This window comes from Streptococcus sp. 544 (assembly GCF_013277385.1).
In the GTDB taxonomy this organism is placed as follows: Bacteria; Bacillota; Bacilli; order Lactobacillales; family Streptococcaceae; genus Streptococcus; species Streptococcus mitis_BA.
In genome coordinates this window covers 1-49,492 of record NZ_VMMU01000020.1, presented here as the reverse complement: position 1 = coordinate 49,492, position 49,492 = coordinate 1, and the positions used below count along the sequence as shown (strand labels likewise).

Here is a 49,492-nt window from a genome sequence, read left to right as displayed (position 1 = left end):
GTTACTTTGAGAAGTTACAGGTTTTTAAAAATTGCAAGTCAATAAGGAATTTTCAGATAATTATTGAAAAAGAGACGTTTTTATGTTATAATGATAGCGATTAAATTCGAGGTGAAAAATGGCACATTTATTAGAAAAAACAAGAAAGATTACATCAATTTTGAAGCGCTCAGAGGAGCAGTTGCAGGATGAGCTGCCTTACAACGCTATTACGCGTCAGTTAGCGGATATTATTCATTGTAATGCCTGCATTATCAATAGTAAGGGACGTCTGCTTGGCTATTTTATGCGTTATAAAACAAATACAGATCGCGTAGAGCAATTCTTCCAAACTAAGATTTTCCCAGATGACTACGTTCAAGGGGCTAATATGATTTACGAAACAGAAGCAAACTTGCCTGTTGAGCATGATATGAGTATTTTCCCTGTTGAGAGTAGAGATGATTTTCCAGATGGCTTGACGACTATTGCACCGATTCATGTATCGGGGATTCGCCTTGGTTCTTTGATTATTTGGCGCAATGATAAAAAATTCGAAGATGAAGATTTGATTTTGGTTGAGATTGCCAGTACCGTTGTTGGGATTCAGCTTCTTAACTTCCAGCGTGAAGAAGATGAGAAAAATATCCGTCGCCGTACTGCTGTTACCATGGCGGTTAATACCCTTTCTTACTCAGAACTTCGTGCAGTTTCCGCAATTTTAGGGGAATTAAATGGAAATGAAGGGCAGTTAACTGCGTCTGTAATTGCAGACCGTATCGGAATTACCCGCTCTGTGATTGTCAATGCCCTTCGTAAACTTGAGTCCGCTGGGATTATTGAAAGTCGCTCGCTTGGAATGAAGGGAACCTACCTTAAGGTCTTGATTTCAGATATTTTTGAAGAAGTGAAGAAAAGAGATTACTAATGACTAAAGCTTTGATTTCGATTGATTATACAGAAGATTTTGTTGCCGACAGTGGTAAATTGACAGCAGGTGCTCCAGCTCAAGCTATTTCGGAAGCCATTAGCAAGGTGACTCGATTAGCTTTTGAACGCGGAGATTACATCTTCTTTACTATCGATGCTCATGAAGAAAACGATTGTTTCCATCCAGAAAGTAAACTATTCCCGCCTCATAATCTGATTGGGACTAGTGGACGGAATTTATATGGAGATTTGGGGATCTTTTATCAAGAGCATGGTTCAGACAGTCGTGTCTTTTGGATGGATAAACGCCATTACTCAGCTTTTTCAGGGACTGACCTAGATATTCGTTTGAGAGAGCGTAGAGTGTCTACAGTTATTTTAACAGGAGTCTTGACGGATATTTGTGTCCTGCATACAGCTATAGATGCCTATAATCTAGGATATGACATCGAGATTGTTAAACCAGCTGTTGCTTCTATCTGGCCTGAAAATCATCAATTTGCCCTAGGTCATTTCAAAAATACACTTGGAGCTAAGTTGGTAGATGAAAATCTAAATGAACTTTCTGAGTAATTTGGTAGATGAAATGAAAAATTTTGAAAAAAAGTGTTGACAAGTATCCCAAAAGTTGATATACTAGTAAAGTAATCGACGCGGGGATGGCGGAATTGGCAGACGCGCAGGACTAAGGATCCTGTGACCGCTTTAGGTCGTGAGGGTTCAAGTCCCTCTCTCCGCATAGGATAAGAGTTAGCTTAGGCTAGCTCTTTTGTATTTCTCTAAAAAATTAGAATCCAGTCAAATGTAGTGGAGAATCAGCGAAAATATGGGAAAACTAATCCTTGTTTCTGCTTTTGTCTTTTGTATAGAAGAATAATAAAGATTATCTTCTTAAAATTCTCCGATATTCTCTAAAGTTTTGTGCAAGTTGCACAGAACTTTTTTGTTTTTTTGGTCACCTTGCCATAGAAATGTAAAGCGTTTTCATCTATAATATAATTATCAAAAGACAAAAGGAGTTCACCTCATGGTAGAATTAAATCTTAAAAATATTTACAAAAAATATCCAAACAGCGAACACTATTCAGTTGAAGATTTCAACTTGAACATCAAAGATAAAGAATTTATCGTTTTCGTAGGTCCTTCAGGATGTGGTAAATCAACTACACTCCGTATGATTGCTGGTCTTGAAGACATCACAGAAGGTACTGCATCTATCGATGGCGTGGTTGTCAACGACGTAGCTCCAAAAGACCGTGACATCGCCATGGTATTCCAAAACTACGCTCTTTACCCACACATGACTGTTTATGACAACATGGCTTTCGGTTTGAAATTGCGTAAATACAGCAAAGAAGACATCGACAAACGTGTGCAAGAAGCAGCTGAAATTCTTGGATTGAAAGAATTTTTGGAACGTAAACCAGCTGACCTTTCAGGTGGTCAACGTCAACGTGTTGCCATGGGTCGTGCCATCGTCCGTGATGCAAAAGTATTCTTGATGGACGAACCTTTGTCAAACTTGGATGCTAAACTTCGTGTATCAATGCGTGCTGAGATTGCGAAAATCCACCGTCGTATCGGAGCTACTACTATCTACGTAACTCACGACCAAACAGAAGCGATGACACTTGCAGACCGTATCGTTATCATGTCAGCAACTAAGAACCCTGCTGGTACAGGTACTATCGGACGTGTTGAACAAATCGGTACTCCTCAAGAAGTTTACAAAAACCCAGTTAATAAATTCGTAGCAGGATTCATCGGAAGCCCAGCTATGAACTTCATCAATGTGAAATTGGTTGGAAGTGAAATTATTTCTGATGGTTTCCGTTTGAAAGTTCCAGAAGGTGCTTTGAAAGTTCTTCGTGAAAAAGGCTACGAAGGTAAAGAATTGATCTTCGGTATTCGTCCAGAAGACGTGAATGCAGAACCTGCTTTCCTTGAAACATTCCCAGACTGTGTTGTAAAAGCGACTATCTCTGTATCAGAACTGCTTGGTTCAGAATCTCACCTTTACTGCCAAGTTGGTAAAGATGAATTTGTTGCAAAAGTTGATGCTCGTGACTACTTGCAAACAGGTGCAACAGTTGAACTTGGATTTGACTTGAACAAAGCACACTTCTTTGATGTAGAAACTGAAAAAACAGTCTACTAAAATAAATAAAATTCAAAGCACTACAAGAAAAGATATCTCTTTATCAATTGTAGTGGAGAGATATCAGTTAATCTAAGGAGAGAAACAAAATGCTTCTCTCCTTTTTGCTAGGGAAGTCATATTATGCATCTATCTTGTGATACCCTTTGAATAAAAATGGTCATCTTATTTGCCTTATAGGGTGACTAGCAGATGAAATATTGTTTTCTCTTTCTTCTTTACTAGAAAGTATGGTATAATAGAGAGTAAAAAACTTTGAAAGAAAGAAAAAGATGAATTTAAAAGATTACATTGCAACAATTGAAAATTATCCAAAGGAAGGGATTACCTTCCGTGATATCAGTCCTTTGATGGCTGATGGAAATGCATATAGCTACGCTGTTCGTGAAATTGTTCAGTATGCTACTGACAAGAAAATAGACATGATTGTAGGGCCTGAGGCTCGTGGATTTATCGTGGGCTGTCCAGTTGCCTTTGAGTTGGGAATTGGTTTTGCCCCTGTTCGTAAGCCAGGTAAATTACCACGTGAAGTCATTTCTGCTGACTATGAAAAAGAGTACGGTGTTGATACCTTGACTATGCATGCGGATGCCATCAAGCCAGGTCAACGTGTTCTTATTGTAGATGACCTCTTGGCAACAGGTGGAACTGTTAAGGCAACCATCGAGATGATTGAAAAACTTGGTGGTGTTGTAGCAGGTTGTGCCTTCCTTGTTGAATTGGATGAATTGAACGGCCGTGAAAAAATCGGTGACTACGATTACAAAGTTTTGATGCATTATTAATGAAAAACAGTCCCTAGGGCTGTTTTCTCTACATTAGGATATAAAAATAGACTATAGCTAGTTAGAGAAAAACTATAATTGAAAACTATATCTTCTTGCAGTATAATAAAAGGACTAAGTGTTTGAGATTTGGCTTCAAACATATGCAATGATTCCTGAAAGAATACAGTTAGGAGAGGGTTATGCCGATTCGAATTGATAAAAAATTGCCAGCTGTTGAGATTTTACGGACAGAGAACATCTTTGTCATGGATGATCAACGTGCTGCTCACCAAGATATTCGTCCTTTGAAGATTTTAATTTTAAATCTCATGCCACAGAAAATGGTCACAGAAACCCAGTTGTTACGCCACTTGGCTAATACCCCCCTACAACTGGATATTGATTTTCTCTATATGGAGAGCCACCGTTCTAAGACAACTCGTTCAGAGCACATGGAGACCTTTTATAAAACTTTTCCTGAAGTCAAGGATGAGTATTTTGATGGGATGATTATCACGGGTGCTCCAGTTGAACATTTACCATTTGAGGAAGTGGACTATTGGGAGGAATTTAGCCAGGTGCTTGAGTGGTCCAAGACTCATGTCTATTCGACGCTTCATATCTGTTGGGGGGCTCAGGCTGGGCTCTACCTACGCTATGGGGTAGAAAAATACCAGATGGACAGTAAGTTATCAGGTATTTATCCTCAGGATGCTTTAAAAGAAGGGCACCTTCTTTTTAGAGGCTTTGACGATAGCTATGTATCCCCTCATTCACGGCACACGGAGATTTCTAAGGAAGAAGTCTTAAACAAAACCAATCTCGAGATTTTATCAGAAGGGCCACAGGTTGGGGTTTCGATTTTGGCTAGTCGTGATTTACGAGAAATTTATAGTTTTGGGCATTTGGAATATGATCGTGATACCTTGGCAAATGAATATTTCCGAGATCGTGATGCAGGTTTGGATCCTCATATTCCAGAAAATTACTTTAAGGATGATGATGTCAACCAGACACCTTGTCTTTGTTGGTCTTCATCAGCAGCCCTCTTTTTCAGTAACTGGGTGAATTATGCGGTCTATCAGGAGACGCCTTTTGACTGGAGAAAGATAGAAGATGATGCATCCGCATTTGGGTATTTATAAGAGGAATTATGACATATTTAGACGCTTTTAAATCAGGGAACTTGGTTTTACCGAGTGCCCTGCTCTTGCATTTTAAGGAACTCTTTCCTTCTAGCGACGATTTTCTGGTCTGGCAATTTTTCTATTTGCAAAATACGACAGGCTTGGAAGAAATGTCGCCAAGCCAGATTGCTGAAAGGATTGGCAAGGAAATTTCGGATGTCAACCAGTCTATCTCTAATCTGACGGAGAGGGGACTTCTCCAGTATCGTACTATCGAATTAAATGGTGAAATCGAATTGCTTTTTGATGCTAGTTTGGCTTTGGAACGCTTGGACGACTTGCTTGGAGTCGCTGATTCAAGTTCAGACCAGTTGACACCTCAGAATCAGCTCAAGGATTTGGTGGAAACCTTCCAGCAGGAATTGGGACGCTTGTTGACACCTTTTGAGATTGAAGATTTGACCAAGACACTAAAGGAAGATGGAACCAGTGCTGACTTGATTAAGGAGGCTCTTCGTGAAGCTGTTTTAAATGGAAAAGCAAACTGGAAGTACATTCAGGCGATTTTGAGAAACTGGCGCCATGAAGGTATCAAAAGTGTGGCTCAAATTGAGGCTAAGCGGGCAGAAAGAGAAGCCAGCAATCCTCAGTTGACACAGGTATCTGTGGATTTTAGAAATGCCATGGATCTCTGGAAGGATTAATCGTTGGAAGCAGGCTTGAAATCCGAGTAAGATTTGCAAGCTGTGTCTAATTGTGATAAAATAAGTAGAAAATAAATTGAAAAAAGAGGTATGTGAAATGTCACGTAAACCATTTATCGCTGGTAACTGGAAAATGAACAAAAATCCAGAAGAAGCTAAAGCATTCGTTGAAGCTGTTGCATCAAAACTTCCTTCATCAGATCTTGTTGAAGCAGGTATCGCAGCTCCTGCAGTTGATTTGACAACTGTTCTTGCTGCTGCAAAAGGTTCAAACCTTAAAGTTGCTGCTCAAAACTGCTACTTTGAAAATGCAGGTGCTTTCACTGGTGAAACTAGCCCACAAGTTTTGAAAGAAATCGGTACTGACTACGTTGTTATCGGTCACTCAGAACGCCGTGACTACTTCCATGAAACTGACGAAGATATCAACAAAAAAGCAAAAGCAATCTTTGCAAACGGTATGCTTCCAATCATCTGTTGTGGTGAGTCACTTGAAACTTACGAAGCTGGTAAAGCTGCTGAATTCGTAGGTGCTCAAGTATCTGCTGCATTGGCTGGATTGACTGCTGAACAAGTTGCTGCATCAGTTATCGCTTATGAGCCAATCTGGGCTATCGGTACTGGTAAATCAGCTTCACAAGACGATGCACAAAAAATGTGTAAAGTTGTTCGTGACGTTGTAGCTGCTGACTTCGGTCAAGAAGTTGCGGACAAAGTTCGTGTTCAATACGGTGGTTCTGTTAAACCTGAGAACGTTACTTCATACATGGCTTGTCCAGACGTTGACGGTGCCCTTGTAGGTGGTGCGTCACTTGAAGCTGAAAGCTTCTTGGCTTTGCTTGACTTTGTAAAATAATCAGTAGCAAAAGCTAGGTGGAACAGCATTCAGGTGCCTGTTCCATTTTTTATAGGAGAGGAAAGATTGAAAACAAAAATTGTATGTATAGGGCTAGCAAGTCTCTGCTTACTTGGCGCAAGAGTTTCAGGAATTGCGGCAGATGAAACAAGTGGAAGCACAGTTTCAGAAAAATCTAGTCTATCAACAGGGACTTCATCAACTAGTAGCAATGAACAGAGAAACAGTGTCTCTGCCCACTGGGATGGGGATTATTATGTAAAGGCTGATGGTTCTAAAGCTCAAAGTGAATGGATTTTTGACAACTACTACAAGGCTTGGTTTTATATTAATTCAGATGGTCGTTACACGCAGAATGAATGGCATGGAAATTACTACCTGAAATCAGGTGGCTATATGGCCCAAAACGAGTGGATCTATGACAGTAATTACAAGAGTTGGTTTTATCTTAAGTCAGATGGGGCTTATGCTCATCAAGAATGGCAATTGATTGGAAATAAGTGGTATTACTTCAAGAAGTGGGGTTACATGGCTAAAAGCCAATGGCAAGGAAGTTATTTCTTGAATGGTCAAGGTGCCATGATGCAAAATGAATGGCTTTATGATCCGGCTTATTCTGCTTATTTTTATCTAAAATCCGATGGAACTTATGCCAACCAAGAGTGGCAAAAAGTGGGCGGCAAATGGTACTATTTCAAGAAGTGGGGCTATATGGCGCGGAATGAGTGGCAAGGCAACTACTATTTGACTGGAAGTGGTGCCATGGCGACTGATGAAGTGATTATGGATGGTGCTCGCTATATCTTTGCGGCTTCTGGTGAGCTCAAAGAAAAGAAAGATTTGAATGTCGGCTGGGTTCACAGAGATGGTAAACGCTATTTCTTTAATAATAGAGAAGAGCAAGTGGGAACCGAACATGCTAAGAAAGTTATTGATATTAGTGAGCACAATGGTCGTATCAATGATTGGAAAAAGGTTATTGATGAGAACGAGGTGGATGGTGTCATTGTTCGTCTAGGTTATAGCGGTAAAGAAGACAAGGAATTGGCGCATAACATTAAGGAGTTAAACCGTCTGGGAATTCCTTATGGTGTCTATCTCTATACCTATGCTGAAAATGAGACCGATGCTGAGAATGACGCTGAACAGACCATTGAACTTCTGAAGAAATACAATATGAACTTGTCTTACCCTATCTACTATGATGTTGAGAACTGGGAGTATGTGAATAAAAGTAAGCGTGCTCCGAGTGATACAGGTACTTGGGTTAAGATTATCAACAAGTACATGGAGACGATGAAGCAGGCGGGCTATCAAAATGTGTATGTCTATAGCTATCGTAGTTTATTACAGACGCGTTTAAAACACCCAGATATTTTAAAACATGTAAACTGGGTAGCGGCCTATACCAATGCTTTAGAATGGGAAAATCCTCATTATTCAGGAGAAAAAGGTTGGCAGTATACCTCTTCTGAATACATGAAAGGAATTCGTGGTCGTGTGGACGTCAGCGTTTGGTATTAAGATATAAGTTTGAAAAAGGAGTGTGCAAGAAAATTGCATCCTCTTTTTCTTTATTTTGTCGCAGTTAAGAGATGTGTAAGGGGACTGTGTTTTATTCTAAAGAATTCTTAAATTATCAGTCTATTGCAACTTTTCTCATGTGGGTCATTTGGCTTGCTATTGTCTTTCCTTAGTAGTATACTAAGGTAGTAATCATTAAGAAGTGGTTACAAAAAATAATGAACGAGGTAAAATAAAATGGTAGAATTGAAAAAAGAAGCAGCAAAAGATGTCGCAACATTAACAAAAGCAGCGCCAGTAGCATTGGCAAAAACAAAGGAAGTTTTGAATCAAGCTGTTGCAGATTTGTATGTAGCGCATATTGCTCTTCATCAAGTGCACTGGTACATGCGTGGACGCGGTTTTATGGTATGGCATCCAAAAATGGATGAGTACATGGATGCTCTTGATGGTCATTTAGATGAAATCAGCGAACGCTTGATCACACTTGGTGGAAGCCCATTCTCTACTTTGACAGAGTTCCTTCAAAACAGTGAAATCGAAGAAGAAGCTGGTGAATACCGTAATGTTGAAGAAAGCTTGGAACGTGTTCTAGATATTTATCGCTACCTCATCACTCTTTTCCAAAAAGCGTTGGATGTGACTGACGAAGAAGGCGATGATGTTACAAACGATATTTTTGTTGGTGCTAAGGCTGAACTTGAGAAAACAGTTTGGATGCTTGCCGCAGAACTTGGACAAGCACCTGGTTTGTAAGAAACAAGGAAACATAGATAAATCTGTAGGAAATTTCTTACAGATTTTTTCTATTTTGTAAGCTATTCCAAACCAGTCTTTTTTTGAGTTTTTTGATAAAATAGTACTATCAGTGAAAAGGATGGAAGCATGACTAAGAAAATCGTAGCTATTTGGGCCCAGGATGAAGAGGGTGTGATTGGTAAGGACAATCGTCTGCCTTGGCATTTGCCAGCAGAACTGCAACACTTCAAAGAAACAACTCTGAATCATGCTATCTTGATGGGACGGGTGACCTTTGATGGAATGGGGCGTCGCTTGCTTCCACAACGGGAGACCTTGATTTTGACACGTAACCCGGAAGAAAAGATAGATGGTGCGGCTACTTTTTATGATGTCCAGTCTGTCTTGGACTGGTATCAGGCTCAAGAAAAGAATCTCTACATTATCGGTGGGAAGCAGATTTTTCAGGCTTTTGAGTCCTATTTGGATGAAGTGATTGTCACTCAAATTCATGCTCGGGTGGAGGGGGATACCTATTTTCCTGAAGAGTTTGACTTGTCCCTTTTTGAGATAGTATCAAGCAAATCCTATACCAAAGATGAGAAGAATCCTTATGATTTTACCATCCAATACTGTAAGAGAAAGGAAGTCTAATGGAACGGAGTTTATTTGGTTTATTCACGGCTTTTCTGTGTTTCATCTGCCTTCTGGCAGGAGCACAGGCTTTTCGTAAAAAGCGTTACGGGCTTTCTATCCTCCTTTGGTTAAATGCCTTTACCAATCTGGTCAATAGTATTCATGCTTTTTACATGACCTTGTTTTAGATAGAATGACAGTATAGAATGGAAGGAAATCATGTCTACAAATAGAAAAAATGATATGATGGTTTATTGCTCATTTTGTGGCAAAAACCAAGAAGAAGTACAAAAAATAATTGCTGGCAACAATGCTTTTATTTGTAATGAATGCGTGGAGTTAGCTCAAGAAATCATTCGAGAAGAATTGGTTGAGGAAGTCTTGGCAGACTTGTCTGAGGTGCCAAAACCAATCGAACTCCTCCATATCTTGAACCACTATGTAATTGGTCAAGATCGTGCCAAACGTGCTTTAGCAGTAGCAGTATACAACCACTACAAACGCATCAATTTCCACGATACGCGTGAAGAGTCAGAAGATGTGGATTTGCAGAAGTCAAACATCTTGATGATTGGCCCAACTGGTTCAGGGAAAACTTTCCTTGCCCAGACCTTGGCTAAGAGCTTGAACGTGCCTTTTGCGATTGCGGATGCAACAGCTCTTACTGAAGCTGGTTATGTAGGTGAGGATGTGGAAAATATCCTCCTCAAACTCTTGCAGGCTGCTGACTTTAATATTGAACGTGCAGAGCGTGGCATTATCTATGTGGATGAAATTGACAAGATTGCCAAGAAGAGTGAGAACGTGTCTATCACACGTGATGTTTCTGGTGAAGGGGTGCAACAAGCCCTTCTCAAGATTATTGAGGGAACTGTTGCTAGCGTTCCGCCTCAAGGTGGACGCAAACATCCACAACAAGAGATGATTCAAGTGGATACCAAAAATATCCTCTTCATCGTGGGTGGTGCCTTTGATGGCATTGAAGAAATCGTCAAACAACGTCTTGGAGAAAAAGTCATCGGATTTGGTCAAAATAACAAGGCGATTGATGAAAACAGCTCATACATGCAAGAAATCATCGCAGAAGATATTCAAAAATTTGGTATTATCCCTGAGTTGATTGGACGCTTGCCAGTCTTTGCTGCTCTTGAGCAATTGACGGTCGATGACTTGGTTCGCATCTTGAAAGAGCCAAGAAATGCCTTGGTCAAACAGTACCAAACCTTGCTTTCTTATGATGATGTCGAGTTGGAATTTGACGACGAAGCCCTACAAGAGATTGCTAATAAAGCCATCGAACGGAAGACAGGGGCGCGTGGTCTTCGCTCCATCATCGAAGAAACCATGCTAGATGTCATGTTTGAAGTACCGAGTCAGGAAAATGTGAAATTGGTCCGCATCACTAAAGAAGCTGTCGATGGAACGGATAAACCAATCCTAGAAACAGCCTAGAGGTGACTATGGAACTGAATACACACAATGCTGAAATCTTGCTCAGTGCGGCGAATAAGTCCCACTATCCACAGGATGAACTACCAGAGATTGCCCTAGCAGGGCGTTCAAATGTTGGTAAGTCTAGCTTCATCAACACCATGCTGAATCGCAATAATCTGGCTCGAACATCAGGTAAACCTGGTAAAACCCAGCTTCTTAATTTCTTTAACATTGACGACAAGATGCGCTTTGTGGATGTTCCTGGCTATGGCTATGCCCGTGTTTCTAAAAAGGAACGTGAAAAGTGGGGGCGCATGATTGAGGAGTACCTAACGACTCGGGAAAATCTCCGTGCGGTAGTCAGTCTAGTTGACCTTCGTCATGACCCGTCAGCAGATGATGTACAGATGTACGAATTTCTCAAGTATTATGAGATTCCGGTTATCATCGTTGCGACCAAGGCGGACAAGATTCCTCGTGGTAAATGGAACAAACACGAATCAGCAATCAAAAAGAAATTAAACTTTGACCCAAGTGATGACTTCATCCTCTTTTCATCTGTCAGCAAGGCAGGGATGGATGAGGCTTGGGATGCAATCTTAGAAAAATTGTGAGGAAAAGAAAATGGCAAAAACAATTCATACAGATAAGGCCCCAAAGGCTATCGGACCATATGTTCAAGGAAAAATCGTTGGCAACCTTTTGTTTGCTAGTGGTCAAGTTCCTCTCTCTCCTGAAACTGGGGAAATCGTTGGAGAAACGATCCAAGAACAGACAGAACAAGTTTTGAAAAACATCGGTGCTATTTTGGCAGAAGCAGGAACTGACTTTGACCATGTTGTCAAAACAACTTGTTTCTTGAGCGATATGAACGACTTTGTTCCTTTTAACGAGGTTTACCAAACGGCCTTTAAAGAGGAATTTCCAGCTCGTTCAGCAGTAGAGGTAGCTCGTCTTCCTCGTGATGTAAAAGTCGAAATTGAAGTCATCGCAGAGATTGGATAAGCTAGTTGAAGTTTGGTGTTGCCAAACTTCTTTTGATATAAGGAGAAAAAGATGACAAAGAAACAACTTCACTTGGTGATTGTAACAGGGATGAGTGGCGCAGGGAAAACAGTTGCCATTCAGTCCTTCGAAGATTTGGGTTATTTTACTATTGACAATATGCCGCCAGCTCTCTTGCCTAAGTTTTTGCAGTTGGTAGAAACAAAGGAAGATGACCATAAGTTGGCTTTGGTAGTAGATATGCGTAGCCGTTCTTTCTTTTCAGAGATTCAAGCTGTTTTGGATGAGTTGGAAAACAAGGAAGAACTGGACTTTAAAATTCTCTTTTTGGATGCAGCTGATAAGGAATTGGTCGCGCGTTACAAGGAAACCAGACGGAGTCACCCACTAGCAGCAGATGGACGGATTTTGGATGGAATCAAGCTGGAACGTGAGCTCTTGGCGCCTTTGAAAAATATGAGCCAAAATGTGGTGGATACGACTGAACTCACTCCACGTGAGCTGCGCAAAACACTTGCAGAGCAGTTTTCAGACCAAGAACAAGCCCAGTCTTTCCGTATCGAAGTCATGTCTTTCGGCTTTAAATATGGAATCCCAATTGATGCGGATTTGGTCTTTGATGTCCGTTTCTTGCCAAATCCATACTACCTTCCAGAGTTACGAAATCAAACGGGTGTAGATGAACCAGTGTATCACTATGTCATGAACCACCCTGAGTCCGAAGACTTTTATCAACATTTGTTGGCCTTGATTGAACCGATTTTGCCAAGTTACCAAAAGGAAGGTAAGTCCGTTTTGACCATTGCCATGGGATGTACGGGTGGACAACACCGTAGTGTGGCCTTTGCTAAACGCTTGGCGCAGGACTTATCCAAGAATTGGCCTGTTAATGAAGGGCATCGCGACAAAGACCGAAGAAAGGAAACGGTAAACCGTTCATGAGAAAACCAAAGATAACGGTGATTGGTGGAGGGACTGGGATCCCCGTCATTCTTAAAAGTCTGCGGGAAAAAGATGTGGAAATCGCTGCTATCGTAACGGTGGCGGATGATGGTGGTTCATCAGGTGAACTCCGAAAAAATATGCAGCAATTGACACCGCCAGGTGATCTTCGTAATGTCCTTGTGGCCATGTCGGATATGCCTAAGTTCTATGAGAAGGTCTTTCAGTACCGTTTTTCTGAGGATGCGGGAGCCTTTGCGGGCCATCCGCTGGGAAATCTCATTATCGCTGGTCTGTCAGAGATGCAGGGTTCGACCTATAATGCCATGCAGTTGCTGAGCAAATTTTTCCATACTACTGGGAAGATTTATCCTTCCAGTGACCATCCTTTGACCCTGCACGCAGTCTTTCAGGATGGAACAGAGGTGGCTGGAGAGAGCCATATTGCAGACCATCCAGGCATGATTGACCATGTCTATGTAACCAATACCCTCAACGATGATACGCCTCTGGCTAGCCGTCGAGTAGTCCAGACCATTCTTGAAAGTGACATGATTGTCCTCGGACCTGGTTCTCTCTTTACCTCGATTTTGCCCAATATCGTGATTAAGGAAATCGGGCAGGCGCTTTTGGAAACCAAGGCAGAAATCGCCTATGTCTGCAATATTATGACCCAACGTGGGGAGACAGAACACTTTACAGATAGTGACCATGTGGAAGTCTTGCATCGTCACCTTGGCCGACCTTTTATCGACACTGTCTTGGTGAATATCGAAAAAGTGCCTCAGGAATACATGAATTCCAACCGGTTTGATGAATACTTGGTCCAGGTGGAACATGATTTTGCTGGTCTTTGTAAGCAAGTTCCGCGTGTGATTTCATCCAACTTCCTTCGTCTGGAAAATGGGGGTGCCTTCCACGATGGAGATTTGCTCGTGGACGAGTTGATGCGGATTATACAGGTGAGAAAATGAGTTTCACAGTAGCAGTTAAAGAAGAAATCCTAGGTCAGCACCATCTAAGCCGGCATGAATTATCTGCCATTATCAAGATGTCTGGTAGCATCGGTCTCTCGACCTCGGGCTTGACCCTGTCTGTTGTGACAGAAAATGCTAAGCTAGCTCGTCACCTCTATGAGTCTTTTCTCCATTTCTACGAAATCAAATCAGAAATTCGTCACCACCAACGGAGCAATCTTCGCAAGAATCGGGTCTATACCGTTTTTACAGATGAAAAGGTGCAGGACTTGTTAAGTGATTTGCATTTGGCAGACTCTTTCTTTGGCCTAGAAACAGGTATTGATCAGGCGATTTTATCGGATGAGGAAGCAGGTCGTGCCTATCTTTGTGGTGCTTTCTTGGCAAATGGGAGCATTCGTGACCCTGAGTCAGGCAAGTATCAGTTGGAAATCAGTTCTGTTTATCTGGACCACGCGCAAGGGATTGCCTCCCTTCTCCAGCAGTTTTTACTGGATGCCAAGGTGCTTGAACGCAAGAAGGGAGCTGTGACCTATCTCCAGCGTGCCGAAGATATTATGGACTTTCTTATAGTAATCGGAGCCATGAAGGCGCGTGATGATTTTGAGCGGGTTAAGATTTTGCGGGAAACTCGTAACGATCTTAATCGAGCCAATAATGCGGAGACAGCTAATATCGCTCGGACAGTTTCTGCCAGCATGAAGACTATCAACAATATCAGCAAAATCAAAGATATTATAGGCTTAGAAAATCTGCCAGTGGATTTGCAGGAAGTAGCGCAGTTGCGGATTCAGCACCCAGACTACTCTATCCAACAGTTGGCAGATAGCCTCAGCACCCCTCTGACCAAAAGTGGTGTCAACCACAGACTCAGAAAAATAAATAAATTAGCTGATGAACTATAAAACCAGGCTCTTGTTTTGCGAGGTTCTTTTTTGAAATAAAAAGAGGTTGGGCAAAAAGCAATGTCATTAAGTTAAGAAATTTGGCTCTTTAAAATCAAAAACGCATAATATCCGGTGTTGACTTGAACCGTAATACTATGCGTTTTATTGTGAGAAAATTTATTTCATTTTCTCCTGAAATTGAGTTTTTACCCAGTCTCTAATGAGTTATTTCCAAGTGACCAGTTCGCTCCAAACGCTAACATTCGATATAGTAGAGGTTTCACCAGCTGGAACCCATTTGTTGGTGCCTAAGTATCTAACTTCTAGTTTACGAACGTTTACTGTGTAAGATGCTTTTAGTCTAATATAACCATAAGTGTAGGGTGGTACGTTATGGGAGACTGAGTGATTTAAACTAAGTCCAGCTCCAGACTCCGGAGCAGAAAAGCTAACACCTGCACCTACAGTCAGAGTAGCTCCAGCTTTTCCACCATAGGCAGTTGAACTTACAGGACCTGATGTGGTGCTTTTCTTGTAAGAGTGAGAGTATTTAGTTCTATAGTCTGCAACACCAGTTGCATTAGAACGAGTCTGATACGTAGATTTAGACTCTAAATAGGCGTCTCTAAGTTCAGTCGTATAAAATGACAATAACTCTCCTGTGTTGATATCTTTTACAATACGATTAGATACAATTTCATAATTTGTACCAGGATAGACATCAGCAAAAACCGTAGATGTTGTGACTAAGAATAATAGACTTGATAGTAGAGAGAAAAACAATAGTTTCAGTTTAATCATAACAAATTTCCTTTCTTCATGAGTAAAAGATTATTTTTTCAATCCTTTGAAAGTTATAATGCAACCCGAAATAATACTGAGAGTTCCTACAGGTCTCCAATATAGTTGCCAAAAGAATAAATTTATTCTTTCTTTCAGTGTCGCATAGGGTTCGGCATAATAGGGGTTGATGTGAAATAATAAAAAACCAAAACATAAAACTATGATTCCAGTTAAGAATAAAATGTCCTTATTTACTTTCCTCATAAAACCTCCTTTTATTTTATTTAAAGCGCTTTCTATTATTAGTATACGTCAAAAAAAGAAAAAAACAAGTCTATTTATTTATTTTTTTATATGGTATAATAGAATAGTTGGAGAGTTTTTATATAGCTTTAAAAGGCTGATATGAATACTTTGTATAATCTAATGATTCTTCAAAAAATTTCTTATTCAAACAAGAGCAAAGAGAAGGTGGGCTGCATATCAGAAGTTAGATGTATTTCTGTCTAACTTTTGAGGTGTAGTTCATTTTAAAACCACGAATCCTATGTGACTCGTGGTTCTTTTTTATAAACTAGTAGAGTGTTTTGGTTGTACTTTTTGCTCAGGGTCGATGTAGTTGATAGCATTATTGACAGCAGTTGGAGCTTCTCCGAGACCTGTCGCAATCAAGTCAATTTTTCCGTCATAGTAGCAGCAGTCACCGATAGCATAGATACCTGCTTGGCTAGATTCTTGTTTGCTGTTGACAATAATCTTGTGACGATTGAGGTCCAGACCCCAGTTTTTAAGGTTACCGACAGAAGATTTGAAGCCATAGTTGACAAAGAGGTGGTCTAGGTCAATCGTTTCTGTTTCATCAGATTTAACTTTTGTGATTTCCAACTTGTCAAGCATTTTTCCATCGCCAAGGAGTTGGCTAGGGACGAATGGTGTCTTGATGGTTACAGATGATTCCTGTAAGGCTTGGACACTGTGTTCCAAGGCGCGGAAATTATCTCTGCGGTGAACAAGGGTAGTTGGCGCAATTTTTTCAAAAGCCAAAGCCCAATCAACAGCCGAGTCTCCTCCACCAAGAATCGTCACTTTCTTACCAGCGTATTGCTGGATGTTGGAAACGTGGTAGTGGATATTTTCATAGCCTTCAACGCCTTCTAGCTCCAGAGGACGTGGTTTGAAGGCACCGCCACCCATAGCGATGATAACTGTTTTAGTCAGGTGACTTCCTTTGGAAGTTGTGATGATAAAGCCTTCTTCTTGTTTTTTAATCTCAAGAACCGTTTCATTGAGATGAATAGGGGTATCAAAACTGTTTAGCTGTTCAATCAAGCGGTTAGTCAACTCTTCTCCAGTCAGGTTTGGGAAACCTGGTACGTCTAGGATTTCCTTTTCGGGATAGAGAATAGCAGGTTGTCCACCTAGCTGGGGAAGAGAGTCGATGATTTGAACCTTGGCTTGGCGTAGATGGGCATAGAAGGCCGCAAAAAGACCGACAGGACCACCACCTACAATGGTAATATCATAGAGTTGAGACATGGTTTCTCCTTTGTTTTTTCTAGTCAGTTTATTGTATCATATTTTTGCTCAATGTGAAATGGACTAGGATAGGGAAAAAAATGCCAGAAAATGGTATAATAGGACGAAAGTGTTTTGATAGGGAGGATATCAGGGATGAATTTTCAACAATTATCCAATCTGCAATATTGGACCAGTTTGTTTGCAAGTCCATGGACGATAGCTATCAATCTGATTGATATTTTGATTGTTGCTTATATTTTATACCATTTTACAAAAGCTATTGCAGGAACCAAGATTATGATTTTGGTACGTGGAGTTTTGGTGTTTATTTTAGCTCAAATCCTTGCAAATATGATTGGCTTGACTACGATTTCTTGGTTAATCAATCAAATTATTACTTATGGGGTTATTGCGGCGGTTGTTATCTTCTCTCCAGAGATTCGGACTGGTTTGGAACGTTTGGGAAGAGCGACAGATTTCTTTTCCAATGCCCCTATTAGTGCTGAGGAACAGATGATTCGTGCCTTTGTTAAATCCGTCGAATACATGAGTCCTCGTAAAATCGGGGCCTTGGTTGCTATTCAGCGTGTCCGTACCTTGCAGGAGTATATTTCGACAGGAATTCCCTTAGATGCTAAGATTTCTGCAGAACTTCTCATTAACATTTTTATTCCCAACACTCCCCTACATGATGGTGCGGTGATTATCAGAGAAGAGCGTATCGCTGTGACGTCTGCCTATCTGCCCTTGACAGAAAGTACAGGAATTTCCAAGGAATTTGGAACCAGACACCGGGCGGCTATTGGTTTATCAGAAGTCTCAGATGCCTTGACTTTTGTCGTATCAGAGGAAACGGGAGGAATTTCGATAACCTATAATGGAATCTTTAAGCACAACCTAACACTTGATGAATTTGAAACAGAATTACGTGAAATCTTACTTCCAAAAGAGGAAGCAGGTCTTAGTTTTAAAGAACGATTGCTAGGAGGATGGAAACATGAGAAAAAATAGTTTATACATCATATCCTCACTCTTTTTTGCTTGTGTCTTATTTGTCTATGCTACGGCGACGAATTTTCAAAACAGTACCAGTGCTAGGCAGGTAAAAACGGAAACCTATACTAATACAGTAACAAATGTCCCTATTGACATACGCTATAATAGTGATGAGTATTTTATTAGCGGTTTTGCTTCAGAAGTATCAGTGGTCTTGACTGGTGCAAATCGCCTATCGCTAGCTAGTGAAATGCAAGAAAGCACACGTAAATTCAAGGTTACTGCTGACCTAACAGATGCCAGTGTTGGAACGATTGAAGTTCCTTTGAGCATTGAAGATTTACCCAATGGGCTGACCGCTGTGGCGACTCCGCAAAAAATTACAGTCAAGATTGGTAAGAAGGCTCAGAAGGATAAGGTAAAGGTTGTACCAGAGATTGACCCTAGTCAAATTGATAGTCGGGTACAGATTGAAAATGTCACGCTGTCAGATGAAGAAGTGTCGGTTACGAGTGACCAAGAGACATTGGATAGAATTGATAAGATTATCGCTGTCTTGCCAACCAGCGAACGCATAACAGGTAATTACAGTGGTTCAGTACCTTTGCAGGCAATCGACCGCAATGGTGTTGTCTTACCGGCAGTTATCACTCCCTTTGATACAATAATGAAGGTGACTACAAAACCAGTAGCACCAAGTTCAAGTACATCAAATTCAAGTACAAGTAGTTCATCGGAGACATCTTCGTCAACGAAAACAAGTAGTTCAAAAACGAATTAAAAATAGGAAAAGGATTTTATAAAAATGGGTAAATATTTTGGGACTGATGGAGTCCGTGGAGAAGCTAATGTAGAACTTACTCCAGAATTAGCTTTTAAGCTAGGACGTTTTGGAGGCTATGTTCTCAGTCAACATGAAACGGAAGCACCGAAAGTCTTTGTAGGACGTGACACACGTATTTCAGGGGAAATGCTGGAATCTGCCTTGGTAGCTGGTCTTCTTTCAGTTGGTATTCACGTATACAAACTAGGCGTTTTGGCAACACCAGCAGTAGCTTACTTGGTTAAAACTGAAGGAGCAAGTGCCGGTGTCATGATTTCTGCTAGCCACAACCCAGCCCTTGATAATGGAATCAAGTTCTTTGGTGGTGACGGCTTCAAACTAGATGACGAAAAAGAAGCAGAAATTGAAGCCTTGCTAGATGCTGCGGAAGACACTCTTCCTCGTCCAAGTGCAGAAGGCTTGGGAACCTTGGTAGATTACCCAGAAGGCTTGCGTAAGTATGAAGGCTACCTTGTTTCAACTGGAACTCCTCTTGATGGAATGAAGGTTGCCTTGGATACAGCTAATGGTGCAGCTTCTACCAGTGCCCGTCAAATTTTTGCAGACCTTGGTGCTCAATTGACGGTTATCGGGGAAACACCAGATGGTCTTAACATCAACCTTAATGTTGGTTCAACCCATCCAGAAGCCCTTCAAGAAGTGGTCAAAGAAAGCGGGTCAGCGATTGGTTTGGCCTTTGATGGAGACAGTGACCGTTTGATTGCTGTCGATGAGAATGGCGACATCGTTGATGGTGACAAGATCATGTACATCATCGGAAAATACCTTTCTGAAAAAGGACAATTGGCTCAAAATACAATTGTGACAACTGTGATGTCTAATCTTGGTTTCCACAAGGCCTTGGACCGTGAAGGCATTAACAAGGCAGTTACTGCAGTTGGCGACCGCTACGTTGTTGAAGAAATGAGAAAATCAGGCTACAACCTTGGTGGTGAACAGTCTGGTCACGTCATCTTGATGGATTACAATACAACAGGTGATGGCCAATTATCTGCTGTTCAATTGACCAAAATCATGAAGGAAACTGGTAAGAGCTTGTCAGAGTTGGCAGCAGAAGTAACCATCTATCCACAAAAATTAGTCAACATTCGAGTGGAAAATGTCATGAAGGAAAAGGCTATGGAAGTGCCAGCTATTAAGGCTATCATCGAGAAGATGGAAGAAGAAATGGCAGGGAATGGTCGTATTCTTGTTCGTCCAAGTGGAACAGAGCCCCTTTTGCGTGTTATGGCAGAAGCGCCTACAACAGAAGAAGTAGACTACTATGTTGATACCATCGCAGATGTAGTTCGAGCTGAAATCGGGATTGACTAAATCCTAGAAAACTAGATGAAAATTAAAAATTATGGTACAATAGCTTATAATATTGTAGCCAAGGGAGAAAGACATGAATCTTAAACGTGAACAAGAATTTGTTAGTCAGTATCATTTTGATGCGCGTAATTTTGAATGGGAAAATGAAAATGGAGCTCCTGAAACTAAGGTGGATGTGAACTTCCAATTGCTCCAACATGACCAAGAAAATCAAGTGACTTCCTTGATTGTCATCTTGACCTTTATGATTGTATTTGATAAGTTTGTCATCAGTGGAACCATTTCACAGGTAAATCATATCGATGGCCGTATTGTCAATGAACCAAGTGAATTGAGCCAAGAAGAAGTGGAAACTTTGGCTCGCCCAAGTTTGAATATGCTCAACCGTTTGACTTACGAAGTAACTGAAATTGCATTAGACTTACCAGGAATCAATTTGGAGTTCTAATATGAAACTAGCTGTTATCACAGATTCTTCTGCCTATCTCAGTGCAGAGACCTTGCAAAGAGAAGATTTATTTGTCTTGGATATTCCTGTCAATATTGATGGTGAGGAATATGTCGAAGGCATCAATCTGACTGCTGAGGAATTTTACCAAAAAATGGCTCAGGCTTCTGAATTGCCTAAGACTAGTCAACCAAGTATTGCCAAGTTAGATGAAATATTAACTTCGCTCAAAGAACAAGGTTATACACATGCCTTGGGGCTTTTCTTATCTTCTGGAATTTCTGGTTTTTACCAAAATATCCAGTATATGGTTGATGACTATGAGGGCTTAACTATTGCTTTTCCAGACACTTTGATTACAAGTGCTCCTCTGGGTATCATGGTTGAAAGCGTCTTTAATTGGCGTGACCAGGGCGATGATTTTGCCAGCATTCAGGAAAAGCTAGCCATTCAAATCAGCCGTACGTCAGCTTTTATCATGGTAGATGATTTAGATCATTTGGTAAAAGGTGGGCGCCTTTCAAATGGGGCTGCCATTTTGGGCAATCTGCTAAGCATTAAGCCAATCCTTTATTTCAACGACCAAGGTGTGATTGAAGTTTACGAAAAAGTTCGTACTGAAAAGAAAGCAACCAAGCGCTTAATTGAAATTATCAAGGAAACAACGGCTTCAGGCCAATATCGGGTCATTGTCATTCATGGAAATGCTCCTGAAAAGGCTGAAGAATTGCGTCAGCACTTGCTAGAATCTGGAGTGGGTTCGGATGTTTCACTTGCTACATTTGGTAGTGTCATTGGAACTCACCTAGGAGCAGGAAGTATTGCTCTGGGTTATATTCCAGTGATTTAGTTGGCACTTCTAGACTAGTTAAGATGCCTTGTATCTTAGAAATTGAACACGGACTACCTGCCTCTTAAAAAAAGATGCCTGTCTGGCCTTTCGTGGAAAGTCAGCGCCATTCCCTATTTTTCATGGGTAGCTAATGTCCTTTGTATCTTAGACAGGAGTAGAGATGAGTATTCGAGTAATTATTGCCGGTTTTAAGGGAAAGATGGGCCAAGCTGCTTGTCAGATGGTCTTGGCTGATCCAGACTTAGATTTGGTAGCAGTTTTGGATCCTTTTGAGTCTGAGTCAGAATGGCAGGGAATTCCTGTTTTCAAGGATAAGGTTGATTTAGCAGGCTTTGAAGCGGATGTCTGGGTAGATTTTACTACTCCAACTGTTGCCTACGAAAATACACGTTTTGCTCTTGAAAATGGCTTTGCTCCAGTAGTTGGAACAACAGGTTTCACAAGTGAAGAAATTGCAGAGCTAAAAGCATTTTCTCGTGAACAAAATTTGGGTGGTTTGGTCGCTCCAAATTTTGCCTTGGGTGCTGTTTTACTCATGCAATTTGCAAGGCAGGCTGCCAAATATTTCCCAAATGTGGAGATTATCGAGCTCCATCATGACAAGAAAAAGGATGCCCCGAGTGGAACAGCTATTAAAACAGCTGAATTGATGGCAGAAGTTCGAGAGTCTATTCAGCAAGGTTCGCCTGATGAGGAAGAATTGATTACTGGTGCCCGTGGTGCTGACTTTGATGGCATGCGGATTCACTCAGTTCGTTTACCAGGCTTGGTAGCCCATCAGGAAGTCATCTTTGGCAATCAGGGAGAAGGATTGACCCTTCGTCATGACTCCTATGATCGCAGCTCCTTCATGACAGGGGTGAATTTGGGAATTAAAGAAGTTGTCAAGCGTCATGAGCTTGTCTATGGATTAGAACACTTATTATGAGATTAACGCAAATGCCTTCTGAATTTCAGAAGGCTTTACCAGTATTAGAAAAAATTAAAGAAGCAGGCTTTGAGGCCTATTTTGTTGGGGGATCTGTTCGAGATGCCCTCCTAAATCGTCCCATCCATGATGTGGATATTGCGACGTCTTCTTATCCAGAAGAAACCAAGCAGATTTTTCCGCGAACAGCTGATATCGGAATCGAGCACGGAACTGTCTTGGTCTTAGATGGGGACGAGGAGTATGAGGTGACTACTTTTCGGACAGAAGATGTCTATGTGGACTATCGTAGACCTAGTGCGGTTTCTTTTGTTCGCTCGCTAGAAGAAGACCTCAAGCGCCGTGATTTTACAGTCAATGCCTTTGCCTTGGACGAGACAGGAGAAATTATTGACTTGTTTCATGGTTTAGAAGATTTGGAAAAGCAAGTCTTACGAGCGGTTGGTGTAGCTAGTGAGCGTTTCAACGAAGATGCTCTACGGATTATGCGTGGTTTCCGTTTTCAGGCCAGTCTTGGCTTTGAACTTGAGCCAGAAACATTTGAAGCTATGAAGACCTTGACGCCACTTTTGGAGAAAATTTCTGTGGAGCGTACCTTCGTTGAGTTTGATAAACTCTTGCTGGCTCCATTTTGGAGAAGGGGCTTGGCTTCCATGATTGAGAGTCAAGCTTATGATTATCTCCCTGATATGGCAGCTAGCCAGGACAAGATCAACAGACTATTTGAATTAGAGACCGATTTTACCTTTGAATCCTCTGAACAAGCCTGGGCGGCTTTACTGTGGGTTTTGGAGATTGAAAATGCGCAGCCATTTTTGAAGGCTTGGAAGACCTCACGCCAGTTTGCTAAGCAAGTTCAGGATTTGCTGACTATTTTGGCCTTGCGTGAAAAGGGAGAGTTGAGCAAGCGCGATTGTTATCGCTTTGACTTGGAGTTGCTTTTACAGGCTGAAAATCTTCGTCAGGCCCAAGGAAAAGAAGTCAATTCGCAAGTCATCACAGAAACCTACCAGAGCTTGACCATTCATGACAAGAAAGAAATTCAGATTAACGGTGGTATTTTGATCAAGGAATATGGTTATCAACCAGGTCCTGACTTGGGAGAGATTTTAACAGAGATTGAGTATGCCATTGTCGATGGAGAATTGGAAAATGACCGACAAGCCATCCATGCTTATCTGAGGGAGAAAAAATGAGTGATTTTATCGTTGAAAAACTAAATAAATCCGTCGGTGATAAGACCGTTTTTAAGGATATTTCCTTTATTATCCATGACCTAGACAGAATTGGTCTGATTGGTGTCAATGGAACGGGGAAGACCACCCTTTTGGATGTCCTTTCTGGTGTTTCTGGCTTTGATGGGGATGTCAGTCCTTTTTCAGCTAAAAATGATTACCAGATTGGTTACTTGACCCAGGATCCTGATTTTGATGATAGTAAGACGGTCTTGGATACGGTTCTTTCCAGCGACCTCAAGGAAATCCAGCTTATTCGTGAGTATGAATTGATCATGCTCAACTATAGCGAGGACAAGCAGGCGCGTTTGGAACGGGTCATGGCAGAAATGGACTCTCTCCAAGCTTGGGAAATTGAGAGTCAGGTAAAGACTGTTCTCAGCAAGCTGGGTATTCAGAATTTATCTACTCCAGTTGGAGAATTGTCAGGTGGTCTAAGAAGACGAGTCCAATTGGCGCAAGTTTTACTTGGCAACCACGACCTCTTGCTTTTGGATGAGCCGACCAACCATCTGGATATTGCGACTATTGAGTGGCTGACCCTCTTTTTGAAAAATTCTAAGAAGACAGTTCTCTTTATCACCCACGACCGTTATTTCCTAGACGCTTTGTCAACACGGATTTTCGAATTGGATCGCGCAGGCTTGACAGAATATCAGGGGAATTATCAGGACTATGTTCGCCTTAAGGCGGAACAGGACGAGCGTGATGCGGCTCTTCTCCACAAAAAGGAACAACTTTATAAGCAAGAATTGGCCTGGATGCGCAGACAACCGCAGGCGCGTGCGACCAAGCAGCAGGCTCGTATCAATCGTTTCCATGACTTGAAGAAAGAGGTTTCAGGCAGTAGTGCTGAGACAGACTTGACTATGAACTTTGAAACCAGTCGTATTGGGAAGAAAGTCATCGAGTTTCAGGATGTTTCCTTTGCCTATGAAAACAAGCCTATTTTGCAAGATTTTAATCTCTTGGTGCAGGCTAAAGATCGTATTGGAATTGTTGGGGACAACGGTGTTGGGAAATCAACTCTCCTTAACTTGATTGCAGGAAGTCTTGAGCCGACAGCAGGCCAAGTTGTGATTGGGGAAACTGTTCGCATCGCCTATTTCTCTCAGCAAATTGAGGGCTTGGATGAAAGCAAGCGTGTTATCAATTACCTGCAGGAAGTGGCAGAAGAGGTCAAGACCAGTGGTGGTTCTAGTACTTCGATTGCAGAGCTGCTGGAGCAGTTCCTTTTCCCACGTTCGACGCATGGAACCTTGATTGAGAAATTGTCAGGTGGCGAGAAAAAACGTCTTTATCTCCTCAAACTGCTCTTGGAAAAACCAAATGTTCTTCTCTTGGATGAACCGACAAATGACCTAGACATTGCAACCTTGACAGTTTTGGAGAATTTCTTACAAGGCTTTGCTGGTCCAGTTTTGACTGTTAGTCACGACCGCTATTTCTTGGATAAGGTAGCGACTAAGATTCTCGCTTTTGAAGATGGCAAGATTCGTCCTTTCTTTGGTCATTACACCGACTATCTTGATGAAAAAGCCTTTGAAACAGAGATGGCCAATCAAGTACAAAAGGTCGAAAAGGAAAAAGTAGTCAAGGTTCGAGAAGAGAAGAAACGCATGACCTACCAAGAAAAGCAGGAGTGGGCAAGCATTGAAGGTGATATTGAAGCCTTGGAAAACCGTATCGCTGCGATTGAAGAGGAAATGCAGGCCAACGGCTCTGACTTTGGTAAGCTGGCTACTCTCCAAAAAGAACTGGATGAGAAAAACGAAGCACTTCTTGAAAAATACGAACGCTATGAGTATTTAAGTGAGTTTGATAGCTAGAAGAATGGAAAAATCCCGTCTCATGGACAGGATTTCTCTATTCTTTTTTGGTTTCTTGATGAAAGATATTTTGCCAGGTTTCGTGGCGGCGCCAGATACTGGTATGGACGATACCATCTAACTCATAGCAGATGAGTTTTGTTTTCTGACTGATGGAAGTGATTTGGATGTCCTTGATAGCAGCATTCAAGTCTTTTTCGGCTTTATAAGCCTCTTTATCCATCTGCTCTCCATCCTGACGAATATAGACAAAATCGTCAGCCAAGAGTTCTTCCAGTTGATTTCCTTGATCAATCAATTGTTCACGCATAAGCAATTTTTTATAGACATTGTCTAAAATTTCATCCTCAGGGATAGGTGCTGGCTCGATATGGACATCGGTGTCAAAGACGCCAAAACGCTCCTCCAGCATAGACTCGACCTGATCCGCGATTTCATGACTCTCAAAAACAGATAAGTCAGGATTCATTTCTAGCGTAATATCAAGGTAAATGTTGCTACCGTAGGTGCGACCTCTTTGCGACTTAACCTTGCTGATCTTGGGAATTTCCATAATGGCCTTTTGATAGTCCTCAAGCAGACGATCGTCAAAGCCATCTGAAAGACTAAAGGAAGACTCGATAAAGATATCATAGGCGGTCTTCAAGATAAAGAAAGTGATGATAATGGCAACCAGTTTATCTACAATCGGATAATTGAAACTGCTAGCTAGGATGGCAATAGTCGTACCAAGTGAGGTAACAGCATCAGAAAGATTGTCCTTGGCGGCAGCCTTTAGTGCCTTGGAGTTGGATTTCTTACTGAGGCGAGTGTTGTAGAGATACACCACAAACATAATCGCTGCAGACATAATTCCTAGAGTTGCACCCAGAGGATCAATGACCGTTTCTTCCCGACTGAGAATCTTTTGAATGGTATCCCTCAGCACATCAAAGCCGACATAAAACATGATGATGGAAGTGATTAAGCTAGCCAAATCTTCAATCTTCCAGTGACCAAAACGGTGGTCTCGGTCAGCAGGTTGGCGCGCCATCCGAATGCCAATCAAGAGGGCCACATTTCCAATGATGTCCGATATGTTGTTAAAACCATCGGCCACCAAACTGGATGAATGAAGGAGGTGGCCTGTTGCTAATTTTGCTGCAGATAAGATCAAATAGGTTGAAATACTGATAATGGCTCCACGCTCAGCTAACTTGAGATTTGAAATAGATTGCTTCATTCAACTTCCTTTCCAGTCACATAGCATTCTACCATTATACTGGTTTTCAAGGGAAAATTCAAATAGGACAGATAAAACTAAGAAAATACAAAGCAGAAAATGCTTTTTTTTTTTAGGAAATATGATAGACTGATAAAGTGAAAAGTTGAGGTGAATAAAATTGAAAAAAATGAGTATTTTAGCGATGAGTATTTCTTTGCTCTTTACTGTTTTAGTCTGGTTCTCGATGGTAACAAATGTCAAACAAGGGATACCGTTTTCAGATGCTAGTATTTTTGAATATTTTGGGTATGCAATGAATCGAGGAGAATTGATGTATGCAAACCTATTTGATCATAAGGGGCCAGTCGTTTTTTTACTGAATTACCTAGGATATCTTATTGGTGGTGCGTTAGGAATTAAATTTTTATACCTATTTTGCACATTTCTATTCTTTATAGCTAGTTATAAGATTTCAAGGTTATTTACTGGAAATAAGCAAACAATTTTAACTTTAGCAATTATCTTTATAATTTATGAGTATTTTTTTGATGGCGGTTGGAGTTTAGAAGGTTTTATTTTACCTTTTTTGGCTTATTCATTATACATTTTTTTAAAACTGTTTATACAAAATGATTTCAGTAAAAATGACATCGTAGTATCAGGTGCGTTTTTCGCTATTGTATTTTTTACGAAAGCAAATATGATAGGGATTTGGCTTGTATTTTGTATTTATGTATTGATTGATTTTATACTAAAGAAAGTATACAGGGACTTGTTTTCTTTGATAGGATTATTTTTCCTTGGAATATTAATACCAACTATCCCTTTGTGCCTATATCTGTTATCAAAGGGCATCTTTTTTGAAATGGTATACCAGTCGATTGGAATTAATTTTATTTATACTACAGAGTCTAATAACGTTTCGATGTATGAGATTATCAGATGGTACATTTCTCAAACAAATCTCTTAAGTCTTAATTTATTGATGTTATTTTCCTTGATACCACTATGGAAGAAATTTGGAATAAAATCAATCTTCTATCATTTTGTTTTTATTGTTTGTTTACTTCTGGCTCTTATCTCAAAAAGAAGCTATGGTCATTACATTTTAGTAATGCTCCCGATTTTGATTCCATATATTTCCTATTTATTTCATAGCATATCCAAGAAAATGTCTTTTCAAGTATTTTTTGTCTTATTCTTAGGATTTATTATTATATACCAGAATGATGTAAAATCCATCATGAAAAGTATGAATACAAGATATCTGAATAGATCTGAGAAACAGCAACGCGTTGCTAGCTATATAGAGAAAAATACATCGATGGATGACCGAATTTATACACACCGTCAAAATGGAACAATTTATTTGTATAGTGAACGGCTAGCTAGTACAAAATTTTTCTTCATCCCAGCTGTGACAGATGATCGAGTTATTATTGATGAGTTTAAAAAATCTATACAAGAAAATCCTCCTATCTATATTGTATTTGATACTGAATGGGATTATGGTAAGAGGACTGACTCTTTTATTAAGGATTATATTAGAGTAAATTATCACTTAGAAAAACAGATTGATACAGCTATGATTTATAGAAAAGGAGGAGAAAAAGATGAGTAGACAAAAGCCAATTTTATATATAGTTATTCCATGTTATAACGAAGAGCAAGTCTTACCACATACTAATCCAATGTTTGTTGAAAAAATTGAACAATTAGTACAGAAAGAAGAAATCCATCCTCTTAGTAAAATCATGTATGTAAATGATGGTAGTAAGGATCAGACTTGGGAACTGATAGAAAGTTATGCTAAAACCAACCCTTCTGTAGTTGGCGTGTCACAAAGTCGTAACAGAGGTCATCAAAGTAGTGTCCTTGCCGGTATGTATGAGGCTATTCAGTTTGCTGATATAGTCATTACCATTGATGCCGATGGACAAGATGATATTAACTGCATGGATAAGATGATTTCTGAGTATAAAAGTGGTTCTGAAATTGTCTATGGTGTACGTGATAATCGTGATACGGACTCTGCTTTTAAACGAATTACAGCCGAAGGTTTTTATAAAGTGCTGCGCCTATTTGGGGCAGAAGTTGTTTTTAATCATGCAGACTATAGATTGGTATCAAAAAGATTTTTGCAGGAGTTAGAGAGGTTCCAAGAAGTTAATCTTTTTCTTCGTGGTTTAATGCCCTTAGTTGGTTTTAAATATTCTTACGTTTCATATAAGCGCCATGAACGAATTGCTGGTGAGAGCCACTATCCACTATCTAAAATGCTTGGTTTGGCTATGGATGGTATTACCAGTTTATCAATCAAACCGATTCGTTTGATTACAAGTTTTGGGGTCTTGACATCACTCTTTAGCTTTCTGTTGATTATTTGGGTTTTATGGAGTAAGTTTGCTGGTACGGTTGTGGCTGGTTGGGCAAGCACCTATGCAATAGTTAGTTTACTTGGTGGAGTACAATTGATTAGTTTGGGAGTAATTGGTGAGTATATTGGAAAGATTTACCTGGAAACGAAACGTCGTCCTAGATATATTATCAGTGAACGTACTTTTGATAAGGATAGAATTTTATAGAATCTTTACTCTTTGAAAATTTTTCAAAATTTGGTATAATAGAACTACTCAAGGGAGTAGCTGGCAGAAACCTGCGATAGTGTCGTCATTCCGAATTTTATACTGAAAAGTATGCTTTCCGGCACTATCTTAAACAGCGAGACTTGTTATGATTAACAGGTCTCTTTTTGTTTGTCGTGAAAAGATATGACAGAAAGAGAGTCTGTTTTGCACACAATGTCAAGGAGGAGACACATGTCAAAAGAACAAAAACGCCAAGCGTTTTACACTCAGAGTCCTGAAGAGGTCTTGAAGGCTGTGGATGCGACCGAGCAAGGTTTGTCATCAAGTGAGGCAGAAAAGCGCCTTGCTGAATTTGGCCACAATGAACTCGAAGAAGGTGAGAAACGATCAATCCTGGTCAAATTTATCGAGCAATTTAAGGATTTGATGATTATCATCCTAGTTGCGGCAGCAATCTTGTCAGTTGTGACTTCTGGTGGGGAAGATATCGCAGATGCCATTATCATCCTAGCCGTGGTTATCATCAATGCTGCCTTTGGTGTTTACCAAGAAGGAAAAGCAGAAGAAGCCATCGAAGCCCTCAAATCTATGTCTAGTCCAGCTGCCCGCGTTCTTCGTGATGGGCACATGGCTGAGATTGACTCTAAAGAATTGGTACCAGGTGATATCGTCGCTCTCGAAGCTGGTGATGTAGTACCTGCAGACCTACGTTTGCTAGAAGCCAACTCTCTTAAAATCGAAGAAGCAGCTCTTACAGGTGAGTCTGTTCCAGTTGAAAAAGACTTGACAGTTGAACTTGCTGCAGATGCTGGTATCGGTGACCGTGTCAATATGGCCTTCCAAAACTCAAATGTGACTTATGGTCGTGGGATGGGTGTTGTTGTCAATACAGGGATGTACACTGAAGTTGGTCACATCGCAGGTATGCTTCAAGATGCGGATGAGACAGATACACCACTTAAACAAAACTTGAACAACCTTTCTAAGGTCTTGACCTATGCTATCTTGGTTATTGCCCTTGTTACTTTTGTAGTGGGTGTCTTCATTCAAGGGAAAAATCCACTTGGTGAGTTGATGACCTCTGTTGCGCTTGCCGTTGCAGCTATTCCAGAAGGGCTCCCAGCTATCGTAACTATCGTTCTTGCCCTTGGTACTCAAGTTTTGGCAAAACGTAACTCTATCGTTCGTAAGTTGCCTGCAGTAGAAACGCTTGGTTCAACTGAAATCATCGCTTCTGATAAGACTGGTACGCTGACTATGAACAAGATGACAGTCGAGAAAGTCTTCTACGATGCAGTCCTACATGACTCAGCTGACGACATTGAGCTAGGTCTTGAAATGCCTCTTCTTCGTTCAGTTGTTTTGGCTAATGATACGAAAATCGATGTGGAAGGCAATCTGATTGGTGACCCAACGGAAACAGCCTTTATCCAGTATGCCTTGGACAAGGGCTACGATGTCAAAGGATTTTTAGAGAAATATCCTCGTGTAGCTGAGTTACCATTTGACTCTGACCGTAAGCTCATGTCAACGGTTCACCCATTGCCAGATGGACGCTTCCTCGTAGCCGTTAAAGGTGCGCCAGACCAACTTTTGAAACGTTGTGTTTTTCGAGACAAGGCTGGGGATATTGCTCCGATTGATGAGAAGGTTACAAACCTCATTCATACAAACAACTCTGAAATGGCCCATCAAGCCTTGCGTGTCCTTGCAGGAGCTTATAAGATTATCGATAGCATTCCAGAAAATCTCACTTCTGAAGAGCTTGAAAATGATTTAATCTTCACTGGTTTGATTGGGATGATTGACCCTGAACGTCCTGAGGCAGCTGAGGCTGTTCGTGTGGCTAAGGAAGCTGGAATCCGTCCAATCATGATTACGGGTGATCACCAAGACACTGCAGAAGCCATTGCTAAACGATTGGGAATCATTGATGCAAATGATACAGAAGGACACGTTTTAACTGGTGCTGAACTCAATGAACTGTCAGATGAAGACTTTGAAAAAGTAGTTGGTCAATACTCTGTTTATGCCCGTGTGTCTCCAGAGCACAAGGTTCGTATCGTTAAGGCCTGGCAAAAACAAGGTAAGGTCGTTGCCATGACAGGTGACGGTGTCAATGATGCGCCAGCTCTGAAAACAGCAGACATCGGTATCGGTATGGGAATCACTGGTACAGAGGTTTCTAAGGGAGCTTCTGACATGATTCTTGCAGATGATAACTTTGCGACTATTATCGTCGCAGTGGAAGAAGGACGTAAGGTCTTCTCAAACATTCAAAAGACTATTCAGTACCTACTTTCTGCCAATACTGCTGAAGTATTGACTATCTTCCTATCAACCTTGTTTGGTTGGGATGTCTTGCAGCCAGTTCATCTTTTGTGGATCAACTTGGTAACGGATACCTTCCCAGCAATTGCACTAGGTGTTGAACCTGCTGAGCCTGGCGTCATGAACCATAAACCACGTGGACGCAAGGCAAGCTTTTTCTCAGGTGGTGTTTTGAGTTCTATCATCTATCAAGGTGTACTCCAAGCAGCTATTGTTATGAGTGTTTATGGCCTTGCGATTGCTTACCCAGTACATGTGGGTGATAATCATGCCATTCATGCTGATGCTCTAACTATGGCCTTTGCAACCCTTGGTTTGATTCAGCTCTTCCATGCCTACAATGTCAAGTCTGTATACCAATCCATCTTGACAGTTGGTCCATTCAAGTCTAAGACCTTTAACTGGTCCATCTTGGTATCCTTCATTCTTCTCATGGCAACAATCGTCGTAGAACCGCTTGAAGGAATCTTCCACGTAACCAAACTAGACTTGTCTCAATGGGGAATTGTTATGGCTGGAAGCTTCTCAATGATTATTATTGTCGAAATCGTTAAATTTATCCAACGTAAACTCGGTTTTGACAAGAATGCGATTTAAGGGAGGTTTCGGATGTCAGCATATCAATTACCGACCGTATGGCAGGATGAAGCTAGTAATCAAGGAGCTTTTACGGGATTAAATAGACCAACAGCAGGTGCACGTTTCCAACAAAACTTGCCAAAAGGGGAACAAGCTTTTCAGCTTTATTCACTGGGAACACCAAATGGTGTGAAGGTCACTATCTTATTGGAAGAATTACTAGAAGCTGGTTTTGAGCAAGCTGCTTACGATTTGTATAAGATTGCTATTATGGATGGGGATCAATTCGGCTCAGACTTTGTGAAGCTCAATCCAAATTCCAAGATTCCGGCTTTATTGGATCAGTCAGGGGCTAAAGATGTAAGAGTCTTTGAGTCTGCTCATATTCTTTTATACCTTGCTGAGAAATTTGGAGCCTTTTTACCAAGCAATCCTATGGAAAAGGTAGAAGTTTTGAATTGGCTATTCTGGCAAGCAGGTGCAGCACCTTTTCTAGGTGGGGGATTTGGACATTTCTTCAATTATGCTCCTGAAAAATTGGAATATCCTATTAACCGTTTTACGATGGAAGTGAAACGTCAGTTGGATTTGTTGGATAAGGAATTGGCTCAGAAACCTTATATTGCAGGCAATGACTATACGATTGCAGATATTGCTATCTGGTCTTGGTATGGCCAGTTGGTTCAAGGAAATCTTTACCAAGGTTCTGCAAAATTCTTGGATGCCTCAAGTTATCAAAATCTAGTAAAATGGGCAGAAAAAATTGCCAATCGTCCAGCTGTTAAGCGTGGCTTGGAAGTAACTTATAAAGAAATTAAATAGCAAAAAAGTCATCTTCGGATGGCTTTTTACTACAGTTGAGGGAAAGGGCTTGCAGTTATCGTCTTTTGTGCTATAATTGCTATAATATAGTAAAAAGTAAGAGGAGTGTGAGGAAGTGGAAAAGAAAATTGTGAAGGATATTTTGTTTTTATCTCAGGTATCTCAGCCAGCAAGTCAGGAAGATCTGTATCTTGCCAGAGATTTACAAGATACGCTCTTAGCAAATCGTGAGACCTGCGTTGGTCTGGCTGCCAATATGATTGGGGTGCAGAAGCGCGTGATTATTTTTAATCTGGGCTTGGTTCCTGTGGTCATGTTTAACCCAGTGCTCCTGTCCTCTGAAGGACCTTATGAGACAGAGGAAGGTTGTTTGTCCTTGGTAGGTGTGAGACCTACTAAGCGTTATGAAACCATAAGGGTTGCCTATCGTGACAGCAAGTGGCAGGAACAGACCATTACCTTGACAGGTTTCCCGGCTCAGATTTGCCAGCATGAACTGGATCACTTGGAAGGACGAATCATTTAGGAGGAAAGCAAATGAAACGGATAATCTTTGAACTTATTTTTATTGCAACGACCTGGTATATCTTTTTACCGCCTCTTAATCTGACCAGCTGGGAATTTCTCTTTTTCCTCTGTGGGCATTTGCTGCTTGTGGCAGTCTTATTTGGCTTTGGCAGGGGAATCAATCTGGTCAAAACGGTTCATGTGCGCCACGGCCAGGCGGAAGCTGCCTTAAATCTAGAGGGTTTCAAAATCAATCGGTTAGGGAAAGCTATTTTAGTTTCTATTGGAGGAATTCTTCTCTTGGCAGCCTTGGTTTCCTTGGTGACTTCTAGCATTTTTCAGGCTAAAAATTATGCCAATGTAGTCACGGTTACGGAAAAAGAGTTTACTGAATTTCCTAAGACTGACACCAGTAAGGTTCCTATTTTAGATAGAAGTACTGCTGAAAAAATTGGTGACCGCTACTTGGGTTCCCTAACAGATAAGGTGTCGCAGTACGTAGCGGCAGACACCTATACCCAATTGACGATTGATGGGAAACCTTATCGAGTTACGCCACTAGAATACGCAGACCCTATCAAGTGGTTTAATAATCAGGCCAAGGGAATCGGTGAGTATATCAAGGTGGACATGGTAACTGGAAATGCGGATTTGGTGGACTTGAAAACACCAATCAAGTATTCGGACTCGGAGTATTTTAACCGCGATGTCAAGCGTCACCTACGCTTGAAGTACCCAACTAAGATCTTCAAGACTCCATCTTTTGAGGTGGACGATGAGGGCAATCCTTTCTATGTAGCAACGGTTTACCAAAAGCAATTTGGGCTTGCGGTTCCTCGTCCAGTTTCAGTCATTATCTTGGATGCCACAAATGGAGCCACCAAGGAATACAGTTTGGAAGATGTTCCAGAATGGGTGGACAGGGTCTATCCAGCTGAGGAAACCATTGAGCAAATAAACTACAACGGCAAGTACAAGGACGGTTTCTGGAATGCCATGATTTCCAAGAAAAACGTGACCCAGACTACCAAAGGCTATAATTACTTGTCTATCGGCAATGACATCTATCTCTACACAGGTGTGACGTCGGCCAATGCGGATGAGAGTAATCTTGGTTTTATCCTAGAAAATATGCGAACAGGAGAAATCACTAAGTATAGCTTGGCTTCTGCGACCGAAGAATCAGCCCGTGAATCAGCCGAAGGTGCTGTTCAGGAGAAATCCTACAAGGCGACCTTCCCAATCCTTATCAATCTCAATGACAAGCCTCTCTACATCATGGGCTTGAAGGACAATGCGGGCTTGGTCAAAGAGTACGCTTTGGTAGATGCAGTCGAGTATCAAAATGTTATCGTAGCTACGACAGTGGAAGAGATGCTCAGTAAGTATGCCAATAAAAACGACCTTGAAATTGACAGTGCAACAACAGAAAGCATCAAGGGTGTGGTAGCAGACCTCAAATCAGCTGTTATCAAGGGAGACACCGTCTACTTCTTTAAAATTGATGGCAAGATATACAAGGTCAAGGCCTCTGTATCAGATGACCTTCCTTACCTTGAAAATGGTAAAAACTTTGAAGGTCAAGTAGGAAAAGACAATTATCTCAAGACCTTTAAAGTACAGTAATACTCTTCGAAAAATCTCTTCAAACCATGTCAGCTCTATCTGCAACCCCAAAACAGTGTTTTGAGCAGCCTGCGGCTAGCTTCCTAGTTTGCTCTTTGATTTTCATTGAGTATAAAAAATAGATTTTCTCAGAAAGTATATGTTATAATAAGGTAAATTAAGACTAATGGAGGACAAAGAAATGGGTTTTTATTTGATGGTTGCTTCAATGCTACTCGGACTGCTTGCTTTGAAGATAGGTTTTTCTCAGTTCAAGGAGAAAAAAGATAAATTCTTATCTATCCTAACAAGCTTGGCTGGTCTAGTCCTTGTTCTCGTGGCTGTCTGGTTAGGATGGCCCAAATAAATAGAGGAGCCTCGGTTAAACCGAGGTTTTTCATACTCTTCGAAAATCAAATTCAAACCACGTCAGCTTCACCTTGCCGTACTCAAGTACAGCCTGCGGCTATCTTCCTAGTTTGCTCTTTGATTTTCATTGAGTATCAGATGAATTTCTTGGTTGTGGCTAAAAAATATGCTACACTATTAATATGAAAATTTTAATCCCAACAGCAAAAGAAATGAACACAGATTTGCCGAGTATCGAGGCAAATCCTTTAAGACCAGAAAGTCAGGCCGTGCTGGAAGCCTTGGCCCTCTATTCTGCTAGTCAATTGGAGAGTTTTTACAAGGTTTCAGTCGAGAAGGCAGCGGAGGAATTTCAACATATCCAAGCTTTGAAAAGGCAAACTGCTCAACACTATCCAGCTCTGAAACTTTTTGATGGGCTTATGTATCGTCATATCAAGCGAGACAAACTGACCGAGGCAGAACAAGTCTATCTTGAAAACCATGTCTTTATTACTTCGGCTTTGTACGGAGTCGTTCCAGCCTTGTCACCTATGGCCCCTCACCGTTTGGATTTTTTGATGAAGTTAAAAGTCGCTGGTAAAACTTTGAAGAGCCATTGGAAGCAAGCCTATGATGAAGCTGTGAAGCAGGAAGAAGTGATTTTCTCCCTCTTGTCGTCCGAGTTTGAGACGGTATTTTCTAAGGAAATCAGAGAAAAAATGGTGATCTTCAAATTTATGGAGGATAGAGGCGGTCAGCTGAAAATTCACTCAACCATTTCCAAGAAAGCGCGTGGAGCCTTCCTGACAGCCCTGATAGAAAATCAAGTACAGACGGTTGATGAAGCTCGTCGCTTAAGCTTTGCGAGATTTAACTACCGAGAAGACCTGTCCCAGCCACAGGAATTGGTTTTTGTAAAGGAAGTATAGAAATCAGATATTCTGTATTGGACAATATGTATCATCAGCTATTTTAGTTTATAAATGAGAAAAAAGCGAACAAGCTAGGCTTCTGAGTGTCAGAAAAGTAGTCTTGTTCGCTTTTATTATATTAGTTACTTGATAGCATTAACCAAGTCTTGAGCTTGTTTTTCAAGTGAGTTTAGGACTGTTTCTTCGAGAACCAATTTTCCGTCTGCCCAGGCAGAGTCATTGACACGTGCAGCAGTGAAATCACCAATGACTTGTGTACGGATAAATGGCAAGAGGTCCTTGTAGATAGCGAAGAGTTGATCGTGACCTGCATTGGCTACAGATGATACTGTGACAAATTTATTTTGAAGGGCAGAAGCGCCACGTGTATCAGACAAGTCAAGGGCACGAGATAGCCAATCAAGCAAGTTCTTCACTGTTCCAGGGATAGAGAAGTTGTAGACTGGAGAGAAAATCCAAATAGCATCCGCAGCGAGAACTGCTTCACGAGCAGCAGCTACAGCTGGGTGAGTTGGAGCTTCCAAATCTTGGCTGAAGAGAGGAAGGGCTGAATAATCAAGGTAGCTAACTTCCGCTTTACCAGCAAGTGCTTTCTCAGCTTCGAGCGCCATTTGGTGGTTGAAAGAACCTTGGCGTAGGGATCCGACGATAAATAAGACTTTTTTAGACATGATGTGTCTCCTTTTTCTTAAATTTCCGAGAAATCTCTCGTTGTTATGAAATATATTACAACAAAACAAAAGGACTTGCAAGAAATCTGCTCAGAGTTTATTTGAAAATTATAAAATTACAGAAGCTCTAGTCAGTTGCCACTGGAAAAGTAAGAACTGTTTTTTGGATTCTGGTTTGCTTTGAAGGAAGAAATAAAGTGCGATTGTTCCTATATTCTCTTGTAATATGATGGCATAAGTGCTAAAATAAACAAGAAAACTCGTAATAGAAACCGCATAACAGCTATTTTCCGGTATCATTTCATAAATCATTAAAGGAACAATAATGGCATTGAAGATGCTTCTAAAAAGGGGTGGAGATCATGTAAAGCACAGATTAACAAGTGACGGACAAAAGAAATAATAATACACTTGTTAAAGGAGAAAAGATGTTAATAAGAAATTATCGGAAAAATATTGGCCTGATGGCCGGAGTTGAGTTTTTTGCATTTTTAGGGATTACCAGTTTTTGGATTCTCTTTCTCAGTCAAAACGGAATGTCTCTTTGGCAGATTGGACTTCTGGAAAGTATTTTTCATACGACCAGTCTTCTCTGTGAAATTCCATCTGGAATGTTAGCTGATCGTTATTCCTATAAGACTAACCTTTATTTAAGTCGAATAGCAGGGATTGTGTCTTCTATTCTCATGTTGGCTGGGCAGGGGAATTTTTGGATTTATGCCTTAGCGATGGCGGTAAGTGCCTTGTCTTATAATTTTGATTCAGGAACAAGCGCAGCAATGGTCTATGACTCGGCTGTAGAGGCTGGACTAAAGGAGCGTTATCTATCCATTTCAAGCTTCCTATCAGGGGTGTCGGAAGGAACTCAGTCTTTGGGAACAGTGTTGGCAGGATTTTTTGTCCATGGTCAATTGCACCTGACCTACTATATCATGATTGCGACTTCTATCATAGTTCTTTTCCTGATTTGGATGCTGAAAGAACCTAGTGTCAAGCTAGAAAAAGCTGATAGTGTGACCATGAAACAGATTATTTGGACTGTTAAGGAAGAGTTGGAGCGAAATCCCATGCTGTTCAACTGGATGATTTTGTCTCAGATTGTCGGAGTACTCATGTGCATGTTTTATTTTTACTATCAAAATCAGTTACCAGATTTAAGTAGTTGGCAAATTTCAGCAGTTATGCTACTTGGTAGTCTCTTGAATATCGTCGCAGTCTATCTAGCGAGTAAGATTGGAAAGAAATATGCTGCCTTGAAGCTTTTCCCTATCCTCGTGCTGCTGACTGGCGTCACCTATATGCTGTCCTACTTTGGAACACCTCTAATCTATATTGTGATCTATTTGATTAGTAATGCTCTATATGCTCTTTTTCAGCCGATTTTTGACAATGATTTGCAAGAGCGGCTCCCAAGCGAAGTAAGGGCAACCATGCTGAGTGTCTACTCTATGATGTTTAGCCTGAGTATGATTGTCTTCTTCCCACTGACAGGCTGGTTGATTGACCATTTAGGCTTTGTGGTAACATTTCTTTATCTAGGATCCTTTTTAGTCATGATTAGTCTTCTACTGGCTATCTTTTTAGGAAAAATGGCTAAAAGAATGATGACAAAGTGATTCCATAGATCAAAAAAATTTACGAAAACTTGAGTGCCAAGCTCAGGTTTTTTAATATCTTAATTTCGCTTGTGTCTTTACTTTTCTTGCTCGGTTTTAACTAAGAAAAATCTGTTTTGTTTGAAGGAAGAAATAATATAGGTTTGTTCTTGCATTCACTTGTAATAAAGCAAGATAGATGGTAAAATAGACGAGTGAAAAAAAGACAAAACAAAGCAAAAAATAATCTACTGTGGCAGTATGGTCTAGGGATGACGATTTTGCTTGTGGTTATCAGTGCTTCCTTTCTGTATCTGGTGTTTCTGAGTATGAAACCCTATCAAACAGCTAAAAGTGAAGGAGAAAAATTAGCTCAGCAGTATGCAGGATTAGAGCAGGCTGATCAGGTTGATTTATACAATGGCTTGGAATCTTATTACAGTGTTCTTGGTCGTAATAAACAGCAAGAAGCACTTGCTGTCCTGATCGGAAAAGATGACCATAAGATTTACGTTTATCAGCTAAATCAGGGTGTTTCACAAGAAAAAGCAGAAGCTGTTTCTAAAGAAAAAGGAGCTGGCGAGATTGACAAGATTACCTTTGGCCGTTATCAAGACAAGCCAATCTGGGAAGTCAAGTCAGGAACTAATTTTTATCTAGTAGATTTTGAAACAGGAGCATTGGTCAATAAGGAGGGCCTATGAAATTATCCAAGCGTGTTTTAGAAATGGAAGAAAGTGTTACTCTAGCTAGTGATGCGAGAGCAAAAAAATTAAAAGCTCAAGGTAAGGATGTTCTTTTCTTGACCTTGGGACAACCAGATTTTCACACTCCTGAAAATATTCAAGATGCAGCTGTTGCAGCTATTCGAGAGGGACAGGCTTCCTTCTATACAGTAGCTTCAGGTCTACCAGAATTAAAAGCTGCAGTGAATACCTACTTCGAGCGTTACTATGGCTATTCTGTCGCAAGTAATGAGGTTACCTTTGCCACAGGTGCCAAGTTCTCCCTCTATACTTTCTTTATGGCTGTAATCAATCCTTTAGATGAGGTTATCATCCCAACCCCCTACTGGGTCAGCTATGGAGACCAGGTCAAGATGGCAGAGGGTGTGCCAGTCTTTGTTCCTGCTAAAGAGGACAATAACTTTAAGGTTACCGTAGAGCAGTTAGAAGCAGTTCGCACTGACAAGACTAAGGTTTTGGTGCTGAATTCACCATCTAATCCGACTGGTATGATCTATACTCGTGAAGAATTGCTAGCTATCGGAAATTGGGCAGTTGAGCATGACATTCTGATTTTAGCTGATGATATATACGGTCGCCTTGTTTATAATGGAAATGAATTTGTTCCAATCTCAAGTCTATCAGAAGCAATTCGTAAGCAAACCATTGTCATTAACGGTGTATCAAAAGCTTATGCCATGACAGGTTGGCGGGTAGGTTATGCAGTGGGTGATCCAGAAATCATTGCTGCTATGAGTAAATTGACAGGTCAAACAACTTCTAACCTAACTGCTGTTTCACAATATGCAACCATCGAAGCCCTAACTGGACCGCAAGATTCTGTGGAAGTTATGCGTCAAGCATTTGAAGAACGTCTCAATACCATCTATCCACTCTTGTGTGAAGTCCCTGGTTTTGAAGTTGTCAAACCACAAGGAGCTTTCTATCTCTTTCCAAATGTCAAAAAAGCTATGGAGATGAAAGGTTATAGCGATGTAACAGCATTTACAACGGCTATTCTTGAAGAAGTTGGTCTAGCCTTGATTACAGGAGCAGGATTTGGAGCACCAGAAAATGTCCGCCTCAGCTATGCGACAGACCTAGACACGCTTAAAGAAGCAGTTAAACGCTTGAAAGCATTTATGGGGAGTGAGAATGATTGATCATTTTGAAATTAAGGTAAAGGATTTACAAATTTCAGAAGGATTTTATAGGAGTTTTCTCGCCCCTTTGGGCTATAAATTAGCTTTTAAGACTAGTTCTCTAATCAGTTTTCTTGCCTCAAACAGCCCTCATCCTGGTGGTGATTTTTGGCTGGCTCAGGGGACACAAGATCCTATTCACTTTGCTTTTTTAGCAGAAAATAAGGAAGAGGTTCAAGCTTGTTATGAGGCTGGCTTAGAGGCAGGTGGGCGAGACAATGGGGCTCCTGGTTATCGCAGTGAGCAACCGATTTACTACGCTGCTTTTGTGATTGACCCAGATGGGAACAATATAGAAGTGGTTTGCCATAAAGAATAAAAAAGAAAAGGAAAAATAATGACAAAACGTGTAACGATTATTGATGTAAAAGACTATGTTGGTCAGGAAGTGACGATTGGCGCTTGGGTTGCCAATAAATCAGGAAAAGGAAAAATTGCTTTCTTGCAATTGCGTGATGGAACAGCCTTCTTCCAAGGTGTAGCCTTTAAACCAAACTTTGTAGAAAAATTTGGTGAAGAAGGGGGACTTGAGAAGTTTGATGTTATCAAACGCTTGAGCCAAGAAACTTCTGTTTATGTGACAGGAATTGTCAAAGAAGACGAACGTTCTAAATTTGGTTATGAGTTGGACATTACAGACATTGAAGTGATCGGTGAATCTCAAGACTACCCAATTACACCAAAAGAACACGGAACAGACTTCTTGATGGACAACCGTCACTTGTGGCTCCGTTCTCGTAAGCAAGTAGCGGTGATGCAAATCCGTAACGCTATTATCTATGCGACTTATGAGTTTTTCGACAAGAACGGCTTTATGAAGTTTGATAGCCCAATCCTTTCAGGAAATGCGGCAGAAGATTCAACTGAACTCTTTGAAACTGATTACTTCGGAACGCCAGCCTACTTGAGCCAATCAGGTCAGCTTTACCTAGAAGCAGGCGCTATGGCCCTTGGTCGTGTCTTTGACTTTGGTCCAGTATTCCGTGCTGAAAAATCAAAAACACGTCGTCACTTGACTGAGTTCTGGATGATGGACGCAGAGTACTCATACTTGACACATGATGAGTCACTTGACTTGCAAGAAGCTTATGTAAAAGCTCTTCTTCAAGGTGTTCTTGACCGTGCGCCTCAAGCCTTGGAAACCTTGGAACGTGATACAGAACTCCTGAAACGCTACATTGCAGAGCCATTCAAACGCATCACTTATGATCAAGCCATTGACCTCTTGCAAGAGCATGAGAATGATGAAGATGCTGACTACGAACATCTTGAGCATGGAGATGACTTTGGTTCACCACATGAAACTTGGATATCAAACCACTTTGGTGTACCAACATTTGTCATGAACTACCCAGCAGCCATCAAGGCCTTCTACATGAAACCAGTTCCTGGAAATCCAGAGCGTGTGCTTTGTGCAGACTTGCTTGCTCCAGAAGGTTACGGAGAAATCATCGGTGGTTCTATGCGTGAGGAAGACTACGATGCCCTTGTTGCTAAGATGGATGAACTTGGCATGGACCGTACAGAATATGAATTCTACCTTGACCTTCGTAAATACGGTACAGTTCCACATGGAGGATTTGGTATCGGTATTGAGCGTATGGTAACCTTCGCAGCAGGAACAAAACACATCCGTGAAGCCATTCCATTCCCACGTATGTTGCATCGTATCAAACCATAAGAACAGGAAAACGCCCATGTGGCGTTTTTTTCATAGAAATCTCTGGAAGTGAAAGGAAATATTATCAGCTTTTATAAAAGGAGTTAAGTTTCTACGGTATGATTATGGCAATGCATTTTTGTTAATAGATAGAAACAAGCTATAAAGAAAACGGAATGAGTCTAAATAAAAAGTATTAAAAATTAGGGAAACGCATATTATCAGGTTTTCAAAATCTTGATAATATGCGCTTTTCGTGAAAATATTTACTCCCTTTTCTTATAAAATTGAGTCTTTTACTAGACTCATACTAATAGTTGTTCAGAATGGAGTTACATATTCTAGTACATTGATGTCAGTGTTTAAAAACTTGTGTACGTTCTATTGTATCGAAGGCAACATTGGATTGAAACGATAAATATATGGAGATGAAACTTGAATTAATAATAGTCGTATGATACAATATTAAACGATATTGATAATTATTAGGCAACCCTTTTTAAAATGATAACCTCTTAATATTACTAAAAAATTTAAGGGGGGGGGGGCTTTTTGTTTGTCTGTATATTTCAATTCAATATTAAAAAACATGCATAAAGGAGGTTGAATCTCATGAAGAGAGGTCAACAAGATTTTAGAACTGAAAGATATCTTCGTTATGGTATTCGTAAGTATAGTTTTGGAGCAGCATCAGTGGCGATTGCGGCTGGTTTGATGTTTCTCGGAGCTGGCGCGGTATCAGCAACAGAAGTAGAAGGAGTTAATGAAACATCTTCAACAGCTACTCCAACATCGACCATAGGCGATGAGGGTGCTAATCAAGGTGCTAGCTCATCTAAACCCACTACTTATGACGCAGAGCCAGTTCTAACTAGGGATGAGAATACCGAAGCAGCGGCAACTGAATCCTCTACAGAAACAGTTGCAGATAAGACTATTCTTAAGGATACAATCTCTGACTTGGAACTAGGATTATCTAAGATTAATCGTTCTAAAGTTCCGGCATCTACTATTGCAAATGCAGAGAAAGTACTGGCAGATGCGAAAGCAATCCTTGCCAAAGGAAATGCCAGCCAATCAGAAGTGAACACAGTTGCTAAAGCGAGTCGTTCACAAGTCTCGATTATTGCAAGCATGCCTAAAGTTCTTGGAGTAACACCAGCTGAATCGGAAAATAAGGAAAAATCAACAACAGCTGCCTCAACAGCAACTGAAGTTGAAAAACCGGTTGAGGCAAGTCTAGCTGAAGAAAAAACAGCTGAAGATGCAAAGGCAGAGTTGGCGACAGTGCAAGAAGACCTTGTTAGCTACTTACCACAAGCAGAGAAATTGGCTACAGACCCTGTGGTGATAGAAAAGGCAAAAGCAAGTCTTCAACTGATAACATCAAGCCTTGAGGATGCAAATATTACAATCCCTGAACTTGAAAAACGTGTGCAAGAAGCAAAACGTGTACGCAACAGCCTTGTAAACCTTGTAACAGGGTCAAACTCAGGTAGTCGTGATAGCCGTAATGGTCAAGAGATGAAAGAGGGAAGTCAGCTGCTAACAGCCAGCGACCATATCTCAACTCCAAATGGGAATGGAACTTACACAGTTGAAGCCAACTCTCCAACAAAAGAGAATCATACTGGTAAGGATATCTATACATTTACTTCTACTGTAGCGACAAGGGGAGATGTTTCTACTGACCGAAGAAGTGGGGATATCAGCACCTTAGAAACTGTGGTCTATTCTACTCAACGTGACGGGGAAGAGAAAGATCCTGGTAACGCAGGTAATGGAGTTAACAATATAGGACGTATGGATTATCCCTTAACCAAGGAACAAGCAGAAGACTTGGCAGTAGAGGCAGATTTTTGGAAAAATAAAAAACGTATAGACGGTTCGACAATTTCGAGTCTTAACAATTCAAAATATCAAGCTAACGGTGGATATGAGTATCTAGCTACCCACATTTATCACTATGCTTATGAACAAGGTCAAGACCGCGTTTATATCAATAAAATTAGGGATCGTTTTGACCTAACAGATAAAGCTAAGGCAGATGGTTGGACTATCTCAAAAGTTGAACCGACGAATTTACCTAAAGGTTTGACTTATAATGCTGATTCTGATACGATTGAGGGTAAGATTGTTGACAAGAGTATTTCAAATGGGGTATACGATACACGAACCTATGTAACCTATACCAATACTCAAACCAATGCAAGTGTTCGTGTATTTTATCGAAATGTCCGTGGGGGTTGGATTGGCTGGCAAGATACTACGCCACCTACTATAGGAAGTGATAATACAGTTCATAAGGGAACGGTTGGGGAAGAGATTTCGCCTGTAGACATCCGTTACAAGGATAATTCTGGTTCCCGTTTAACCACTGAAGGAGCCAATGTTTCCTACACGTTGGCTAATGGTACAGATATCTTAATTCGTAATGAATATGGTAATGGGACTTCTGGAATTTCAGGAAATATCTCAACAAGTAGGTCAACGGTGGCTACAGCTATCCCTGGTTTGACTTATGAACCAAACGCAGGGACTACTCCTATTACTGAAAATGGTAAAACTGTTGGCTATGATGGGAAAGGGCTAATCTCTGGAACACCAACAAAGGCAGGTGTTTACCATGTGACTGCCTACGCGAAAGATTATAACCGTACAGAACGAGCAAGTGGTGTTTCTCCGAGTTGGAATCTTGATACACAAGAAGGTCGTGGAGAATTGACCTTTGTCATTGCACCTAAGGTAACGGTAAAGAACATAGCTACTTATGATAAAACTGTACCGGTTACGATTTCAGATGGGGCAACCTATGCAGAAATTAAGACACCAGATGGCTCCAAGACTATCTTAAAAACAAATAAGGATGGCAAGTGGATTGTACAGGAGGGAACAACGAATACCGCGGTTTCTGCTTGGGATGAAGTTGGAACAGTAGGGAATGAATTTTCTCTATCAGTAACACCTGAAGCGACGGCAACAGCTGGAGTTTCTAAGATTTCTGTATATGCTAAAACTGAAAATGTTACGGCTAATCTCATGAGAACCAAGGTGGAGTTGAACTCTGCAACAAACGGTACGAAATATACAGCAGTTCTCAATCCAACATCAGGTCGTTATGAATTAGCACCTTCTGATGCAACAGTGAAAACAGAGTTAAATGATAACAGCGGTAATTACACAATTACCAAACGAGAAGTTTCAACCCGTGCCCAAACAGATGGCTCCATGAAGTTTGACTTGTACGAATATACCAGAACCTACAATAATATGGACAAAGTGACGGCTGTTAACAGTGTTGATTTAACTGAGACAGTTTATAACAAGGAAGACACAGCAAACACTGATACAGGTAATGGTATGTACATTACTGTTCAGTATGATAAAAATAGTGAGGAATGGTCAGCAAGCGATAAGTCTACAGTAAAAGCCCATAAGACTGGTGATGACACATGGGAAATTGAAACTAGTTCGGGTTATACTGGGACTGTTAGAGGAATTATGGCTGAAAACACCAGCACTTCTACGATCATCAACTCGAAACCAACTGCTACTTCGAATTCTTACGAGAGTACCTTGAATACAACTGTTAACCTAATCGACCGCCCTGCAGCTGATACTGCGGTAGTTACTGGTGCTAAGGTGAGTGTCAGCGATACTGAAGATGATAAGTTGGCTGCAAGTACTGCAGAGGATGCATTTAAGGGAAGTCATAAAACAAAAGTAACAAGCATTACTGTTACAGATCCAGATGGCAACACCGTGTTTGCATCGACTACATCTGGAGACGCAGCCAACTATCCAACTGAAACATCTCTTAAATTGACAAAAGTTGGTGTGTATCGTGTTACTGTCAATGCTGTAGATAGTAATACAAACTTGGTTGATGGAACAGAGGTTGGGGCTACGACTGCTGGTACAGATCATGGTGTAAACACATCCACAGCGACTACAACCTACACCATTACTGTTAAAGCTGGTATTGAAGGAACGCCTGCAACTACTAGCGATATTCAAGGAGCAGTTCAAAAAGGAACTCCAAGCTTCAATTTTGACGACGCAGAGAAAACAAAGATTTCTTCTACTACAAATGGTACAAAAGTTTATAGCTTAGAATCAACAAATGCTACAGATAATACAGGAGCTACTGTAGGTACTTATGCAATTAATGCGGATACGGGTGAGGTAACCTTTACTCCTAATCCAACATTTGTTGGAACTCCAAATCCAGCTAAGGTAAAATTGACCGTGACAGTAGCCGGAGTTGATCCATTAACATCTACGGCAGATTACACACCAACTGTTATTGGCGTTAGACCAGAGGGAACTAAGGCATCTTCAACAGATATTCAAGGTCAAGTTCAAACAGGTAAACCAACCTTTACCCCAGGTTCTGCAGAAGTAAATGGAGCTAGAAAAACAGTCCCATTGAAGGCAGATAGCTATAAACTTCTTGATAGTGCAGGTACAGAAGTAGCGGATGGCGCTACAACTCCAGCTTACGCTGCAGCAGATAATGGTACTGTGAAAGCTGGTGATGTGATTGGAACTTTCGGTATTGATAAGTCAACAGGTCTCGTGACCTTTACGCCAACCAATAAAGCTTATGTTGGAGCAGTAAAACCTGTCCAAGTTGTTGTTTCAGATAACAATGGTACGCAACCAGAGAACGATAAACGTGGTGAATACACACCAAACATTGTTGGTGTTACTCCAACTGCAAGTGAAGCTTCAACTACAGGCATTCAGGGAGCTGTTCAAAAATCTGAAGTGGTTCTCAATGCTAAAGATGAAAATGTAAACACCTTGAACTTTAGCAAAGGTAGTGAAATTGTAAATGGAACTGAAAAATCTGTTGATTTAAATGAAGCTACTCTGACTCTAGTAGGAGCTGATGGTGAAGGTAAAGTATCGGTAGCTGGTCAAGGAACATACTCTATCGTAAAAGAAGACGGTAAGTCTTATGTTAAATTCACCCCGGTAGCCACTTATACAGGAAATGTAACTCCAGTAACAGTGAAAATTGCTGATGCTAATGGAACTGAAGCAACAACAACCTATACTCCGAAGATTGTTGGAGTGAAACCAAGCGCAGAATCTTCTAAGACAAATGGAATTCAAGGCGAAACTCAAACTTCTAGCATCGTTTACAATCTAGTTAATAAAGATGAGAATGCTCTAAACTTCGTCAAAGGAACTGCGATTATAAATAGTGAGTCTAAATCAATCGAACTAGATAAAACATCTGTGAAGCTAGTAGGTGCAGAAAATGGAACTGTTAATGGTGACGGTAGCGTTACTGTAGCGAATCAGGGTACTTATAAGCTTGTTAAAGATGCAACTGGAGCCAATGCTGTTACCTTCACTCCTCTTGCTACATTTACTGGAAATGCACATCCTGTAACAGTAAGTATTACTGATACCAATGGAACTGAAGCAACAACAACCTACACTCCAAGCGTCACGCCTGTTAAAGCTTCAGCTGAACCTGCAACGTCTACTGGAACTCAAGGTTCAACTCAAAGTGGTACGCCAATTTACACAGCTCCAGAAGCTGGTACGGGTGTTACCGTCACTCCAAGTTATACTTTGGATAACGATTCAACTACTAAAACTGTAGATGGTGTTGGTACTTATACAATTGATACAACTGGTAAAGTAACCTTTGTTCCCGTAGCTAGCTATGTATCAAGTGATGCCAATAAGACAAGTGTAGGAGTAAAAGTTACTTATAGATTAGAGACTGCAGATCAGTCGCAGGCGACAATCACCTCTGAAACAACCTATACTCCAACAGTAAATCCTGTAACTTCTGCAGGAAATGATGTTGCAACGACAAACATCCAAGGTCATACCCAAAAATCAACAGATGAAGGGAAAGCTCTGACTTATACTATTTCTGATACTAGTCATATCACAGCACGTACTTATGCATTGGAAGGTGCAGATAATGATGGTAAAGTAGTGGTAGAGAATGTTGGAACCTACACAGTAGACGATAAAGGTCAGGTAACCTTTGTACCAGTGCCATCTTATGTAGGAACGCCGACTCCTGTGACAGTTGTTGAATCAGCGGTTTTAACTTCTGATGATAAGACTACAGCAATTATCACAACTAAGTCAATGTACACTCCAACGGTGACAGATGTGACCCCAACAGGTGCTTCATCGGCTACTGAAGGAGCTCGTGGAACTGTTCAAACATCTCCTGTAGTATTTGATACGCCAGATCAGGATAATACAACAGTAAACTTTAATAAAGGCAATGAAGAAGTTGAGCTTGATAAATCTACTCTGACATTAGTTGATAAAACTGGTAAAGAAGTGAAAGAAGTTGTAGTTCCAGGAGAAGGAACATATGTACTGAAGGATGGAGTCGTTGAATTTACACCAGAAAAAGATTTCGTAGGGAAAACTTCTGGAGTAACAGTTCAAGTGAAAGACGTCAATGGCAAAGTAGTTTCTGAAACTTATACTCCAACTGTTCGCCCAGATACTAGATATGTAGTTATCGAAAAAGATGGCAAAGAAACAGATTTACTTCCACCTAAAGATGGAACTAAACCTTCAGAACAAATTCCAGGATATAATGTTGTTAGAACTGAAATTGATGAAAAAGGAAATACAGAACACATCTACGAAAAAGTAACACCACCAGCTCCAACACCTTCACCTGTTCCTCAACCAAATCCAGGTAAGCAAAATACAACTACTTGGACTGATGAGAATGGAAATCCATTGAAACCAACTGAGCCAGGTTCTAAAGAACCGGGAACAATTCCAGGTTACGAATATGTGAAGACTGTGACAGATTCAAATGGAAATATCAGACATATCTTCCGCAAAGTTGAGATGCCAACTCCAACACCGGTTGAACCGACTCAACCAGCACAACCGGTAGAGCCAGCAACTCCAGCAATACCTGAACAGCCAGCTAAACCTCAAATGCCAGCAATACCTAAATATGTTGATGGTCAAAAAGAATTGCCTAACACAGGTACAGAAGCTAACGCTAGCCTCGCAGCGCTTGGACTTCTTGGAGTATTGAGTGGATTTGGACTTCTTGCTCGCAAGAAGAAAGAAGACTAAAAACTCATAGTTTTTGAGAAGATGATTCGTCATCTTCTTTTTTTATTATGTGACTATTAGTCCGTCTCGCTCCGTTAGGTGCGAGACAAAAAAACCACCCGCTATGCGGGTGCGCGTCGAAGGTTATACCAAAAAAACTCCGAACGCGATACAATAAAGGTGTTCAAGCTAATTGTAAAGCGAAAGGAGAAAAATATGGAACAAAAGGCTCATAGTTTA

The 49,492-nt window shown here is 40.8% G+C and carries 43 protein-coding genes and 1 tRNA gene; 40 read left to right on the top strand and 4 right to left on the bottom strand.

The window, feature by feature from the left end; all coding sequences use genetic code 11:
* The first annotated feature begins 118 nt into the window (after nucleotides 1–118).
* The 18 genes from codY to whiA all read left to right on the top strand — a co-directional run bounded on the left by codY (nucleotide 119) and on the right by whiA (nucleotide 14,682).
* Nucleotides 119–907 carry a GTP-sensing pleiotropic transcriptional regulator CodY gene (gene codY / locus HT728_RS08645; RefSeq protein ID WP_000940732.1) on the top strand — a complete coding sequence of 263 codons (789 nt, stop codon included), beginning with the start codon at nucleotides 119–121 and terminating at the stop codon, nucleotides 905–907.
* Nucleotides 907–1,482, top strand: a complete 576-nt coding sequence (locus HT728_RS08640; protein ID WP_000158736.1) for an isochorismatase family cysteine hydrolase — start codon at nucleotides 907–909, stop codon at nucleotides 1,480–1,482. Before codY ends, HT728_RS08640 begins: the two co-directional genes overlap by 1 nt.
* Before the next feature lie 80 nt (nucleotides 1,483–1,562).
* A tRNA-Leu gene (locus HT728_RS08635) sits at nucleotides 1,563–1,648 on the top strand.
* 288 nt (nucleotides 1,649–1,936) lie between these two features.
* On the top strand, nucleotides 1,937–3,067 hold the full coding sequence (gene ugpC / locus HT728_RS08630; protein WP_000229957.1) for a sn-glycerol-3-phosphate ABC transporter ATP-binding protein UgpC: 1,131 nt from the start codon (nucleotides 1,937–1,939) through the stop codon (nucleotides 3,065–3,067).
* A 272-nt stretch (nucleotides 3,068–3,339) separates the two neighbouring features.
* On the top strand, nucleotides 3,340–3,852 hold the full coding sequence (locus HT728_RS08625) for an adenine phosphoribosyltransferase (RefSeq protein WP_001049318.1): 513 nt from the start codon (nucleotides 3,340–3,342) through the stop codon (nucleotides 3,850–3,852).
* A gap of 182 nt (nucleotides 3,853–4,034) precedes the next feature.
* Nucleotides 4,035–4,979: a homoserine O-succinyltransferase gene (metA, locus tag HT728_RS08620; protein ID WP_173213481.1), complete on the top strand. Its 945-nt coding sequence runs from the start codon at nucleotides 4,035–4,037 to the stop codon at nucleotides 4,977–4,979.
* Nucleotides 4,980–4,987: 8 nt separating this feature from the next.
* The gene (locus HT728_RS08615; protein WP_173226800.1) at nucleotides 4,988–5,665 is read left to right on the top strand and encodes a DnaD domain-containing protein; all 678 of its coding nucleotides are present in this window, start codon (nucleotides 4,988–4,990) and stop codon (nucleotides 5,663–5,665) included.
* A gap of 97 nt (nucleotides 5,666–5,762) precedes the next feature.
* Entirely contained in the window at nucleotides 5,763–6,521 is a 759-nt protein-coding gene (gene tpiA, locus HT728_RS08610; protein ID WP_138702052.1) for a triose-phosphate isomerase, read from the top strand.
* A gap of 33 nt (nucleotides 6,522–6,554) precedes the next feature.
* The gene (gene lytC, locus HT728_RS08605) at nucleotides 6,555–8,045 is read left to right on the top strand and encodes a choline binding-anchored murein hydrolase LytC (protein WP_138702053.1); all 1,491 of its coding nucleotides are present in this window, start codon (nucleotides 6,555–6,557) and stop codon (nucleotides 8,043–8,045) included.
* 237 nt (nucleotides 8,046–8,282) lie between these two features.
* Nucleotides 8,283–8,801, top strand: a complete 519-nt coding sequence (locus tag HT728_RS08600; RefSeq protein ID WP_050107673.1) for a Dps family protein — start codon at nucleotides 8,283–8,285, stop codon at nucleotides 8,799–8,801.
* 129 nt (nucleotides 8,802–8,930) lie between these two features.
* On the top strand, nucleotides 8,931–9,437 hold the full coding sequence (locus HT728_RS08595; protein WP_173234794.1) for a dihydrofolate reductase: 507 nt from the start codon (nucleotides 8,931–8,933) through the stop codon (nucleotides 9,435–9,437).
* Nucleotides 9,437–9,607: a hypothetical protein gene (locus HT728_RS08590; RefSeq protein ID WP_000442276.1), complete on the top strand. Its 171-nt coding sequence runs from the start codon at nucleotides 9,437–9,439 to the stop codon at nucleotides 9,605–9,607. Before HT728_RS08595 ends, HT728_RS08590 begins: the two co-directional genes overlap by 1 nt.
* A gap of 31 nt (nucleotides 9,608–9,638) precedes the next feature.
* Nucleotides 9,639–10,871 (top strand): ATP-dependent Clp protease ATP-binding subunit ClpX, encoded by a 1,233-nt coding sequence (clpX, locus tag HT728_RS08585; protein ID WP_000106341.1) that lies wholly within the window; start codon nucleotides 9,639–9,641, stop codon nucleotides 10,869–10,871.
* 8 nt (nucleotides 10,872–10,879) lie between these two features.
* Complete coding sequence (gene yihA, locus HT728_RS08580; protein ID WP_050089425.1) at nucleotides 10,880–11,467, top strand: ribosome biogenesis GTP-binding protein YihA/YsxC; 588 nt, start codon at nucleotides 10,880–10,882, stop codon at nucleotides 11,465–11,467.
* 10 nt (nucleotides 11,468–11,477) lie between these two features.
* Nucleotides 11,478–11,858, top strand: a complete 381-nt coding sequence (locus HT728_RS08575; protein WP_001140420.1) for a RidA family protein — start codon at nucleotides 11,478–11,480, stop codon at nucleotides 11,856–11,858.
* Nucleotides 11,859–11,909: 51 nt separating this feature from the next.
* Nucleotides 11,910–12,800 (top strand): RNase adapter RapZ, encoded by an 891-nt coding sequence (gene rapZ, locus HT728_RS08570; RefSeq protein WP_050389336.1) that lies wholly within the window; start codon nucleotides 11,910–11,912, stop codon nucleotides 12,798–12,800.
* On the top strand, nucleotides 12,797–13,774 hold the full coding sequence (locus HT728_RS08565) for a YvcK family protein (protein ID WP_042901353.1): 978 nt from the start codon (nucleotides 12,797–12,799) through the stop codon (nucleotides 13,772–13,774). Before rapZ ends, HT728_RS08565 begins: the two co-directional genes overlap by 4 nt.
* Nucleotides 13,771–14,682: a DNA-binding protein WhiA gene (whiA, locus tag HT728_RS08560; RefSeq protein WP_173234792.1), complete on the top strand. Its 912-nt coding sequence runs from the start codon at nucleotides 13,771–13,773 to the stop codon at nucleotides 14,680–14,682. The genes HT728_RS08565 and whiA overlap by 4 nt, the downstream gene beginning before the upstream one ends.
* A 207-nt stretch (nucleotides 14,683–14,889) precedes the next feature.
* On the opposite strand, the gene HT728_RS08555 is transcribed toward whiA, so the two are convergent.
* Together HT728_RS08555 and HT728_RS08550 are read right to left on the bottom strand one after the other, a co-directional pair.
* The gene (locus HT728_RS08555) at nucleotides 14,890–15,465 is read right to left on the bottom strand and encodes a hypothetical protein (RefSeq protein ID WP_000593540.1); all 576 of its coding nucleotides are present in this window, start codon (nucleotides 15,463–15,465) and stop codon (nucleotides 14,890–14,892) included.
* Nucleotides 15,466–16,014: 549 nt separating this feature from the next.
* Complete coding sequence (locus HT728_RS08550) at nucleotides 16,015–16,983, bottom strand: NAD(P)/FAD-dependent oxidoreductase (RefSeq protein ID WP_173234789.1); 969 nt, start codon at nucleotides 16,981–16,983, stop codon at nucleotides 16,015–16,017.
* Between the two features lie 135 nt (nucleotides 16,984–17,118).
* Here HT728_RS08550 and cdaA point away from each other — a divergent pair, with 135 nt between their 5' ends.
* The 8 genes from cdaA to HT728_RS08510 all read left to right on the top strand — a co-directional run bounded on the left by cdaA (nucleotide 17,119) and on the right by HT728_RS08510 (nucleotide 25,412).
* Complete coding sequence (gene cdaA / locus HT728_RS08545) at nucleotides 17,119–17,976, top strand: diadenylate cyclase CdaA (RefSeq protein WP_101501303.1); 858 nt, start codon at nucleotides 17,119–17,121, stop codon at nucleotides 17,974–17,976.
* Nucleotides 17,963–18,742 carry a CdaR family protein gene (locus HT728_RS08540; RefSeq protein ID WP_173234786.1) on the top strand — a complete coding sequence of 260 codons (780 nt, stop codon included), beginning with the start codon at nucleotides 17,963–17,965 and terminating at the stop codon, nucleotides 18,740–18,742. The genes cdaA and HT728_RS08540 overlap by 14 nt, the downstream gene beginning before the upstream one ends.
* Before the next feature lie 24 nt (nucleotides 18,743–18,766).
* On the top strand, nucleotides 18,767–20,119 hold the full coding sequence (gene glmM, locus HT728_RS08535) for a phosphoglucosamine mutase (RefSeq protein WP_173234784.1): 1,353 nt from the start codon (nucleotides 18,767–18,769) through the stop codon (nucleotides 20,117–20,119).
* Nucleotides 20,120–20,192: 73 nt separating this feature from the next.
* Nucleotides 20,193–20,567: a DUF1149 family protein gene (locus HT728_RS08530; RefSeq protein ID WP_001050088.1), complete on the top strand. Its 375-nt coding sequence runs from the start codon at nucleotides 20,193–20,195 to the stop codon at nucleotides 20,565–20,567.
* Nucleotide 20,568: 1 nt separating this feature from the next.
* The gene (locus HT728_RS08525; protein WP_173234782.1) at nucleotides 20,569–21,417 is read left to right on the top strand and encodes a DegV family protein; all 849 of its coding nucleotides are present in this window, start codon (nucleotides 20,569–20,571) and stop codon (nucleotides 21,415–21,417) included.
* Nucleotides 21,418–21,580: 163 nt separating this feature from the next.
* Entirely contained in the window at nucleotides 21,581–22,348 is a 768-nt protein-coding gene (gene dapB / locus HT728_RS08520) for a 4-hydroxy-tetrahydrodipicolinate reductase (protein WP_173234780.1), read from the top strand.
* Complete coding sequence (locus HT728_RS08515) at nucleotides 22,345–23,544, top strand: CCA tRNA nucleotidyltransferase (RefSeq protein WP_345890044.1); 1,200 nt, start codon at nucleotides 22,345–22,347, stop codon at nucleotides 23,542–23,544. The genes dapB and HT728_RS08515 overlap by 4 nt, the downstream gene beginning before the upstream one ends.
* Nucleotides 23,541–25,412: an ABC-F family ATP-binding cassette domain-containing protein gene (locus HT728_RS08510; protein WP_173234776.1), complete on the top strand. Its 1,872-nt coding sequence runs from the start codon at nucleotides 23,541–23,543 to the stop codon at nucleotides 25,410–25,412. Before HT728_RS08515 ends, HT728_RS08510 begins: the two co-directional genes overlap by 4 nt.
* Nucleotides 25,413–25,449: 37 nt before the next feature.
* On the opposite strand, the gene mntE is transcribed toward HT728_RS08510, so the two are convergent.
* Nucleotides 25,450–26,634: a CDF family manganese efflux transporter MntE gene (gene mntE, locus HT728_RS08505; RefSeq protein WP_112445507.1), complete on the bottom strand. Its 1,185-nt coding sequence runs from the start codon at nucleotides 26,632–26,634 to the stop codon at nucleotides 25,450–25,452.
* Nucleotides 26,635–26,794: 160 nt separating this feature from the next.
* On the opposite strand from mntE, the gene HT728_RS10695 reads away from it, so the two are divergent.
* From HT728_RS10695 to yaaA, 8 genes are all read left to right on the top strand, one after another.
* Nucleotides 26,795–28,237, top strand: coding sequence for a hypothetical protein (locus HT728_RS10695; protein ID WP_240148991.1), 1,443 nt, complete (start codon nucleotides 26,795–26,797; stop codon nucleotides 28,235–28,237).
* Nucleotides 28,230–29,201, top strand: coding sequence for a glycosyltransferase family 2 protein (locus HT728_RS08495; protein WP_173234774.1), 972 nt, complete (start codon nucleotides 28,230–28,232; stop codon nucleotides 29,199–29,201). Before HT728_RS10695 ends, HT728_RS08495 begins: the two co-directional genes overlap by 8 nt.
* 234 nt (nucleotides 29,202–29,435) lie before the next feature.
* Nucleotides 29,436–32,132 (top strand): cation-translocating P-type ATPase, encoded by a 2,697-nt coding sequence (locus tag HT728_RS08490; RefSeq protein ID WP_173234772.1) that lies wholly within the window; start codon nucleotides 29,436–29,438, stop codon nucleotides 32,130–32,132.
* Between the two features lie 12 nt (nucleotides 32,133–32,144).
* Nucleotides 32,145–32,936, top strand: coding sequence for a glutathione-dependent disulfide-bond oxidoreductase (yghU, locus tag HT728_RS08485; RefSeq protein WP_173234770.1), 792 nt, complete (start codon nucleotides 32,145–32,147; stop codon nucleotides 32,934–32,936).
* A 115-nt stretch (nucleotides 32,937–33,051) separates the two neighbouring features.
* A complete protein-coding gene (locus HT728_RS08480; protein WP_173234768.1) occupies nucleotides 33,052–33,462 on the top strand; it encodes a peptide deformylase in 411 nt (136 codons plus the stop codon).
* 11 nt (nucleotides 33,463–33,473) lie between these two features.
* Complete coding sequence (locus tag HT728_RS08475; protein WP_173234766.1) at nucleotides 33,474–35,069, top strand: hypothetical protein; 1,596 nt, start codon at nucleotides 33,474–33,476, stop codon at nucleotides 35,067–35,069.
* 181 nt (nucleotides 35,070–35,250) lie between these two features.
* Nucleotides 35,251–35,415 (top strand): DUF3953 domain-containing protein, encoded by a 165-nt coding sequence (locus tag HT728_RS08470; protein WP_173234764.1) that lies wholly within the window; start codon nucleotides 35,251–35,253, stop codon nucleotides 35,413–35,415.
* Nucleotides 35,416–35,599: 184 nt separating this feature from the next.
* Nucleotides 35,600–36,328, top strand: coding sequence for a peroxide stress protein YaaA (gene yaaA / locus HT728_RS08465; RefSeq protein WP_173234763.1), 729 nt, complete (start codon nucleotides 35,600–35,602; stop codon nucleotides 36,326–36,328).
* A 125-nt stretch (nucleotides 36,329–36,453) separates the two neighbouring features.
* Here yaaA and HT728_RS08460 read toward each other — a convergent pair whose 3' ends face one another.
* Nucleotides 36,454–37,002 (bottom strand): NADPH-dependent FMN reductase, encoded by a 549-nt coding sequence (locus HT728_RS08460; protein WP_173234761.1) that lies wholly within the window; start codon nucleotides 37,000–37,002, stop codon nucleotides 36,454–36,456.
* A 428-nt stretch (nucleotides 37,003–37,430) separates the two neighbouring features.
* Here HT728_RS08460 and HT728_RS08455 point away from each other — a divergent pair, with 428 nt between their 5' ends.
* From HT728_RS08455 to HT728_RS08430, 6 genes are all read left to right on the top strand, one after another.
* Nucleotides 37,431–38,618 (top strand): MFS transporter, encoded by a 1,188-nt coding sequence (locus HT728_RS08455; protein ID WP_173234759.1) that lies wholly within the window; start codon nucleotides 37,431–37,433, stop codon nucleotides 38,616–38,618.
* A gap of 194 nt (nucleotides 38,619–38,812) precedes the next feature.
* Nucleotides 38,813–39,301, top strand: coding sequence for a DUF5590 domain-containing protein (locus HT728_RS08450; RefSeq protein ID WP_173234756.1), 489 nt, complete (start codon nucleotides 38,813–38,815; stop codon nucleotides 39,299–39,301).
* Entirely contained in the window at nucleotides 39,298–40,485 is a 1,188-nt protein-coding gene (locus tag HT728_RS08445; protein ID WP_173234754.1) for a pyridoxal phosphate-dependent aminotransferase, read from the top strand. The genes HT728_RS08450 and HT728_RS08445 overlap by 4 nt, the downstream gene beginning before the upstream one ends.
* Nucleotides 40,478–40,843 carry a VOC family protein gene (locus HT728_RS08440; protein WP_173234752.1) on the top strand — a complete coding sequence of 122 codons (366 nt, stop codon included), beginning with the start codon at nucleotides 40,478–40,480 and terminating at the stop codon, nucleotides 40,841–40,843. Before HT728_RS08445 ends, HT728_RS08440 begins: the two co-directional genes overlap by 8 nt.
* Before the next feature lie 15 nt (nucleotides 40,844–40,858).
* Nucleotides 40,859–42,205 carry an asparagine--tRNA ligase gene (gene asnS / locus HT728_RS08435; RefSeq protein WP_173234796.1) on the top strand — a complete coding sequence of 449 codons (1,347 nt, stop codon included), beginning with the start codon at nucleotides 40,859–40,861 and terminating at the stop codon, nucleotides 42,203–42,205.
* A gap of 591 nt (nucleotides 42,206–42,796) precedes the next feature.
* Nucleotides 42,797–49,273, top strand: a complete 6,477-nt coding sequence (locus HT728_RS08430; protein WP_173234750.1) for a YSIRK-type signal peptide-containing protein — start codon at nucleotides 42,797–42,799, stop codon at nucleotides 49,271–49,273.
* The last annotated feature ends 219 nt before the right edge of the window (nucleotides 49,274–49,492 follow it).

Excerpts from the sequence above, each read along its gene's own strand:
- codY (WP_000940732.1), top strand. The coding sequence starts at position 119 with ATGGCACATTTATTAGAAAAAACAAGAAAGATTACATCAATTTTGAAG.
- HT728_RS08640 (WP_000158736.1), top strand. The coding sequence starts at position 907 with ATGACTAAAGCTTTGATTTCGATTGATTATACAGAAGATTTTGTTGCC.
- ugpC (WP_000229957.1), top strand. The coding sequence starts at position 1,937 with ATGGTAGAATTAAATCTTAAAAATATTTACAAAAAATATCCAAACAGC.
- HT728_RS08625 (WP_001049318.1), top strand. The coding sequence starts at position 3,340 with ATGAATTTAAAAGATTACATTGCAACAATTGAAAATTATCCAAAGGAA.
- metA (WP_173213481.1), top strand. The coding sequence starts at position 4,035 with ATGCCGATTCGAATTGATAAAAAATTGCCAGCTGTTGAGATTTTACGG.
- HT728_RS08615 (WP_173226800.1), top strand. The coding sequence starts at position 4,988 with ATGACATATTTAGACGCTTTTAAATCAGGGAACTTGGTTTTACCGAGT.
- tpiA (WP_138702052.1), top strand. The coding sequence starts at position 5,763 with ATGTCACGTAAACCATTTATCGCTGGTAACTGGAAAATGAACAAAAAT.
- HT728_RS08600 (WP_050107673.1), top strand. The coding sequence starts at position 8,283 with ATGGTAGAATTGAAAAAAGAAGCAGCAAAAGATGTCGCAACATTAACA.
- HT728_RS08595 (WP_173234794.1), top strand. The coding sequence starts at position 8,931 with ATGACTAAGAAAATCGTAGCTATTTGGGCCCAGGATGAAGAGGGTGTG.
- HT728_RS08590 (WP_000442276.1), top strand. The coding sequence starts at position 9,437 with ATGGAACGGAGTTTATTTGGTTTATTCACGGCTTTTCTGTGTTTCATC.
- clpX (WP_000106341.1), top strand. The coding sequence starts at position 9,639 with ATGTCTACAAATAGAAAAAATGATATGATGGTTTATTGCTCATTTTGT.
- yihA (WP_050089425.1), top strand. The coding sequence starts at position 10,880 with ATGGAACTGAATACACACAATGCTGAAATCTTGCTCAGTGCGGCGAAT.
- HT728_RS08575 (WP_001140420.1), top strand. The coding sequence starts at position 11,478 with ATGGCAAAAACAATTCATACAGATAAGGCCCCAAAGGCTATCGGACCA.
- rapZ (WP_050389336.1), top strand. The coding sequence starts at position 11,910 with ATGACAAAGAAACAACTTCACTTGGTGATTGTAACAGGGATGAGTGGC.
- HT728_RS08565 (WP_042901353.1), top strand. The coding sequence starts at position 12,797 with ATGAGAAAACCAAAGATAACGGTGATTGGTGGAGGGACTGGGATCCCC.
- whiA (WP_173234792.1), top strand. The coding sequence starts at position 13,771 with ATGAGTTTCACAGTAGCAGTTAAAGAAGAAATCCTAGGTCAGCACCAT.
- HT728_RS08555 (WP_000593540.1), bottom strand. The coding sequence starts at position 15,465 with ATGATTAAACTGAAACTATTGTTTTTCTCTCTACTATCAAGTCTATTA.
- HT728_RS08550 (WP_173234789.1), bottom strand. The coding sequence starts at position 16,983 with ATGTCTCAACTCTATGATATTACCATTGTAGGTGGTGGTCCTGTCGGT.
- cdaA (WP_101501303.1), top strand. The coding sequence starts at position 17,119 with ATGAATTTTCAACAATTATCCAATCTGCAATATTGGACCAGTTTGTTT.
- HT728_RS08540 (WP_173234786.1), top strand. The coding sequence starts at position 17,963 with ATGAGAAAAAATAGTTTATACATCATATCCTCACTCTTTTTTGCTTGT.
- glmM (WP_173234784.1), top strand. The coding sequence starts at position 18,767 with ATGGGTAAATATTTTGGGACTGATGGAGTCCGTGGAGAAGCTAATGTA.
- HT728_RS08530 (WP_001050088.1), top strand. The coding sequence starts at position 20,193 with ATGAATCTTAAACGTGAACAAGAATTTGTTAGTCAGTATCATTTTGAT.
- HT728_RS08525 (WP_173234782.1), top strand. The coding sequence starts at position 20,569 with ATGAAACTAGCTGTTATCACAGATTCTTCTGCCTATCTCAGTGCAGAG.
- dapB (WP_173234780.1), top strand. The coding sequence starts at position 21,581 with ATGAGTATTCGAGTAATTATTGCCGGTTTTAAGGGAAAGATGGGCCAA.
- HT728_RS08515 (WP_345890044.1), top strand. The coding sequence starts at position 22,345 with ATGAGATTAACGCAAATGCCTTCTGAATTTCAGAAGGCTTTACCAGTA.
- HT728_RS08510 (WP_173234776.1), top strand. The coding sequence starts at position 23,541 with ATGAGTGATTTTATCGTTGAAAAACTAAATAAATCCGTCGGTGATAAG.
- mntE (WP_112445507.1), bottom strand. The coding sequence starts at position 26,634 with ATGAAGCAATCTATTTCAAATCTCAAGTTAGCTGAGCGTGGAGCCATT.
- HT728_RS08495 (WP_173234774.1), top strand. The coding sequence starts at position 28,230 with ATGAGTAGACAAAAGCCAATTTTATATATAGTTATTCCATGTTATAAC.
- HT728_RS08490 (WP_173234772.1), top strand. The coding sequence starts at position 29,436 with ATGTCAAAAGAACAAAAACGCCAAGCGTTTTACACTCAGAGTCCTGAA.
- yghU (WP_173234770.1), top strand. The coding sequence starts at position 32,145 with ATGTCAGCATATCAATTACCGACCGTATGGCAGGATGAAGCTAGTAAT.
- HT728_RS08475 (WP_173234766.1), top strand. The coding sequence starts at position 33,474 with ATGAAACGGATAATCTTTGAACTTATTTTTATTGCAACGACCTGGTAT.
- HT728_RS08470 (WP_173234764.1), top strand. The coding sequence starts at position 35,251 with ATGGGTTTTTATTTGATGGTTGCTTCAATGCTACTCGGACTGCTTGCT.
- yaaA (WP_173234763.1), top strand. The coding sequence starts at position 35,600 with ATGAAAATTTTAATCCCAACAGCAAAAGAAATGAACACAGATTTGCCG.
- HT728_RS08460 (WP_173234761.1), bottom strand. The coding sequence starts at position 37,002 with ATGTCTAAAAAAGTCTTATTTATCGTCGGATCCCTACGCCAAGGTTCT.
- HT728_RS08455 (WP_173234759.1), top strand. The coding sequence starts at position 37,431 with ATGTTAATAAGAAATTATCGGAAAAATATTGGCCTGATGGCCGGAGTT.
- HT728_RS08445 (WP_173234754.1), top strand. The coding sequence starts at position 39,298 with ATGAAATTATCCAAGCGTGTTTTAGAAATGGAAGAAAGTGTTACTCTA.
- HT728_RS08440 (WP_173234752.1), top strand. The coding sequence starts at position 40,478 with ATGATTGATCATTTTGAAATTAAGGTAAAGGATTTACAAATTTCAGAA.
- HT728_RS08430 (WP_173234750.1), top strand. The coding sequence starts at position 42,797 with ATGAAGAGAGGTCAACAAGATTTTAGAACTGAAAGATATCTTCGTTAT.